This window comes from Ensifer adhaerens (assembly GCF_001270265.1).
Taxonomy (GTDB): Bacteria; Pseudomonadota; Alphaproteobacteria; order Rhizobiales; family Rhizobiaceae; genus Ensifer; species Ensifer adhaerens_B.
Window position 1 is genome coordinate 735023 of the sequence record NZ_LGAP01000001.1, and the last position, 55515, is coordinate 790537.

Consider the following 55515-nt stretch of genomic DNA (forward strand, 5'->3'; position numbering starts at 1 on the left):
CTGGATCCTGCAGTGTCGAAAAGTTGCCCGCTGGACCTATGAGACTGCCGAGACCGGGGCCGACATTGGAAAGGCAGGTAATCACCGCCGAAGTCGCGGTGATGAAATCGTAGCCGAGCGCGCCCATGCCGAGGCTGCCCAGCACCCACAGCAGGATATAGGTCGTGAAGAACAGGAAGATGGCACGCTGTGTATCGGCATCGACCGTGTTGTTGCCGTAGCGCACCGCATAGATCGCATTCGGATAGATGAGCTTGCTGAGGCCGGAGCGGATGGCGTTGAAGAGCACGACGAAGCGATAGGCCTTGATGCCGCCGGCAGTCGATCCGGAACAGCCGCCCATGAAGGTGGCGATGAACGCGACCATCACCACGAACGGCCCCCACAGGCTGTAGTCCTCGCTCGCATAGCCGCTGGTCGAGAGGATCGAGGTGATGTTGAAGAACGAATGGGCGAGCGCCAGGTGAAATTCGACGCCATTGGCAAGGCGATGATAGATCGCCACCGCGATCGAGAAGGCCGAGAGATATCCGAGGAAGACGATGATCTGCGGGTCGCGCAGCGCATCGAGGCGGCCGCGCACGGCAAGCACGATCAGGATCGAGAACGGCAGGCTGCAAAGCGCCATGAAGAAGGTCGCCGTCCAAAGCAGCGGGATACTGCCGAAATAGGCAAAGGATGCGTCATGCGTGGAAAAGCCGCCGGTCGCCACCGTCGACATTGCATGATTGATCGCGTCGAACCGGTTCATCCCCGTCATGTTGTACCCGATCGTGCAGAGAACCGTGATCGAGACATAGATGAGAAGGAAGGCGCGGCTGAAGCTTGCCACGCGCGCGAACGGCTTGTCGCTGGTATCGGAGGACTCCATCTTGAAGAACGACATGCCGCCGACCCTGAGGTAAGGGATGATGAACAGGCCCAGCACGACGATGCCGATGCCGCCGAGCCAGCAGAGCAGCGAGCGCCAGACGAGCAACCCCGGCGGCGCATCGTCGAGCCCGACGATAACGGTCGATCCGGTGGTGGTGATGGCGGAGACGGATTCGAACAGGGCTTGCGCGAAATCGAGCTTCAGCGAAGACAGCCAAAATGGGATGGCACCGACGATCGAAAAGACCGCCCAGAGCAGATTGACGAGCAGAAAGCCGAACTTCTTCGAGAACGGCGGCGGCCCCATGCGCGTCGCCATGAACGTCGCAGCCAACAGGCCGCCGACCAAGAAGGCGGATACGGCAAAGATTTGCCAGTCCGGATGGCCATAATAAAGATCGACCACCGCCGGAACCAGCATCGCCAGCGACAGGTAGAGACCAAGGATCGCCGCGATATGCACAGCATGCCGGATCAGGGTTGCGTTCAAGCGTTTGATTTCCTGGCAATGAAACTACGTGATCTGGCGAGGAGTGGAGCGGCGACATTGTCCATTGGCGGCCGATCCGCGTCAAAGCGATGGCCTCGGGCGCTGCAATGTGCAATAGCGGCTGCCATCGGCAAACTCAATGGATGACCTCACGTGACGAAGCAGGATGTTGACAACGCGACCACGGCGATGCGCGATATTTTTCCGGCCACGCCGCTGCAATTGAACGAACATCTGAGCGCCCGCTACGGCGCCAACATCTTCCTCAAGCGCGAAGACCTTTCGCCGGTCCGCTCCTACAAGATCAGGGGCGCGTTCAATTTCTTCCGCAAGGTGCTTGGTGCCGGCGCGACGGGCAAGACGTTCGTTTGTGCCTCGGCCGGCAACCACGCCCAGGGCTTTGCCTTCGTCTGCCGACACTTCGGTGTTCCTGGTGTCGTCTTCATGCCGGTGACCACACCGCAGCAGAAGATCGACAAGACCCGCATGTTCGGCGGCGAGTTCATCACGATCCGCCTCGTCGGTGACATCTTCGACCAATGCTACAAGGCTGCGCGCGAGCACGTGGAAACGATCGACGGCGTCATGGTGCCGCCGTTCGATCATCTCGACATCATTGAGGGGCAGGCGACCGTTGCTGCTGAAATCGCCGAGCAATTGCCCGAGGGCGTCAGGCCCGATCTCGTCGTGCTACCGGTCGGCGGCGGCGGCTTGTCGGCCGGTGTGACCGCCTATCTGAAGGACGACGTTGCCGCCGACCATTTTGTCTTTTGCGAACCCTCCGGTGCGCCGAGCCTCAGGCAAAGCCTCGAAACCGGCAGTCTCGTTACGCTCGATCAGGTCGACAACTTCGTCGATGGCGCAGCTGTCGGGCGGATCGGCGATCTGAATTTTGCGGCCCTTCGGCGCTTCTCCGCCGATCAGGTCATGCTGCTGCCCGAAAACGCGATCTGCATGACGATCATCGACATGCTGAATGTCGAGGGCGTCGTGCTCGAGCCCGCAGGCGCTCTGTCGATCACGGCGCTGGACGCAATCGGGCGCGAGAAGCTCGAAGGCAAGACCGTCGTTGCTGTCGTCTCCGGCGGAAATTTCGACTTCGAGCGTCTGCCCGACGTCAAGGAAAGGGCGATGCGGCACGCCGGGCTCAAGAAGTACTTCATCCTGCGCATGGCGCAGCGCCCCGGTGCCTTGCGCGACTTCCTCAACCTGCTCGGCGACGAGGACGATATCTCGCGCTTCGAATATTTGAAGAAATCCGCCCGCAACTTCGGCTCGATCCTTATCGGCATCGAGACAAAGCATGCGGAGAATTTCCCGATCCTCAAATCGCGGTTCGACGCTGCAGGCCTGCGCTATCAGGACATCACCGAGAACGAGATCCTGTCCAATCTGATCATCTGACAGCGGCGAGGTGTGAGAGCTCGGTGCCGTGACGACACTTTGGCTTTGACAGCTTTCGCCGTCGCGTCTAAGTCTTGCTCATGGCATCATTTTTCTCAAAATTGTTCGGCCGTTCCGGCTCCACCGAAAACGAAGCCCAAGGCGCATCGGGGAAAACCGAAGCCTATGCCGAGTGCACGATCCGCGCCACGCCGATGCGCGAAGGCTCGCAGTTTCGCCTGGCCGGCAGCATCGAGAAGACGATACCGGATGGCGGCGTGCGGGTGCGCAGCTTTATCCGCGCCGATCTGTTCACGTCCGAGCAGGACGCGATCGACGCTGCCGTCCGCAAAGGGCGCCAGATCATCGACCAGACCGGACCGTCGCTGTTTGCCGACGATGCACAGTCCCGGCAGGTCTGATTCTCCGCGGCAGACCGCTGGAGCCTATCCGCAAAAATAAAGACACTACAGTCGCTTGGCGCTGAAAGCTCGCGTTGATCGCAAGCGCGGTGGGGACACGAATGCCGGGGCGGATGACTGCTTCAGCATCCGCGCTGCTGCTTTTCGCCAGTTGCCGGCAGCGGCACTTCCGCTCTCCATGCCGGGGAGAGCGTACCCCCGCTGGCGGGGGTACGAAGCATCACAGCTTGATGCGGAAACGGGCAAATCCTTCGGCGGCTTCCCCGGCATCCTCGATCGTCACGCCCTTGACCTGCGACAGGAACTGCCTTGCCTTCGGGCCACTGTCGAAAGTGACGCTGGTGTTTGCGAGCGGCGCGAAGGTCCAGTTGGCATCCGCCGCCGGGTTTATGGTTCCCTGGTCGATGATGTAGCGAACCACGACGTCGCGGTTGGTGTCGGGCGCCACGAAGACTACCTTGTCGGCAGCGATGTCAGGAAAATGGCCGCCGCCGCCGGCGCGATAGTTGTTTGTCGCCACGACAAATTTCTTCTCTGGGTCAATCGGTTGCCCATTGAAGTTCAAGCTCTTGATGCGGTTGGCTGACGGGTTGACGGCATTGCCGTCCTTGTCGAACTTGGGCGGCTCGGAAAGATCGATCTGGTAGGTGACGCCGTCGATGACATCGAAGTTGTAGGACGGGAAGTCTCCATTGATCAGGGCAGCGTCCGATGAACCAGCCTTGACCTGGTTGAAGATGCCCGCGGACATTTCGAGCCAGTTGCGCACCTGCTCGCCGGTAATGACCACGGCCTGGACCGTGTTGGGATAGAGATAGAGATCGGCGACGTTCTTGATGGCGATGTCGCCGGCGGGCACGTCGGTGTAATAGTCCGCACCGCCGCGGCCACCTGCCTTGAACGGAGCCGCTGCCGAAAGCACGGGCAGGTCCTTGTGCTCCGTGTCCTTCAGCATGTCCTTGATGTACCAGGTCTGTGCCTGGCTGACGATCTGGACAGATGGGTCATCGGCGACCAGCGCGAAATAGGAGTAGAGCGGCACCGCGCTCTTGCCGACCGGGGTGCGAACATACGCAAGCGTCGCCTCGTGTTCTTTCTGGGCTGCGGCCAGAACCTCCGGTTTGTCGGCGACCTCGGCGATCACCTTCTTTTCCTCGCGCCGGTAGATCGGGCGCGCTTCGCTGGTCGAGCTCACCACACGCCAGGCGCCGCCTTCGCGTTCGATGAGCAGATCGATCAGGCCGAGATGCGATCCCCAGAACCCGCCCATGACGCCGGGTTTGCCCGAGATCAGCCCCTTGGTGTTGTCGACGCCGGCGATTTTGTCGAACTTGGGGCCGGGGAAATCGAGATGGCTATGGCCGGTCACAATGGCGTCGATGCCTTCGACCGCGGCCAGCGGCACGGAGGCATTTTCGAGATTTTCGGCGTAGTCCTGCTGACCGATGCCGGAATGGGAAAGCGCGATGACGATATCGGCACCTTCCTCGCGCATTTGCGGAACCCAGGATTCTGCCGCCTTGACGATATCGCGGGTACTGGCCTTGCCCTCAAGGTTCTTCGCGTCCCAGGTCATGATCTGCGGCGGCACGAAACCGATGAGGCCGACCCGGATCGCATGTTCGGCGCCTGTGCCGTCCTTCACCTTGCGATCGAGAATGACATAGGGCTTGAGGAACAATTGATCCTGGCGGGCATCGGCGGCAAGCGTGCCCTTGGTCAGGTTGGCGCAGACGAGCGGGAAGTTGGCGCCGTTCAGCACCTTGAACATGAAATCAAGGCCATAGTTGAATTCGTGGTTGCCGAGCGTGCCGCAGTCGTAGCCGAGCACGTTCATCGCCGCGATAACAGGATGGATGTCGCCATCCTTCATGCCGCGCTGATAGGCGATGTAGTCGCCCATCGGGTTTCCCTGCAGGAAGTCGCCATTGTCGACAAGGATCGAATTCGTCGCCTCTGCACGGATGGCATCGACGATCGAGGCTGTGCGCGCCAGACCCAGCGTATCGTTCGGCTTGTCGCCGTAATAGTCGTAGGGAAAGACGTGAACGTGCAGGTCAGTCGTTTCCATGATGCGCAGGTGTGCCTGGTTGGCCGCCGCGCGCGCGGAAAAGGGGTGAAGCATCACGAGTGCCGAGGAGGCGACGACGCCGGCCAGAAGCGAGCGGCGCGAGAGGTGGAGCGGGGATGTCGTCGATTGCATGCTTGCCCTCCATTGATGATGCCATTGCGGTCGATGCGGGTGCAATCCGCGGTTTCTTCGTTGATATGCGAACCACGGTGGGTTGGTCGCGACTATGCCGGAAAGGCAACACTTCGCAAAGCAGTTGATTCTCGCATTGCAATTCCGGGCCGCCTGCAACCAGGGTAAAGTTTTCTTTAAGCTTTCCACCTAACGGTTTGCCTGGCGAAACCGGAATCTTTTCAACAGCATGCCCAACGCCAATCTCATTCTTTTCGTCGGCGAAGCACTGGTCTACGTCACGGCGATGATCTGGCTGTTGCAGCTTCGTGCCCGGCTCGGTCTCGGCGTTTTCGTCGCTGCCTTGGGTGTGATGCATTTCATCGAGACCTATCTGGCGGCGGTCTTTTACGTACAACTGCCGTTCGGGATCGTCTCGCCGGGATCGGTCGTGCTCTTTTCCGGCAAGCTGATGATCATCCTGCTGCTTTACGTGAAGGAGGACGCAGCGACCGTCCGCCAGCCGATCTATGGTCTGCTCGCCGGCAATTTGCTCACGGTCGTTCTCAGCTTTCTGTTGCGCCAGCACGAGACCGTCTCGATCGTCCCCGGTCGTTCGGCCGACATCGCCTTCATCGATGAGATGGGTGGGCTGATGGTGTGGGGGACGTTGATTCTCTACTTCGATACACTTCTGATCATCTTGCTCTACGAGCGTCTCGGCAGATGGTTGCGCCGTTTTGTAACTGTCCGCTTTCTCGTCTGCGGCGTCGTGATTCTGAGCTTCGATCAATTGGCCTTCTATGCGGCGCTGCACTGGCTGAACGATGCGCCGCTGGAGGTGCTCTGGGGCGGATGGATCGCGAAGATGCTGGCGGCAGCTTTCTACGCCATCGCTATCGGCCTTTACCTCAACGTTTCGCGCCATCCGTTCCTCGCTATGTCGGGCCGGCCACTCGGCGACGTCTTCAACGACCTGACCTTCCGCGAACGCTATGAGGACCTGCTGTCGCGGTCCGGCCAGGACACGCTGACCGGATGTCTCGATCGCAGCCGCTTCGATATCGAGGGGCCGCAGATGCTGCGCGCGAGCGCAGCCACGAATGCCGCTGTCAGCCTGCTGATCATCGATGTCGATCATTTCAAGGGCGTCAATGATCGCTTCGGCCACCAGCAGGGCGACCGTATCCTCCAGACGCTGGTTGAAGCGGTGAAGGCGAGCTTGCGCGCGGGCGACCGGCTCTTTCGCTATGGGGGCGAGGAGTTCGTCGTGCTGTGTCCGGGACTGTCGCATGCCGATGCGCTCAAACATGCAGAGGATATCCGGCATGCGGTGTCGACCCGCATTTCCACGCCCGATGGCAAGCCTGTGACAGCCAGCATCGGATTGTCGTCGACACCAGGTGATGGTGTCGCGATCGAGCACCTGCTTTCCCAGGCTGATCTCAGGCTCTATGCGGCGAAAGGGCGTGGCCGCGATTGCGTCGTCGGCCGCTAACGCAGTCCCAGGCGATCAGATCCCGACGTTCGGCCTGTCGATGACTTCGCGCAGGGAAAAGCTCGAGTTGATCTTGACCACATGGGGCAGGGCGGAGAGCCAGTCGCGATGGATGCGCTCGTAGTCCTGCAGATCCTTGGCCGCCACCCTCAGGATGTAATCGTACTCGCCCGACATCAGGTAGCAGACGAGAACATTGGGGCAGAGTTTTACCGCCGCCTCGAACTCTGCCAGCGTCTTCGCAAACTGCCCGGACAGGGAAATATGCACGATCACCATGATCTGGTAGTCGAGCGCCTTGTGGGCAAGGCGGGCATGGTAGCCGCTGATCGTGCCGGATTTCTCCAGGATATCGACCCGGCGCGAGCAGGCCGATGGTGACAGCCCCACCTTGGCTGCCAGATCGGCATTCGAAATCCTGCCATTCTGCTGAAGAATGCGCAGAATCGCATGATCGATGGCATCAAGTTCACTCATTCGCGATTTCCATCAATAGATCGGCCAATGGCGCAATACTCTTCGAAATTGATGCCTTTGCGGAGACATCTTTGCAAGGACATTCGTTTCGTCGCGTGTTTTGCTGAGTGGGTGCCAATGAGGCGAAACTGCCCACAACAGGAGAGGAACGCTCGATGCGTGTCGGTTGCCCGAAGGAAATCAAAAACCATGAATACCGAGTCGGCCTGACCCCCGGGTCGGTACGTGAATATGTCGCTCACGGCCACGAGGTTATCGTTGAAACCAAGGCAGGAGCGGGGATCGGCGCGGATGACGATACCTACCGTGCCGCTGGCGCGAAGATCGTCGCAACGGCAAAGGACGTGTTCGAAAAGTCGGACATGATCGTCAAGGTCAAGGAGCCGCAGCCTTCCGAATGGGCACAGCTGCGCGAGGGCCAAATTCTCTATACCTACCTGCATCTCGCTCCAGATCCGGAACAGACCAAGGGTCTTTTGAGTTCCGGCGTCACCGCCATCGCCTATGAAACCGTCACGGACGAGCGTGGTGGTTTGCCACTTCTGGCGCCGATGTCCGAGGTGGCAGGGCGCCTGGCGATACAGGCCGGTGCCGCGTCGCTGCAAAAGGCGAACGGCGGCCGTGGTATTCTGCTCGGCGGCGTGCCCGGCGTCCTTCCCGCCAAGGTCGCGATCATCGGTGGTGGCGTCGTCGGCCTTCACGCGGCTAGAATGGCCGCCGGTCTTGGGGCCGATGTCAGCATCCTCGATCGCTCGATCCCGCGCCTGCGCCAACTCGACGATATCTTCGGCGGCCGGGTCCACACCCGCTACTCCACCATCGACGCCCTCGAGGATGAGGTCTTTTCTGCCGATCTGGTCATCGGAGCCGTTCTCATTCCGGGCGCTGCGGCGCCGAAGCTTGTAACGCGGGAAATGCTGACCGGGATGAAGAAGGGTGCGGTCATCGTCGACGTCGCCATCGACCAAGGCGGCTGCTTCGAGACATCGCGCGCGACCACCCATTCCGACCCGACCTACGAGGTCGACGGCATCGTGCATTATTGCGTTGCGAACATGCCTGGCGCCGTCCCCGTGACATCAGCCCATGCGCTCAACAACGCGACGCTGCACTACGGCCTGCAACTGGCTGATCGCGGCCTGAAGGCCGTTGCGGAGGATCGCCACCTGCGCGCCGGACTCAACGTTCACCGCGGACGTGTGACCAACGCCCCCGTGGCCGAAGCGCTGGGTTATGACGCCTATGCGCCGGAGGCGATACTCAACGTCGCCTGAAACCTGTCATGGCACCGGTCCGGCCAAAGCCGGGCCGGCGCTTCAGGCGCGCTCAATTCTGCACTGATAACAATTGTTCTTGGCCGATCGTACATGCACGCTTGCCACCTCGGGCATGGCGAGCAGGGCCTGAGCGCGGGCTTCGAGCTGCTCGGTCGGAACCACGCCACCGGTCCCGTAGATGATGCGTTCGTTGCTGCCATAGCCGCGCAACAGATAGTCCTTGCTCGAATTCAGGATGGGCGGCCGTGCCGTGTCGCTATAGGCGGGGCAGGCGTCGGCATGCATGAAAACCGGGCCGGTCTCGGCGTAGGGCTGCAGCGACGCAAAAGGCCGTAGCGCGAAGACCAGATAGGCGTCGCCCGCCTCGACATTACGAAGGCAATGCCGGCAGGGCACGCCATCGCCGTCGGATATGTGCCGTTCCGGCGGGTTGCCATAGGCATCTTTTCCACCTTGTCTGAGGCGCTCGGCCTGATCGGTGGACATCGGGATATAGCGCAAGGCCATGGTGCATCTCCAGATCGTTTGGGATCATTCGACACACACTGTGCTCCGACCGATGCCGTGGCGACACCCGGAACTTGCCAATGCACTGAGGTCAGAGATTTTTCGCGAAGGCCAGCAGCTCTTCGTCCGTCAGTGGCTCGATGGTCGCTTCGCGGGTAGCGACAGGCGAGAATCCGAATTGCTGATAGAGCTGGAGCGCACGCGGGTGATCGAGATTGTTCGTCGTCACCGTTACCTTGCTCGGATTTAGCGTCCAGGCGGCAAACAGCGTTTGCAGCAGGAACCATTTTCCAAGGCCAAGCCCCAGGGCATGCTCCATCAAGCCGAAATGGGTGAGCTCGACGACGTCGTCCGCGGCCTGGTGGAGCTCGAAAAAGCCGGCAGGTGCGCCGTTGACGTAGAGCACGGTGACGCTTGTGCGTTTGTCGGCAAGCAGTGCAGCCAATTTTTCGTCGCTCATGCGGATGCGATCGGCCCAGTGCCAGCGTTTGCCGACGCGCAGATAGAGGAACCTGTAGTAGTTGAGCGGGATGTCGGACACACGCAGGATTGCGGTATGGATGTTGACGGGCATCGGCAAGCTCTGCTTGGGCGGTGCCGTCATTTCCAGTTCGGTGACATGCGCGGTCACGGAGGCGAGCTTGGGAGGGCGCATGATATCACTCGCTGCCGGTCACAACGGCGGTATCCGCGCGGCCACCCCATTCGGACCAGGAGCCGTCGTAGAGCGTATTGTCGGTATGGCCGAGGGATTGTAGCGCAAGCGTGATGATCGCCGCCGTGACGCCTGAGCCGCAGGTCGTCACCACGGGCTTGGAAAGATCGATGCCGGCATCGGCAAACGTCTTGCGCAGCGTATCGAGATCTTTGAACTTGCCGTTCTCGGAGAAAATGCCGGAAGGCAGGCTGTGTGCGCCCGGCATGTGGCCCGAGCGCATTCCTGCACGCGGCTCCGGTTCTTCACCGAGGAAGCGCCCGGCGCCCCGCGCATCGGCAATCTGGATCGTGCCGGACTGGACGATGTCCTTCATGCGCTCGAATGACGTTACCGCCGAGGGCGTGAACGTGACGTTGAACGTGACGGGCCTGGGCGAGGGCACTTTTGACGTCACCGGGCGTCCATCCTTCTTCCAACCGTCCATGCCGCCATCGAGCACATAGACGTTCTTGGCGCCCATGATGCGCAACATCCACCAGACGCGCGGCGCCGTCATGATGCCCGGGCCGTCATAAACGACGATCGTATCGCTCTCGCTGACACCGAGCGCACCGACGGCCTTGGCGAAGGCCTCCGGCGTGGGCAGCGTATGCGGCAGGCCGCTGGTGTGATCGGCGATCGTATCCTGGTCGAAGAACACGGCACCGGGAATGTGGCCGGCGTCGTATTCCGCTTTCGGGTTCCTGTTCTGCGCCGGCAAATACCAGGCGGCATCGAGGATGCGAATGGAGGGATCGTCGAGCCGCTGCAACAACCAGTCCGGAGAAACGACGAAGGCGCTTTTGCTGTTGGTCATGGTCGTATCTCCTGTTCAGATTGCCTGGCGGTCGTCTTGCGCGCCGAAGCGGATGCGGAAGCGGCGGTTTTCCTTACCCTTCTTCTCGATCTTGGCGATGTGGATCGCACCGACTTCCTGCGTTTCGGACACATGGGTGCCGCCGCAGGGTTGGCTGTCAATGGCTGAATTTTCGCCGATGCAGACAAGGCTGACGCGACCAAGGCCGACGGGCGGGCGGACGTTCTTCGATTTGACGATTCCGGGGTTGGCTGCAAGCTCCTCGTCGGTGATCCACTGCAGATAGACCGGGTGGTTCTCGTCGATAAGCTTCTTTAGCGCCGCCGTCACTTCGTCCTTGTCGATCGTTTCGCTCATGTCGAAGTCGACGCGGCTTTCGTCTTCGCCGACGGCTGCGCCGGTGATCGGGAAGGAACAGACCACGGAGAGCAGATGGCAGGCCGTGTGCATGCGCATCAGCCGGTAGCGGCGCGGCCAGTCGATATGCAGGACCAGCTTTTCGCCGACGGCTGGAGCGGACTGTCCCTCCGCCGGCACATGGATGATGATGTCCTTCGTGGCGCCGTGGCGTGCAACCGCAATGTCGATGCGGCTGCCATCGCTGCGCTCCAGGAAACCGCTATCGCCCGGCTGCCCACCCGACGTGGCGTAGAAGCAGGTCTGATCAAGCTCGATCCCGCCATCCTCCAGAATTCCGGTTACGCTTGCTTCGCAAGTCGAGAGGTAGAAATCTTCGCGGAAGAGGGCAGTCACGGTCTTGGTCATCGCAAATCTTATCCGACTGATTCGTATGGAACGGTGATGCTTGAAGACCCCTTCAACCAGGCCGGTACAGGCAGGCCCTTCGAGGCCAGGAAGTCCGGGTTGAAGAGTTTCGATTGATAGCGGTTACCATAGTCGCAAAGGATCGTCACGATCGTATGTCCCGGACCGAGCTCCTTGGCGAGCCGAACGGCGCCGGCAATGTTGATACCCGTCGACCCGCCGACGCAAATGCCTTCGCGTTCGATCAGGTCGAAGACCAGCGGCACAGCCTCGGCATCGGAGATCTGGTAGGAAAAGTCCGGCGTGAAACCTTCGAGATTGGCGGTGATGCGGCCCTGGCCAATGCCCTCGGTGATGGAGCTTCCACTCGCCTTCAACTCTCCGTGCGCGTAGTAATTGTAGAGTGCCGCACCGTCCGGATCGGCAAGACCGATCTTGATCGCAGGGTTTTTCGCCCGCAGGCCTTGTGCCACGCCGGCAAGCGTACCGCCAGAACCGACCGCGCAGATGAAGCCGTCTACCTTGCCGTCCGTATCACGCCAGATTTCGGGGGCCGTGGTCGCGACGTGGGCGTCACGGTTGGCGACATTGTCGAACTGGTTTGCCCAGATGGCGCCATTCGGCTCTGTCTTTGCGAGTTCAGCAGCCAGGCGCCCGGAGATCTTCACGTAGTTGTTCGGGTTCTTGTAGGGCACAGCCGGTACTTCGACGAGCTCTGCTCCAAGAAGACGCAGCGCATCCTTCTTTTCCTGGCTCTGGGTTTCCGGAATGACGATCACGGTCCGATACCCTAGCGCCTGGCCGACGAGGGCAAGGCCGATGCCGGTGTTGCCCGCCGTGCCTTCGACGATGACGCCGCCTGGTTTCAGCTGTCCGGCCTTCTCCGCCTCTCGGATGATCCAGAGTGCGGCACGATCCTTCACCGATTGTCCTGGGTTGAGGAATTCCGCCTTGCCGAGGATCGTGCAGCCGGTTGCCTCGGATACGGTCTTCAGCCGGATCAGGGGCGTATTGCCGATTGCTTCAAGAACGGACGGAAGAATGGCCATTTGCAGAACCTCGTGCTTGAGAACGGCCGCCGAAGCTGGCCGCGTTACCGAAGAAAAACGCCGAGTGGCCGGCGAACGTTGAGAACGATGCCGGATCGCCGAAATATTGGCGTGTTTTCGGCTCAGCCTGTTTCCCAGGCAAGAAATAGCGTTTCACCGCTGCCCTGTCCCGAACAAAAAACGTCTTCAAGGGGAAAGCTTAGGGTTGAGGCCGCTCTGGGTGTGCGCTGGTTATTGGAGGGGATTGGTCTGGGCCGGGCATGTCGTTGTCTGGCCCCTTGAGTGGAGCGTTCACACGGGTGCGCGCCGAGGTGTAGGCAATGAGTATGCACAGGACGAATTCCGGACATGGGTTGGCATGGGTAACGGGCGCGAGTTCGGGAATAGGTCGAGCGCTGGCACGGAGGTTGGTGCGAGATGGCTATTCGGTGGTCGTCACTTCCAGAAATCACGCCAAATTGGTGGCCTTGCAACAGGAGGCTGCCGCCGACGGTCGTATCATCGTTCTCGATGGTGATGTCACCGATCCGCAGGACATGGAGCGTGTGCTCGCATCGATCGAATACGACCATGGTGATTTGTCGCTGGCCGTGTTTACTGCGGATGTAACGATCCCGGTGCGAGGTGATGATCTGCATCGCGAGGCATTTGAGCGCAGCTTTGCGGTCAATGTGAACGGTGTCGTCAACTGTCTGCTGCCGGCTGTGGCCCACATGAAGGCCAGGGGGCATGGCCATATCGCCATCGTGTCGGGGGCTGCCGGTTATGGCGGATTGCCTGGCAACGCTGCCTATGGCGCCACGAAGGCGGCTCTCATCAACATGGCAGAGAGCCTGAAGTTCGATCTGGACCGGATCGGCATTCGCCTGCAAGTGATCAGCCCGGGGCTCGTCGACGCGACCGGCTCGGCTCGCCTCGGATTTCCAGGACCCGACGCGATCAGCGCTGATGAGGCTGCCGGACACATCGTTGCTGGCCTGAAGACGAAGCATTTCGAAATCAGCTTGTCGAAACGATCGAACGCCGTGGCAAAGCTATCACGATGGCTGCCCTACGGTGCCTACTTCGCGCTGGTAGACCGACTAACCCGGCAAAGGGTGGAGGGGCCATTATCGCCAGCCAAGCCCGCGAGCACCACAGAGCGGCCACATCAGGCCGTGTGAAGCACCAGGACTGCGCCGAAGATCAAGGCGAGGCCGACCCAGCCGATCGGCTTGAGCTTTTGACCGAAAAGCAGGCGGCCGCAGATGGCCGTGCCGAAAATCCCGGTCGCGCCGAGAACGGCATAGGCAATCGCAAGTTCCATGCCCTTAACCGCTTCTGCGAGGAAGGCGAAAGCGGCAAGCACCAGAACGATCGAAAGCGCCCCCCAGCCGCGGCGTGCAAAGCCATTCGATTTCGTTGAGGCGAGATTGGCCGCGACGTCGAGGACGCCGGCAATGACGGCAAAGATGAAGTAAAGGCTAGGCGCACTCATCGACGATGCCCTCTGCGGCGGAAGCTTCCTCGTCACGGTGCTCGCCCGCATTGACGAGCAGGATGCCGGCGACCGCCATCGACAGGCCCAGCATTTCCCGGCTGGTCAGCACATGGCCAAACACGAACACCGAAACAAGCGTGATGATCGCGACCCCGGACCCTTCCCAGATGGCATAGGCAACGCCGACGGAAATGGTCTTCACGGCCTTTGCGAGGAAAACGTAGGAGAGCGCGATGGAGACGTACATCACCACGTGACCGATATAGGAGCCATTGGCGGATGCGACCTTCATTGCCGTCAGGCCCGCCACTTCAGTCGCGATGGCAAGCGCCAGGAAAAACCATGCGAGGCGCATGAGGAACCTTCAAGAAGAAATCTGGATCGGTTGCCTAATAGGCGTTGTCGGGCGATCGGTAAAGCCTGCCGCGGCGGCGGCTTACTCGAAGACGATCTGGCGGACATCGATATTTCGTGCACGGAAGCCGGCTTCGCAGTAGTAGAAGTAGAATTCCCACAGGCGCTTGAAACGCAGATCGAAACCCAGTGGCTCGAGCTTGCTCCACACCGACCAGAAGCGCTGCCGCCATTCGCCGAGCGTGCGGGCGTAGTCGCCACCGAAGCCGAAATCATTGATCATGCGCAGACCGACGTTGCGCCCGAGATCGACCAGGTGCTCGCGCGTCGGCAGCATGCCGCCGGGGAAAACGTACTTCTGGATGAAGTCCGGATTGGACCGGTATTCCTCATAGGCTTCCGGCTTGATCGTGATGATCTGCAGGCCGGCCTTGCCGCCCTGCTTCAGGCAGCGCTTCAATTGCGAGAAATAGGTCGACCAGAATTTTTCGCCAACCGCTTCGAACATCTCAATCGAGACGATTCGGTCGTAAAGACCTTTCTCCTCGCGATAGTCCTGGAACTTCAGCTCGACGCGGTCGGCGATGCCGGCCTTGCGCATGCGTTCGCGGGCAAAGGCGAGTTGCTCGCGACTGATGGTCAGGCCGGTGACCTTGCAGCCGATCTCGATCGCGGCAAATTCTGCAAAACCGCCCCAGCCGCAGCCGATTTCAAGCACGTGGTCGCCCGGCCGCAGATTCGTTGCCTCGGCCAGTGCTCGATACTTGGCGGTCTGGGCCGACTGTAGATCGTTGGCGCCGCTTGCATAAAGCGCTGACGAATAGGTCATGCTCGGGTCGAGCCACTCACGGTAGAAGGCGTTGCCCAGGTCATAATGGGCGGAGATGTTGCGCTGGGCACCCGTCCTGGTGTTGGCATTGCGCCAGTGGAGGAATTTTTCCACCAGCCGCATCAGACCGCGCGCCCGGTTCGGGAATCTGTTGCCGATGTCTGCGTTGACAAGGAAAAGTTCGAGGAACGCGCCGACGTCGGGGCTGTCCCAATCGCCATCGATATAGCTTTCCGCAGCGCCGATGGTGCCGCCGGTGATTGCCCGGTGCGGAAGATTCCAGTTGTTCAGCGTCACGGCGGCGCACGGCCCCGGCACCTTTCCCTTGACCAGCAGTCGGCGGCCATTGGGCAGCACAAGCGCCAGCGCGCCGGCCTCGAGGTGAACGAGGCCGCGCAGCACCATCTGGGCCTTGAGCGGAAAGTCCTTCAGCACCTGTGAGAGATTTTCAGTCGAAAGGAGCTCGGCGTTGTCGAAATCGGCAAAGCAGGCTTCTGTGTCATGCATAAACCACCCTCCGGCAATCGTTGCATCCGTAACGTGAGCCTAGCGATAATCCGGCAAGAGGCCAACCACGGATTTGTACCGGCGGCGGTGCGATTGTAGCGATTTTTAGGTGGCGTTTCTGATTTCTTGAAACGCGGCCAGCGCGCAAAGGCGTGGTCGACGATGGGGGTAGGGTAGGTCACCCCAAGCGCGATGCCGGCCGCAGAAAGTGCGGCAGAGGGGGCAGAGAACGGCCGGTGGATATAGGGGCTTCAAGCTCGGCCAATTCCGGAACGAAGCGCTTCACGTACAGCCCCTCCGGATCGAACTTCTCGCCCTGAAGCACGGGATTGAAGATGCGGAAGAAAGGTGAGGCGTCGGCGCCGGACCCTGCCACCCACTGCGAGCTGGCGGCGTTCGAGGCCGGGTCTGCGTCCACCAGCGTGTCGCGGAACCATAGCCGCAAAATGAAAAAGAGCCATTCGGGCGTTACCGCGAATGGCTCTTTTAGAAACTGGCTCCCCGGGCCGGATTCGAACCGGCGACCTGTCGATTAACAGTCGAATGCTCTACCGCTGAGCTACCAGGGATCATCTGCGCGGTTTGTGTCCTGCAGAAGTGAGGCTGCTAATACAAATGCTTTTCCGATTTGCCAAGCGGTTTTTTCAAAAAAAGTGACAAGTTTTGTTGCGAGCCTGTGGAGAAGCCCCCAATTGTGGGAAACGCAGCCGGATAGGGAATGATGAATAAAAACAGAAAACAGACGCATTTCGGCATAGATCCGCATACCCGGCAGATCGTGCTGGGCAAATGGCGCCTTACCCTGCCGGAATCACCCCTGCTGCGCATGCTGGTCGGTGGGCTGTTGGTATTCGGCGGCTTTCTCGGTTTCCTACCGGTGCTCGGCTTCTGGATGGTGCCTTTGGGACTACTTGTCCTCTCGCATGATATTCCGGCGGTTCGCCGCCTCCGGCGCAGGTTCGCCGTGTGGTGGGCGCGCCGGCGCAACGGCACGGACGCCTCGAAGAAGTGATGATTCTCTTGTGATGGCGGCCCACGTCGATGTGGCGTCGCACTACATGGATGCAGACCTGTCCGGGCGAGGGAGGGCGAGTCTGGCCTATCGGCTCGTCCACACCGTTTCATGGTGGTGGAGTTTGCTTGGAGGGCAGTTTGCCTTGCCGCCGATAGAGCTCGTGAACATTGCCGCTGCTTTGCGGTGACGATCTGAGCGTCGCGCCTACGGAGTGAAAAGGCCGTGGATCGTTATGTTCCGTTGCGCCATCCCAAAAGTCGTGCACTCGAACTCCCGCTTTTGGGCTGTCGTTGAAAACCATTCGGCAACGGATCGGCAGCATAATGCCGGCCGGATCAAGGATGGGACAGAATGGGTAAGGCCACGACAAGCCGCGGGCGTCGCCGCGGCAGCCGGACAAAGAAGCAGGGCGGCATGCTGCCCTGGTATCTCGCTGCTGTGCTGACAGTCGGTGGCGTCGTTGCCTATGACCACCGCGGACAATTGCCGGATCTGCCGGGCGTTTCGGATGTGTTCGCATCGGCACCCAAGTCTGCATCGACATCCAGAGCGGAAAATCGGCCGAAAGCACAGGTTCGTGCCGCCGTTCCGCCGGCCGCACACAAGACGAAGCCTGTCGACGGACCGATACCCGCAGTCAATGTCGGGTTGGCCGCGCCAACACCGATTGAGCGCCCCGTCGCGCAGCCAGCTGCTCTCCGGGCCAAGGCGAATCAGTTCTATTTCTGCGGTATCCGCAACGACAACTGCGTCATCGACGGTGCCACGTTCCGCTATCAAGGTGAAGCGATCCGCGTCGCCGATATCGACGCCCCGCGAATCAAGCAGGCAAGTTGCGATGGCGAGCGCACACGCGGCTTTTACGCCAAGCAGCGATTGCGTGAACTGTTGAATTCTGGAGATTTCAGGCTGATCGAAGCGATCGGCAGGGACGACGACAAGACCAGCGAGAAGCTGCGCGTGGTGATGCGCGACGGCCGTTCGCTCGGTAACATTCTCGTCTCGGAAGGCCTGGTTCGCCCTTGGAAGGGACGGTCAACGCCGTGGTGCTAGATCCTGGCGAAAGCGCCTCAGCGGCTGTGTAGGCGCGATCCGGCGCTGCGGCGGCCGCCTGTCTTGTCGTTCCACTCGGTGTTTGCGTGGCAATACTCTGGCCATATGCGTTTCTCCTGAAAAAGAGGATAGGGCAGGGTATGCAACCGCAATCCACAGAACGGAATGGAAACGCTTGTTCGGAATGAAAAAAGGATCGCATTCAGAATGAACCCCCTTGCACTCCGTCTATATTCATTCTAAACGCTCGCCACGACTTGATAATCTCAGTCGGTGAGGCCTCGTGGCGGAGTGGTGACGCAGAGGACTGCAAATCCTTGTACCCCGGTTCAATTCCGGGCGAGGCCTCCAAAGATTTTCACCAATGATTTTAATGTGTTGATCTTGGCAACGGTGCAACAAATGCACCTTTCCATGTTGCAACTGATTTCCGTTGATTTTCAATGGCTACCGCGAAGACACGGCGACTCCACGCGACATGAAACGTGACATGGCTCATAGAGAGTCGACAACCTTGGCCTTTCGCGGCTTCCTCTTGACCGGCTTGCGTTTTGGCGCCGTCTTTGTTCGAGTTGCCCTTGTCTCCGCTTCTCGCTTCTTTCGCAGTTCTTGATAGAGCTGTTCCAACTCCCGATACGCTTCGAACATATCGGCCTCGCCCCTACGCTCTTGCGTCAGTTGGTTGAGAAGGCGAGACGTCGCAACTTGCAGCGATCCATCCATCATCTGGCGCATTACAAGCCGCCTCTGACCCTCGAAGGAATCGTAATCATCGATTCGCTCGTGATCGAGGCGCAGCGCCGCCGCCACAGAGTGAGATGAGGCGAATCGCCCGGCCTTCTCATCGAACTCGATCGCCGCCTTCAGGACGTCATTGCATTGATCGATTATGTCGTCAGGTCGTCCGGCACCTCTGACGACGCGGATGATATTCGCGGCCAGGGCGCGCAGCCTAGAATCCACTGTCTCCTGGAGCCAATTCGCATCGATTTGCTGCTGCGTGTTTTCGGCGACAACTGTAAACTTCGGCCGATCACTCTCGTCGCTCATGAAAAATCCCGCCCCTTCAACCAGCAAAAGGGCAGGATGATTCCGTTATCGCGGTCTGGCAACGCCTTCTAAAGGAGGCCTGCGGCCCTGTGGGCGTCTATAAGGACTTCGTCCATCTCCCGTTCCCCCATCATGCCCCGTGGACGGTAGCGTAATCGTCGTCCTTGCTGATGATCCCGATCGCCCGCGGCTTCAGCCGCTTCGTGTATTCCAAGCGACCATTCCACCGGCTTTCAGCGCGGTAGCAGAAGCCTGGAACCGTCTTGTCGTCTACGCGCTCCAGCCAGAGGATAATAAGAGCATTGAAGAGACGACGGCGCAACAAGCAGGCCGCACTAGGATCGCGACAGCCAAGGCAGCCCGTACCTGCAAAAACGGAACGAATGTCCGAAGCCGACCGTATTCGAGAGAGGCTCTATCTGGAGAGTCTCCGCACGCGGAAGTCACCAAGCCCGCCGAAGCGTGGACAGTGAGTTACCGTGCTGCGGCGCTCGCTTTGATTTACGGTTTGATTAAAATTCAATCAGCGCGTACATTGGCGCTATACGGTCCCTCTCGCCATTGACCACGGATGTACTGGCGGCGGCGGGAGGCGACCACGGAAGGTCGGGTTCGCCCCGGCCTTTTTTGTTGCCCACTGCTGATCCGTGATGCCGCCTCCAATTTAGGCCAAGCTAAATAAGGCTTGACTGTAACGTGCGTTGTGAGAGCATGCACCCTCATGGTTGTACGGCGTTGGGGGCAAGCATGGATCTTTCTACTGCAGAGCAGCTATTGATCGAGCAGAGGGTGACCAACGATGCGAAGTCAATCGTCGTTGCTTACCTGCTTTGGTTTGTCGGTGGCGGCATCGGCGCGCACCGTTTCTATATGGGGTGTGTTGGAAGCGGCGCCGGCATGCTTGCCCTGCTCGTATTAGGCGCCGTTACCGCCGGCATCGGAATCGGGGCTCTGTTCATTGTCGCTTTGGGTGTATGGCTGCTAGTCGACCTGTTCCTCATCCCCGGTATGATTCGGCAGCACAAGGACGAGGTTCGGAACAGCTTCGGCAAGCAGGTGTTTGCCGATCGCCCCCTGGCACAGGAGAGGGCTGGACGATGAAGCGGTTTGTGAAATACGCAAAATCAGTTTGTCTTTCGGCCTCTTTGACATTGTTTTGGGCCAACCAAGCATTCGCGTTCACTCTTACCCGCCGTATAAGAGTTCCGGACTGGATGGACATTTATCTGGTCGAGCTTCTGGTTGCTGTCCTATTCAGCTACCTGGCACTGATGGTGACGAAACCGCGCGGCGTGCCTGTTAATCAGCTTTATCGAGTGCATCTTCCTCCCCTCGCAAACTTCTTTCGCGTCCTCTTAATCACCATGTACATGATGATGATGGGTATGTTCTTTGCTGGGATGTTCTTAAGTCGGTACGCAGAAGCCACTATGCAGTAGCAAATATCGGCTACATTGCCGCTGTCCAGTCACGCCGCCGATCGCTCCTGCTGGTCTGCCTCTTTCGCAGCCCTCATGAACCGCTGAGCGGCGCCGTAGGAGATCCCGCTCTTCCCTCGATCCCATAGCAGCGAGGCAGCGACCCACGCCGCAGAGCAGTCGCGGTCGGTTACTGTTTTCAAAGCGCAATTCATTTGAACTCGGTTTGCTCGCCGCCTGTGGGCAGCGGACAGCCGTCAGTTCACACGGCCTGCCAAGGACACACCCCGAAATGGTGAATCGGCTGGTATTGTCAGTGCAAGGAATATTGTCTCTAGACGGGTTCGGGAATGAATATTCCGGCGGCGCGACCCGTACAGGTAGCGTCAAACAAAACCGAAAATGGAGGAGATGATATAAAATGAAATGTAAGATCGCCCTGACTGCTCTTGCCGTTCTTGCCGCGTCGACAGCCACCGCAAGCGCTGAGGATCTCGTCTTTCAGCTGAAGAACAAGACGGAAGCGGTTCTGACGAACTTCTACACGTCGCCGGTCGGTGTTGATCAGTGGGAAGACGACGTCTTCGGGCGGCAGGTGCTCAATCCGGGCGAAAGCATGGAAATCACCATCGCCGACGGACGCGATGTCTGCAAATACGATATGCGCTTTGAATTCGAGGAAGGTTCCGGTCTCGACACGACCGAAGACACGCAGGATCTCTGCGAACTGGGCGAGTACTCGATTCACCAGTAATATTTTTCGAGCGTGCAAACCGCTCGATTTGACGATGCCCGTCTCGCTACCTCCAAGGTGGCGAGACGTTCAAGGAAGAGGAGGGCTGGCCAGCACGAAGGCGGCTGGCCTGAGAAAGGCTTAGTGGTAGCGGCGGATCAATCCAACGAGCTTGCCCTGAATCTTGACGCGGTCGGGGCCGAAAATACGCGTCTCGTAGGCCGGATTGGCCGCCTCGAGGGCAATCGACGCGCCCTTGCGCCGGAAGCGCTTCAGCGTTGCTTCCTCATCATCGACGAGCGCGACGATGATGTCGCCGGGATTGGCCGAGGTGGCATTGCGGATGATCACCGTGTCGCCATCGAAGATGCCGGCCTCGATCATTGAATCGCCCTTCACTTCAAGGGCATAGTGCTCGCCGCTGCCGATCATATCGAGCGGAACGGAGATGTCGTGAGTGTTGTTCTGTATCGCTGAGATCGGAACGCCGGCGGCAATGCGTCCCATAACCGGAACCGAGACGGAACTGTTGTCAGCAACCGGCGGCGCTTTCGCAGCGGCGGGGGCAGGGGCCGGCGGTTTGCCGAGGCTGCCCTCGATGACGCTGGGGGAAAACCCGCGACGGGGTTGGGTGCTTGCCGCATAGGCTTCCGGCAGCTTGATGACCTCGAGCGCTCTGGCGCGGTTGGGAAGACGGCGTATGAAACCGCGTTCCTCCAGTGCCGTAATCAGCCGGTGAATGCCCGACTTTGAGGCCAGGTCGAGTGCATCCTTCATCTCGTCGAAGGAGGGCGGTACACCCGATTCCTTCATTCGTTCGTGGATGAAAAGAAGCAATTCTTGTTGCTTGCGGGTCAGCATGGCAAGTCGCTCCAGAAGCGTGAAACAAATCAAGAACAGACACTATCTGTTCCATATGTGTTCCGCAAGTGCCTAAAATTCCGTGAATGTAGGATCAAACGTGCCCGCATCGGCCAACTAGACGCTGCACGTGCCGCAAGGCGCTGATATGCCTCGTTCCGTTTACGCAATGAGGGTGCAATGAAGAAGCTGATTCGAATCCTGCTGACGATCGTTGTCGCCGCGACCGCGGTCCTTGGGTTTCGCTGGTATCAATATGTGGACAACAAGGAGAGCCCGTTCGACGAAGTCGGCATCGCGTTGAATGCAGCAATGCCGGGGCCGATCAATCATTGGGGTTGTGACCGGCTAAAGCTTACCTTTGGCAACGGACTGCCGCCGCACGGTTGCGCCACCGTCGATGGAGCGAAGTGGAAATAGTCTGGCGTTGAGCGATTGCTGGGCGGGCGTCGCGACGGAGAGGGTGGTTCAAGCCGGCTGCGTGGCGGAACAGGCGTCCTCGAACTCCTTGACGGTTTCAGCCGAGTTGTCCTCCGGTAGGACGGCGTCCGCCGCGTCAGTCGCTACGGGCGTGTCGCCTTGATAGACGAAGGACTGGATATAGTAGGCGATCGTCCCCTTCCAAACATTCCGGCCATCGATCTGCTGGCAGGGGACGGCCGATTCGAAGTCGGCTTGCAGGTCGTCGACCGTGGCAGCGCTGAGGGCGATGTTAGGCGATGCGATAATCGAGGCGATAAGCAAGGCTGCAAGCACGGTGAACGTCCGCTAGATCAGAGTGGTGCCGATAGTTTGGTTAACGATGTGAACCGCGCTTTCGTTCCGAAGTCCAGCAAGCATGCCGGGCACTGTGCCGTGTTCAACAGTTCTTTATGCAAGGCGGCGATGGTTGCTCAGGCTGTGGCGGCGAAAGCACAAAGATTCGCGTGAACAGGCTGTGTTTCGGCGTTCTCGATCTTCCGGCGTCTACCACATGCGGCGTATCGACGGCCGATCAGACTTTGCAGCAGAGATGGGAAACGACTGGCCAGTGCCGCCGCCCGCAACGATCTCTGCATCTCCGGGGGCACGCGACTTTCAAGCGTGCTGGGGTTCTCATCTATTCTTGGTCGGGGGACCAGCCGCCCAGGGTGTGCGGAGACGTGCGCACCCCAGTCCGACTGGCCACTGCCAAAACTCTCCAGACTATTTGGTTCGAGAGGCTAGAGGTGATCGTCCTACTTCTTGTCTTTCTTGCCGAGCGAAAAGCTGCTGCCTGCCAGCTTCACCTGTGAGCCTTCTGTCGCCACGGCGGCTTTGACGGCCTTGTCCTTCTTGGGTTTTCTAACCTCGCGGTTACTTCGCACTTGACCCTTTGCCATGATCGTCTCCTTGAAAAGGTGTGCCGGGGAACCCTCATGGGCGCCGATGACCGGCGGACTAGCCTGCATTGGTACCGCCGGAAGTCAATGACGGCGCTTGGGGAGCATTGGCCCGGGCGGGCGGTTCGGGCTTGCAATGAAGCCGATGTTCCGCCCATGGTGATTATAACACCGCTTCGGCTATTTGCCGCGCCCTTGAGATGCTGTCGAAGGCCCAATCACGGCGGCGACTTCCGTTATCCTGTTGGCCGGAAACCCGCTTCGTTCGGCGTGTTCGCGAATGACGTCGGCGCTCGGCGCTTCGTGGACGCAATAGATCTTGTCGCCGGCGACATAGCTCGTGATCCATGTGTATGGCACGCCGAGATCGGCGACGACAGCATTGGATTTCGCCGACAGTGCACAGAGGTCGTCCTGACTGAGCTTGTCAGCTCCTTGCACGTCGCGTTCGATGATGAAAGTGGGCATCGCTCAGTTCCTTGACTGTTGGATGACCGATACATCAAGCCTCGCTAATAAAATGGGAGTCAATGCTTGCGATTGGACGCAAGGTGATTTGCATGCAGCATCGCGTCGGACAGCGGCAGTCCTTGCCTCGTTTCGGCTAGCGGACCAGAAGGTGCGCTTCGGAGGTTTGAAGCCAGCGAAAGCAAATGTCTGAAGGGTCTTGCGCGAACCACGACTTTCCGCACGCATTATGGTCTGCAGATCGAGGTGCACAGATGCCTGTCCGGAGCCGGGTCTACAGGGGGAATCACGCAGCAGGTCCGAAGCGCTACCGCGCCCTTGGTGCGTCATATTTGATCCGCGCTGCTGTCATGAAACTCAGTAGCTGAGACGGAAACCGCCGGGACTTGCCGCAGACGGATCGGGTACCGGCAACGGGCCCTGCCATTGGGCGTAGGTCGTGTTGGCGCCGCCGGTGCTTGCGCATCCGGAAAGTGTCAGAAGAGCGAGAAAAGCGGCTGTCGTCAGACATTTAAGAGGCATGGTTTTCTCCAGTTGTGGGAGATTGCCCAGGCCTCGATGGGCCAGAATCAGACTTTCCCTCAAAACATCTGGGATGGCAAGCGAACCCCGCTCCAGCCTTGCCAATGCACGCGCTAATGCTTGGTGCGATGATGGTGCGTTGCACGCAAGACTAGCAATCATGCGCCATTGGAATATTCACCTGGCAGTCCAACCCAATAGCGGATGGCGAAAAATGAAACAGCTGATGGCGGAGGAGGTGGGATTCGAACCCACGGTACGCTTTCACGCACGCCGGTTTTCAAGACCGGTGCCTTAAACCGCTCGGCCACTCCTCCGGGCAGGGCGTTATTGCGCGAAGCCTTGCCGCTTTGCAAGATTTAACATGCGCGGGCGGCAAGATTTTCGCGGCGTATCCGCTGCCCACCCCGTCGCGATAACCATTCGTAAACCATAGTTGGAGATTTCGGGCGGGCGGCCGTTCGCCGGTTCGCAATTTTGCCTTGTTGCTGTCATGATTAATCGACTGTTCCGTTTCGGGACGCCGAGATTTCCGCTGGGGGCAAGAGTGGAAGGTTTCGAGTACGGCTTATTCGAATGATGTTGTGGGACAGATGTCATCCAGTAAAAATGCGGCATATCTGATCAAGGGACTGCGCCTTGCGGCGGTTCCCGTGCTTTGCGCAACGCTCACGGCTTGCGGATCCACGTCCAGTATCAAGAAGAGCAAGCCGAGAAGCAAAGAATACTTTGCCGAGTCGGTTTATGGTGTGAAGGCGAGCCCCCGTGTCGCCACCGGCAAGAATATCCCGAAGGGCGGCGGCCGATTCCAGGTCGGTAAAGCCTATCAGGTCAAGGGCAAGTGGTATCAGCCGAAGGAAGATTTCGGCTACAACAAGACCGGTGTCGCGTCCTGGTATGGTTCGGCTTTCCATGGTCGCCTGACCGCCAATGGCGAAGTCTATGATAAGCTCCATCTTTCGGCTGCCCATCCGACATTCCCGTTGCCGAGCTATGCGCGCGTAACGAACACCGAAAACGGCACCTCCGTCATCGTGCGGGTGAACGATCGCGGTCCTTACGAATATGGCCGCATCATCGATGTGTCGTCGAAGACGGCGGATCTGCTCGATATCAAGCAGAAGGGCAGTGCCAAGGTTCGGGTGCAATATGTCGGCCGCGCACCGCTCGAAGGCAACGACATGCCGTATCTCATGGCGTCCTATGTCACGAAGGGCGATCGCAGCCCGGGCGTTATGCCGGAAGGCCAGATCGCGACCGGCGTGATGGTTGCCTCGAATGAGCCGATGCGCAACCAGCTGGGAACGCTGACCATTCCGCCGAAATCGTCGCTCGATACCGGTGGCCCGGTGACGGCGCTTGCAGCGCCTGTCCCGCAGTTCGCTGCACCACAGTCGCTGAACGAGTTCGTCATGCTGCCGGAGATCGGGCCGATACCGCGCGAGCGGCCCGAGTATATCCCGATGCCTGACGGCAATATGGCCTATGCGGCCGCCTATGTGGAAGTACGGGTGAGCGATGCCGAATCGCCGTTTGAAGCGATCATGGTTGAGACCAATCCGCTTACGCCTGAATCCATCGTTGCCCATGCGAAGCGTCAAGGCAGAACCGGTTCGATCAGGTAGATCGGGACGTTGTGCCATTCTGACGACGCTGCTATGCCCAATGGGAAACCGGAGTTTCCCATGCGCTTGAAGATGCTTTCGGTCGCGTTCGGATGTGCGGCTTTGCTCGCGGGTGCCGCGGCGGCCCAGACGCAGCCGACGGCGTTCGACACCAAGGCGAAGCAGATTCTGCTGGTGGATGCCGAAACCGGCTCCGTCTTGTTTTCCCGCGCCGAGAACGAGCCGATTCCGCCCGCCTCGCTTGCCAAGTTGATGACGATGGAGGTGGTCGCGGAGGCGATCGCAAAAGGCGAGATTTCGGCCGATACTGTCTACGACGTTTCCGAGCACGCATGGCGCACCGGCGGCGCGCCGTCTGGGACCTCGACGATGTTTGCTGCGTTGAAGTCACGCATCCGCGTGGCCGATTTACTCCAGGGGGTGGCCGTTCAGCTCGCCAATGATGCCTGCATTATCCTCGGCGAGGGGATGGCTGGCAGTGAAACAGCCTTTGCCGAAAAGATGACGGCCCGCGCCCGCGAGCTCGGCATGCCCATTGCTACTTTCCGCAATGCCACCGGTCTGCCTGATCCGCAAAACCGGATCACCATGAGTGAACTGGTGACGCTGACCCGCCATCTGCACGAGGCGCATCCCGATCTCTATCGGCTCTACTCTCAGCCCGAATTCGAGTGGAACAAGATCCTTCAGCGCAACAAGAACCCGTTGATCGCGGCCAAAGTCGGCGTCGACGGCCTCGCCACGGGGTTTGCTGAGGGCTACGGCTTTTCGCTGGCGGCATCGATGCAGCGTGGCGATCGCCGCGTCTATCTCGCAATGGGCGGGCTGGAGACGGATAAGGAGCGCACCGAGGAGAGCCGCAAGGTGTTCGACTGGGCGATGACGGCGTTCGAAAAGCGGCGGATCTTTGCCGACGGCGAAGCGATCGGCGAGGCCAGCGTTTATGGCGGCGCAACCTCCCATGTGGCGCTCGTGGCCGGCGGCCCAGTCGATGTGCTGTTGCCGGTCAACAACCCGGAGCGCCTGACGGCCCGTGTCGTCTACAAATGGCCGCTGCGCGCACCGGTAGAGGCTGGTGCCGAGGTTGGCGTGGTGCGGCTTTGGAACGGCGAGCGGTTGCTGCGCGAGGTTCCGGTCAAGACAGCCGGGGCGGTGGGCCAAGGCACTCTGGCGAGCCGCGCGCTCGACGCCCTGCAGGAACTGCTCTTCTTCTGGCTGTAACAAAACCGGTGCTGACGGTTTCATCGGCTGGACCAATCGGCTAAACAGAGCCAAATCGCATGCCGATATAGGAAAGCACTGTGCCGCTGGCAAAAGGTCTGTTTGTAACATTCGAGGGCGGGGAAGGGGCCGGCAAGTCGACTCAGTTGCGCCTGCTCGCCGATTCTCTGCGCGCGCTCGGCCGTGAGGTGCTGACGACGCGTGAGCCGGGTGGATCGGTCGGGGCCGAAGCGGTGCGCCATGTGCTGCTTTCGGGAGCGGCCGAAGCGTTCGGTGTACGAATGGAGGCCATCCTGTTTGCTGCGGCGCGCAGCGACCATGTCGAGGAGGTCATTCGGCCGGCGCTGGCTAAGGGAACCATCGTGCTCTGCGACCGGTTCATGGACTCGTCGCGCGTATATCAGGGTATTACCGGCAATCTGGAGCCGGCCTTCGTCGAGACGCTGGAGCGGGTTGCCATCAACGGCGTCGTTCCGGACCGAACGGTGATTTTCGATCTGCCGGCGACTATCGGTCTTGAGCGCGCCCAACGCCGTGCGGGAGACGACAGTCCGGATCGTTTCGAGAAGGAAGAGCTGGAGACGCATGAAAAGCGCCGCGAGGCCTTCCTCGATATCGCAAACGCTGATCCGGACAGGTGCCGTGTCATCGACGCGACGCAGTCTGCCGAGGCGATTGCTGCGGAGGTGCTCGGGCTTGTCGAAAGCTTGCTTGCCAATGCCGAAGTGTCCGCGCCTTCGAACGCGGGATCCACACCATGACGACAGAAGCGCCAGGGGTGCTTGAAGGGGCAATCGCGCCGGTGCAGAACAGCCGGCTGTTTGGCCACGAGCAGGCGGAAGCATTTCTGGCGCAGAGCTACCGATCGGGCAAGGGGCACCACGCCATTCTCATCGAAGGGCCGGAGGGCATCGGTAAGGCTACGCTTGCGTTTCGCTTCGCCAGCCACATCCTCAATCACCCGGATCCAGCGAACGCGCCCGAAAGGCTTGAGGATCCCGACCCCGCATCGAACGTCGGGCGGCAGTTGGCCTCCGGCGCATCGCACAACCTTTTGCATCTGTCACGACCGGTCGACGAGAAGACGGGCAGGGTGAAGGGCGCGATCACCGTGGACGAGGTGCGGAGAGCCGGCAAATTCTTTGCGCAGACATCAGGGACCGGCAACTGGCGCATCGTTATCATCGACCCGGCCGACGATCTCAACCGCAACGCGGCCAATGCCATCCTGAAAATTCTCGAGGAACCGCCGCGTCGATCGCTGTTCCTGGTACTGACACACGCGCCGGGTAAGTTGCTGCCGACGATCCGTTCGCGCTGCCTGCCGCTGCGGCTGAAGCCGTTGGAGCCGCCAGCGCTGCGCCAGGCGCTCGATCATCTCGGCTTCGATCTTGAGAGCGAAAATGCGACACGCGTTCTGGCCGCTGCCAATGGCAGCGTCGCGGAGGCCCTGAAGCTCATCAATTACGGCGGTCTCGAGATTGCCGCGACGTTCGAGGCGATCCTCGCAGGGCAAGGGCCGGCGATCCGCAAAGACATGCACAAGCTTGCGGACGTTCTTTCTGCAAAGGACAGCGAAACGATCTTCGATTTCTTCACGTCACTGCTGACAGGCCGGCTCATGCGCGAAGCCCGCGATGCGGCCGTTGCCGGAGATATCATGCGCGCCGAGCGTTTCGCCCGGCTTTCAACCACGACCGGGGAGCGTCTCACGGTCAGCGACGCCTATAATCTCGATCGCAAGCAAACCATTCTTTCGCTGCTGGACGATGTCAAGGCAGCGCTATAGCTCGACCTGAAACTTCCATTTGCGCTTGATTGCCGCGACGAGATCCAGATCGTGATGGTGGGCGAAAAGCAGCACGTGACCCAGCAGGTCCGCAGCTTCGTCCGCCATATCGGTCTGCAATTCGTCTTCTGATTTTCCATGCCGCCTGCCGCGGCCGGTGCGTTTGTTCCAGGCCTGGGTTAGCTCGCCGATTTCCTCCTGCATCTTGAGCATGAACCAGTCCGCATCCCGCTCGATGCCGTTGTCTTCGGCGTAGCGGGCCGATGCCGCTTCAAATTGACGTTCAAGCTGGCGCAACATGGCGATTCCCTTGCGTTTGTTTCCTGTTTGTTCTAATGCTGCATTCGCTCCGGCACAAGCGGGGATGGATGTCGACCAGCGCTTTCTGTGCGGGCTTTTCTCCCATCTCCCGGTTCCTTCCTTGCGGCGTATGCGCTAAGAGCGTCGGTAGCTTCATCCGAGATAGATTGAATCCGCCTATGAGAGACACGTCCCCCTTTTACATCACCACCGCGATTTCCTACCCGAACGGCAAGCCGCACATCGGCCACGCCTATGAACTGATCGCAACGGATGCAATGGCGCGCTACCAGCGCCTGGACGGACGTGACGTATTCTTCCTGACGGGCACGGACGAACACGGCCAGAAGATGCAGCAGACGGCTCGCCGCGAAGGCGTGACGCCGCAGGAACTTGCCGACCGGAACTCCTCGGAGTTCCAGAAGATGGCCGTGCTTCTGAACGCATCGAATGACGACTTCATCCGCACCACCGAGAAGCGCCACCACAAGGCGTCGCAGGACATCTGGATCCGCATGGGCGAGGCGGGTGACCTCTACAAGGATTCCTATGCCGGCTGGTATTCCGTGCGCGACGAAGCCTACTACCAGGAGAACGAGACCGAGTTGCGCGCCGACGGCGTGCGCTACGGGCCGCAGGGTACGCCCGTCGAATGGGTGGAGGAGCAGAGCTACTTCTTCAAGCTGTCGGAGTATCAGGACAGGCTGCTGAAGCACTACGAGGAGAACCCTGATTTCATCGGCCCGGCCGAGCGCCGCAATGAGGTGATCTCCTTCGTGAAGTCGGGCCTCAAGGACCTGTCGGTTTCGCGCACGACCTTCGATTGGGGTATCAAGGTGCCGAACGATCCTGGCCACGTCATGTATGTCTGGGTAGACGCGCTCACCAACTACCTCACCGCAACTGGCTATCTCGACAATCCGCAGGGCCCGCGCGCGAAATTCTGGCCGGCGAACATCCACATCATTGGCAAGGACATCATCCGTTTCCACGCGGTCTATTGGCCCGCCTTCCTGATGTCGGCCGGCCTGCTTTTGCCCAAGCGCGTCTTCGCCCACGGCTTCCTGCTCAACAAGGGCGAGAAAATGTCGAAGTCGCTCGGCAACGTCGTCGATCCGTTCAATCTTGTCGAGCATTTCGGTCTCGACCAGATTCGCTACTTCTTCCTGCGCGAGGTTTCCTTCGGCCAGGACGGAAGCTACAGCGAGGAGGGGATCGCAACCCGCATCAACTCCGATCTTGCCAACGGTATCGGCAATCTGGCGAGCCGTTCTCTGTCGATGATCGTCAAGAACTGTGACGGCCAGATTCCGGTCTGCGGCGCGTTGAGTGATGAAGACAAGGCGATGCTGGCCGCTGCCGACGCGCTGCATGAGATCACGCGCGACGAAATGGGCAAGCAGATGATCCACCGCGCTCTTGCCGCGATCATCGCGGTCGTTTCGGAGACGGATCGTTATTTCGCCGGTCAGGAGCCCTGGGCGCTGAAAAAGACCGATCCGGCGCGCATGGCAACCGTTCTTTATGTTACTGCAGAAGTCGTGCGCCAGATCGCCATCCTGCTGCAGCCCTTCATGCCGGAATCGTCAGGAAAGCTGCTCGACCTGGTGGCTGCACCGGCCGACAAGCGCGACTTTGCCGCACTCGGCGAGGCGGGCCGCCTCGTCTCTGGAACGCCGCTGGAAGCCCCGAAGCCGGTCTTCCCGCGTTACGTCGCGCCGGAAGCGCAATAGGGCACGATCAGCATGCTTATCGATACGCATTGCCATCTGGATTTCCCCGACTTCGAGGCCGAGCGCGACGCCATCATCGAGCGTGCGCGTGCGGCCGGCGTCGGCCAGATGATCACGATCTCCACCCGCGTGAAGCGGTTCGACACGATCCTTGCGATCGCCGAGGCGTATCCGAACGTCTTCTGTTCCGTCGGTACGCATCCGCACAATGCTGATGAAGAGCTGGATATCACCGTAGACGATCTCATCCGGCTTTCGGCGCACCCGAAGGTGGTGGCGATCGGCGAGGCGGGTCTCGACTACTTCTACGACAACGCACCGCGCGACGCTCAGGCTGAAGGCCTGCGCCGGCACATCGCCGCAGCGCGCCAAACCGGTTTGCCGCTTGTCATTCACAGCCGCTCGGCCGATGACGACATGGCTGCGATCCTGACCGAGGAGACGGGGAAAGGGGTCTTCCCCTTCCTACTGCATTGCTTTTCGTCGGGTCCGGAACTGGCACGCGTCGGCGTCGAGCTCGGTGGCTACGTTTCCTTCTCCGGCATTCTGACGTTTCCGAAATCGGAGGAACTGCGCGAGATCGCCAAGACGGTTCCGCATGATCGGATGATCGTCGAGACGGACGCGCCCTATCTTGCGCCCAAGCCATTCCGCGGCAAGCGCAACGAGCCCGCCTATGTGGCGCACACGGCGCAAGTTCTAGCCGACACGATCGGGGTGACAAAGGACGAGATCGCATCGCTCACCACCGAAAATGCCTTCCGTATCTTCTCGAAGATGCCGAGGCTCTGACGTGGCACTCAGGCGCGCCTTCACCATTCTCGGCTGCGGTTCGTCGCCTGGCGTGCCGCGTATTACCGGTGATTGGGGCGCCTGTGATCCCACAAATCCGAAGAACCGCCGCATGCGCGCCGCCTTGCTGGTGGAACAGATTGCTCCAGACGGCGGCAAGACGACTGTGGTCATCGATACCGGCCCAGACTTTCGTGCGCAGATGGTGGCGGCAAATGTCCACCACATCGACGCTGTGCTTTACACGCATGCGCATGCGGATCATCTGCATGGCATAGATGACCTGCGCGGTTTCGTCATTGAAAACAGGAAGCGCGTACCGATCTGGGCCGATGCCTTCACGATGGGCCGGATTCGCGAAGGGTTTCATTACTGCCTGGAATCGCCACCCGGAAGCGGCTATCCGCCGATCGTCGATGGACACATAATCGCTGAAGATCTATCGCCGGTGGTCATTACAGGGGCAGGCGGTCCGATCACATTCGAGCCCTTGATGCAGTTTCACGGCAATATTCATTCACTCGGATTTCGCGTTGGCGATTTCGCCTATTGCAGCGATGTCAGCGACTTTCCGCCGGAAACGATCGGCAAACTTGATGGTCTCGATCTTCTGGTGCTCGATACGCTGCAGTACAAGTTTCACCCGAGCCATCTGTCGCTGGTGCAATCTCTCAGCTGGATCGAACGGCTGCGTCCGAAAAGAGCCGTGCTCACACACATGCATGTGCCGCTCGACTACGACACCGTCCAGGGCGAAACACCCGACCATGTCGAACCGGCTTACGACCTGATGCGGCTCGAGTTCGAGGTCGACGTCCCCGTGCTCGGCGACGCCTGAATTTCACAGGGTTCGAAATATCTAATATACGGCACTATTTCGAGAAATAAGGCGCCAGGTTCTTACGGATGCGCTCCAGAACGGTGCCACCTGAAAGGTTCGGAACGAACGTCCGCCCGGTGATCTTCTCATAGGCTTCGATGTAGACGGCCGAGGTCTGCTCGACGAGCTCTCTCGGGATTTCCGGGACCGGGTCCTTATAGGGGTCGCAACGTTCGGTGACCCAGGCGCGCACGAAATCCTTGTCGAAACTTTTCGGCCGTTCGCCGTTTTCGAAGCTCTGCTGGTAGCTGTCGGCGATCCAGTAGCGGCTGCTGTCGGGCGTGTGGATCTCGTCGGCAAGGATGATGGTTCCATCCTTGTCGGTGCCGAACTCGTACTTCGTATCGACGAGGATAAGGCCGCGTTCGGCGGCACGCGCCTGGCCGCGCGCAAATAGCGCCAGCGCATAGCTCCAAACGGTATCGAGCTGCTCTCTCGTCAGGAGGCCTTGCTCGAGAATTTCGTCGGCCGAAAGCGGCTCGTCGTGGCCGCCGTCGAAAGCCTTGCTAGTTGGCGTGATGATCGCTTGGGGAAGCCTTTGATTGTCGCGCAGACCGTCGGGCAAACGGATGCCGTACATGTCGCGCTCGCCATTGCGATATTTCGTCAGGATCGAGGTGCTGGTAGTACCGGCGAGATAGCCGCGCACGACGATTTCGACCGGCAGGATATCGAGCCGCTTGCCAATGACTACATTCGGGTCGGGATAGCCGATCACATGGTTCGGGCAGATGTCGGCGGTTTCTTCGAACCAGTAGCGCGCCGTCTGCGTCAGCACATGACCCTTGTGCGGAATGGAGGTCAGAATGATGTCGAAGGCGCTCAATCGGTCGGTCGCGATGATGATGCGTTCGCCGCCGGGCAGATCATAGTTTTCGCGCACTTTGCCATTGTAGCGGTTTGGCAGTTCTGGAATGAAAGCATCTGAAAGAACGCGCAATTCGCTCATCGCATCGGGCCTTGAAAAACGAGGTTTCGTCGCGAATGACTAAGCAGCCGGGGCCGGCTCGGTCAAGCTAAGAGTAGGCACAACACGCCCGAAACCGGTATTTGGGCCTATCGTATAGTTCCATAATCTATCTTATCTGATCAATTGATGTAGCCGGGTGGGTTCAAGGATGAAGTGCGACTTGCGATAGATACCAATGGGTTGTCACTCGCAAGGAATGGCTCATGAGACGTACCTACTCCCAAATCGATATGGATGAACGTCGTAGGATCGCCCGGTGGCGAGCGGCCGGCCTTAGTGCCACTGTTATCGCCGAGAAGCTTGGGCGGCATCGCTCGACGATTTTCCGGGAGCTCAGCCGCAATGCGTTCGACGATGCGCAAATGCCAGAGCTCAGTGGCTACTACTGTGTCACGGCCAACGAGATGGCGCGTGAGCGCAGAGCCAAGCTGCGCAAACTTGCTCGGTTTGCGCATGTGCGCCGATCGGTGATCGAGCGGATCATGCATGGCTGGTCGCCGCAGCAGATCGCCGGCCGCATGCGGCTGGAGCGTCATCCGATTTCCGTCAGCTACGAGACGATCTACAAATTTGCCTATTCTGCAGACGGCCAGGCCATCAAGCTATGGCGGCATCTTCCGGAACGGCGTGCGAGACGTCGGCCGCGACATGCCCGGCGACGCTACGGCCGCCGTTTCAGCCCGGAACTCAACATTCTCCACCGTCCGGACACCGTCGCCGAGCGCAAGCAGTTCGGTCATTGGGAGTGCGATCTCATTCAGTTTCGCAAGAAGTTCGGCAAGGCCAATGTGACGTCGCTGGTCGAGCGAGTCAGTCGCTTTGCCGTCTTCCTGCGCAACAACGACCGCCAGTCGCGACCGATCATGGACGGGGTGAGCAGGCGCTGCAGTCCCTGCCCCATCTCGCCCGTTGGTCGATTACCTTTGATCGTGGCACCGAATTCAGCGAATGGCCGTATCTCCAGGCTGGCATCGGAACGCAGACATGGTTCTGTGACCCGCAGTCGCCGTGGCAGAAAGGCACCGTTGAGAACACCAATCGCCGTGCTCGCAAATGGCTTTCGAGAGAAGTGGATCCTCTATCGATCACCGACGGTGACCTGAAGGACATTTGCGATCGGCTCAACTCGACGCCCCGAAAGTGCCTCGGCTATCGAACGCCCGCGGAAGTCTTCCGCAAGAAACTGCTCGCGCAAATGCGGCGTGTCGGTTAGCGTTGCACGCGCAAGTCGCAGTTCGGCGTGAACTCACACCGCAAAGTTAAAGTGTCCTGATCCTGCAAAGTTGGAATGTCACTCTCCCCGGGTTTTGATGACCTGGGAGATTGCGGATGGGATTGATTGCGATGAGCGAGCGTGATCTGCAGCGGATTGAGATTTTGTCGAAGGTAATCGCCGGGCGCATGACGTTGGTGTCGGCGGCGCATGTGCTTGAACTGAGCACCCGTCAGGTGCGTCGACTGCTGGATCGGATCAGCGCTGGCGGTGCGGCGTCGATCCGGCACAAGGCGATCGGCCGCCCATCGAACAATCGGATTTGTGACGGCGTGCGCGATTATGCGATGGCGATCGTGCGCGAGCGCTATGCGGACTTTGGTCCGACTCTGGCGGCCGAGAAGCTGGCGGAGCGCGATGGTCTGACGGTGTCGCGCGAGACCTTGCGCCAATGGATGGCGGAGGCCGGCCTGTGGTTGTCGCGCAAGCAGCGGCGGACGTTTCATCAGCCGCGGCTGCGGCGCGAGGCCTGTGGCGAGTTGGTACAGATTGACGGGTCAGAGCACCGCTGGTTTGAGGATCGCGGGCCACCGTGCTCGCTGCTGGTGTTCGTCGATGACGCTACCGGCAAGTTGATGCAGTTGCGGTTCGTGCGCTCGGAAAGTGCGTTCAGCTATTTTGAGGCGCTGGCGCTGTATCTCAAGGATCACGGGGCACCGGTCGCCTTTTATTCCGATAAGCATTCGGTGTTCCGGGTGGCGAAGAAGGATGCCAAGGGCGGTCAGGGCATGACGCAGTTCGGGCGTGCGCTTTGCGAGCTAAACATCGAGATTCTTTGTGCAAACTCCAGCCAGGCCAAAGGTCGCGTCGAGCGGATGAACCGGACGCTGCAAGATCGCCTGGTCAAGGAGTTAAGGCTGGCGGGCATCTGCGGTATGGATGACGGCAACGCTTTCCTGCCTGGCTTCATGCAGCGCTACAACGCGCGGTTTGCGATTGTCCCTGCCCGACCCGATGACCTGCACCGGCCGCTGAACCTTGCCCCGGATCGGCTGCGCGACGTCCTGTGCAAACGCGAGCAGCGCTATGTCGGATCGCAACTGACGTTTTCGTTCGAGCGCCAGCGCATCATGCTCGAAGAGACCGAGGTGACGCGCGGTTTGGCTGGTCGCTATGTCGAGACCTATGCCTATGCGGATGGTCGATTGAATGTGCGGTGGAAAGGCCATTCCCTGCCCTACCGGGCGTTTGACAAGGACCAGCGGGTGACGCATGCGGCGATCACCGAGAACAAGCGGCTCTCCGATGTGCTGGCCTATATCAAAGAATGTCAGAAGCAGCCGTCGAAGCCGGACGTGAAGACCAACAGCGAGAAGAATGGCTACAGGTCAAATGGCCGCAAGCCGGGTCGAAAGACGGATTTCCTCGCCGATCCAGCGGTAATTGCGCGGCGCGAGAAAGCACTTTCGCGGCTTGATGCTGCGGAATGAACTGTCGATCGCATCGTCCAAAGCTAAAGCCGAAAGGTGCGTCCCACCCGCCCCGATCTGCCCTTGCAACCCGGACCAACCGGTCAGATCGGGGCTGGTCGTCGTGCCGTAGGGCAGCTCAAATTGACATTTTAACTTTGCGCCAAAGCGGACAGTTCAACTCGGCTGCCACATTTGATGTAGCCGCAAAGTTAAAGTGTCCTGATCCTGCAAAGTTGGAATGTCACTCTCCCCGGGTTTTGATGACCTGGGAGATTCCAGTATGTCCCCTTGCTGTTCCCAGCGCCCGCTTGCCGAACGGCAACTCGATCGGCACCGCTCGACGATCTACCTTCAAGCGCAGCATTTTCCATGACCGGAGTTTCCCGAGGGCGCGGTTCGCTGCGGGACAATTGCCGATGACATCAGCAAGGGTCGGCGGCGATGGTTGCGCATGCTCAGATGTCATCCGCTGGTGGCGGCTGTGGAATAATTGCGTAGCAATCAACTAGGGTTCTGGCGCATCAGAAACGCTCAGGTCGCTATGCGGCTTCGAAGTCGACCCGAGCGTCCATGTAGGCTGACGGGCTGGGCTCGCGTTTCATCATCGTTTTTCGCCAAGCCTCTTGCTCGGCGTTTATCAGAGCTAATTCCCAAACACAGGCAATAACCGGTCTCTTTACAGTATCCATAGGTTCGGTGGCAGAATATAGCTTCCGATAGATATGCTGACAAAGCACCGAACCTTGAATCCACCAGTGAGCCGAGATGGAAACACCGAGCTCGCCAGGATGAATGATCACAAAGCCCAGGCCATTGTCATGCCCCTCGTCCGTCACACGTGGCAGGACGTCCTGTCGCACGAATGACTGCGCTAGGGTCACCATGGCGCTCTCGACTTCTTTGTCCTCGGCAACCAGGCCATAGGCTTTAAGCTTGAGGTCGCCAATGTCCCATTGGCCCAAATTTGAAACACGACGCGGATGATAGATCTCGATTGGTTCAGATTTCATAGGGCTCACTCCAATCGGTCATTCAAAGTTAAAGCCGGGAGGCTCGACTTAGCCGCCTTCGGGGCGGGCGGCGCAACCCAACCGGCTGAAACGCCCGATCAGGTGCGCCCTTAGTTGGGACAAGAGACGTCTCGACCCGATGCTTCTTCGAGATTGGATCGCACGGTTGCGGTAAGAGCGGGCGGCCCTGCCCGCTCGGCTCAACGTACTTCGATGGCCGGTCGGTCAGCATTAAGAAGGCATGCTCGCATGCGTTCTGCGTTCGCACGCCTGCCATTCCCTCATCGCCAGTGAAGACTTGTCGTACCGGCGTTGCGCCTGCAGAAGTGCAAGTGAGGTCGGGCCTAAGCTTGTTTCGGTCGCGTCGTCGTGTGCCTTTTTGGCTTCGTCATAAGCGATGCGTGCGGCTTCGTGGCTGTCCGCCAGCATTTGCGCGCCGCTCTTGCCCTCGATGTCGGCGATGTAATGCAGCATCTTGCCGTCAAGCTTGGTGTCATAGCCGACGACGAATTCGCCCTGTCCGAATTGCTTGCGGTTCTCGCGGATGGTTGCCGTCAAGGCAGTCGTCATTCGCTGTTTCTCCGCACAGCCGCGCCGCTCTATCCGGACGTATGTGCTTCATTGCGAATGGCGTCATGCCTTCACGGGAATCGGGAGTGAAGGCAACTATTAATTGCATTCGTTAACGAATGGCGAATGCGTCCGTTTCCGATCGTATGGTGGTAGGCAACATTGATCGGGATCCCACAGGGTGTTCTCAAGCCATAGTTGCGAATATCACTAAGTTATGATTTTTAAAGTCGTTTGTTCAAATGCGGCAGCTAGCACATTGAATAGACGCGATATTGGTGATCGGAGATCAAACGCGAATGTGGCCGACAGCGATCAAACCCATTTCCAGAACGCGCAAACGTCCTATGCTTTTCTGAGGTCGGCGAAAGCGTCTGGATGGAGATCGCTGATGATCAGGACATTTGCCATTGCCCTTGGTGTCGCAACGCAACTCGCAGCTGCCGGCTCCTGTTGGGCGGACGAACCCGTCGACACCGCGCGCTCGATCATCCAGGACCAGATCACGGCCTTCCTGAATGACGATGCTGACGCCGCCTACTCCTTCGCTTCGCCGGCGATACGCGGCAAGTTTCCTGATAAGACGGCCTTCTTCGACATGGTCAGGCGCGGCTACCAGCCGGTTTATCGGCCGGGCAATTTTGCCTTCGGCCGCTCCAAGGTGGTGGGCGACCAGGTCATTCAGGAGGTGCTGATCTCGGCGCCCGACGGCAAGGACTGGACGGCGGTCTACCAGTTGATGAAGCAGCCCGATGGCAGCTACAAGATCAATGGCGTCATGATGCTCCAGTCGGCGCCAGGGCCGGAGATCTGAACCGGCCCTGCCCTCAGAGCGGAGCCAGGTCCCCTCGCCGCCAGGTTTCCTGGGTCTCTGTTATGAAGTCGGTGAAGCGGCCCTCTTCGATCGCCAGGCGAATGTCGGACATCAGCTCCTGATAATAGGCGAGGTTGTTCCAGCTGAGCAGCATGCCGCCGAGCGATTCGTTCGAGCGGATCAGGTGGTGCAGATAGGCGCGCGAATAGTCGCGCGTCGCCGGGCATGAGGATTGTTCGTCGAGCGGCCGCATGTCTTCGGCATGGCGTGCATTGCGCAGGTTGATGCGGCCGTAGCGAGTGAACGCCAAGCCATGCCGTCCGGATCGGGTCGGCATGACGCAGTCGAACATATCGATGCCATGCGCGACTGACCTGAGGATATCGTCCGGCGTGCCGACGCCCATGAGATAGCGCGGCTTTTCCGCAGGCAGCACCGGGCACGTGATGTCGAGCATTCTGAGCATCACTTCCTGCGGCTCGCCGACGGCAAGCCCACCGACGGCATAGCCCTTGAGATCCAGTCCCTTAAGGGCTTCGGCCGAGCGCACGCGCAATTCTGGAATGTCGCCACCCTGAACGATGCCGAACATCGCCTTGCCCGGCTGGTCGCCGAAGGCCACCTTGCAGCGTTCCGCCCAGCGCAGCGACATTTCCATCGCGCGCTCGATCTCCTTGGGCTCGGCCGGCAAGGCCACACACTCGTCGAGCTGCATCTGGATATCGCTGTCGAGCAGACCCTGGATCTCGATCGACCGTTCCGGCGACATGTGGAAGAGAGCGCCGTCGACATGGCTCTTGAAGGTCACGCCCTGCTCGTCGAGCTTGCGGAGCCCGGCAAGCGACATCACCTGAAAACCGCCGCTGTCGGTGAGGATGGGCCCCTGCCAGCGGATGAGGTTGTGCAGGCCGCCAAGCCGCGCCACACGTTCGGCACCCGGGCGCAGCATCAAATGGTAGGTGTTGCCGAGGATGATATCGGCGCCAAGATCCTTGACCTGATCGAGATACATCGCCTTGACCGTGCCGACGGTACCGACCGGCATGAAGGCAGGCGTGCGAATGGTGCCGCGTGGCATGGAAACCTCGCCGCGGCGCGCCTTGCCGTCGGTTGCGTGCAGCTTGAACTGGAAGCTTTCGGTCATCTAGTCTTTCCGGAAAAGCAGGCTGGAATCGCCATAGGAGTAGAAGCGGTAGCCGGTCTCGATCGCATGCGCATAGGCCGCGCGCATCGTCTCCAACCCGCAGAAGGCCGAAACCAGCATGAACAGCGTCGATTTCGGCAGGTGAAAATTGGTCATCAGCATGTCGACGGCGCGGAAGCGGTAGCCAGGCGTGATGAAGATACCGGTCGGGCCGGACCAGGGATGAATGGCGCCGTTTTCGTCGGCAGCACTCTCGATCAGCCGCAGCGACGTGGTGCCGACGCAGACGATTCGGCCGCCTCTCGCCTTGACGGTGTTGAGGCGCTCAGCGGTCCTTGCGTCGACGTGACCGATCTCCTGATGCATCACGTGATCGTCGGTATCGTCGGCCTTGACGGGCAGGAATGTGCCTGCTCCGACATGCAGGGTCACGAAATGGCGCTCGATCCCCAGTTCGTTCAATTTGGAAAACAGCCGCTCGGTGAAATGCAGGCCGGCGGTCGGGGCGGCAACGGCGCCCTCTTCCCGGGCATAGACCGTCTGGTAGTCGGTGCGATCCTGCGCATCTTCAGCGCGCTTGGATGCGATGTACGGGGGCAAAGGAATATGACCGACGGCCATGATCGCTTCGTCGAGCAGCGGCCCGGCGAGATCGAAGCGCAGCATCACCTCGCCGGCGTCGCCCTTTTCCTCGACGGTCGCGTCGAGCGTGCCGAGCATGCAGCTATTGCCGCCATGGCCAAAGGCGATGCGGTCGCCGACCTTGAGGCGACGCGCCGGTCTGGCAAAGGCCTTCCAGCGATCGGGAGCGACCCGCATATGCAGGGTCAGCGAAACCGGGGTGGTGATTTCTTCGCCGCGTCGGCGAATGCCTTCGAGCTGCGCCGGAATGACCTTGGTGTCGTTGAACACCAGCGCGTCGCCCGGGCGCAGGAAGGACGGCAGGTCGAGCACGCCGTGATCCGTCAGGAGTTCCGGCGCCTGCGGATCGACGACGAGCATGCGGGCGCTGTCGCGCGGGTTTACGGGCCGCAACGCAATCGAGGTTTCCGGAAGGTCGAAGTCGAACAGGTCTACGCGCATGGATCGTTTCTGAAAAAAGCAAACCCGCCCCGGGGCCTTTCGGCGCGACCGGAGCGGGTTTGTGCATTAGCGCAAATCAGGCGTCGGCGGCAACCCGCATGGACACGATGGTGTCGGGATCACGCACCGGCTCGCCGCGCTTGATCTTGTCGATATTGTCCATGCCTTCGATGACCTGGCCCCAGACCGAGTATTGCTTGTTCAGCCACGGAGCATCGGTGAAGCAGATGAAGAACTGCGAATTGGCCGAGTTCGGCATCTGGCTGCGGGCCATCGAGCACGTGCCGCGAATGTGGCTGACGTTCGAGAATTCAGCGTTCAGGTCCGGCTTGGACGAGCCGCCCATGCCGGCACGCGACGGGTTGAAGTGCTCGCCGCCGGTCTTGCCGTATTGGACGTCGCCGGTCTGTGCCATGAAGTCCTCGATCACGCGGTGAAACACCACGCCGTCATAGGCGCCTTCGCGTGCCAGTTCCTTGATTCGGGCGACATGACCCGGAGCCACGTTCGGCATAAGCTCGATGACGACCTTGCCCTTGGTGGTCTCCATGATGATCGTGTTTTCCGGATCTTTGATCTCGGCCATGGGTTTTCTCCTTCTGTTGACTTTACTTGCCGACCTTGACGCTGATCATGCGGTCGGGATCGGCGACGGAGCCGTTGTTGGCGTCATCGCCGAGTTTGATCTTGTCGACGTTCTCCATGCCGGAGACGACCTTGCCGACGACCGTGTACTGGCCGTTGAGGAAGTCGCCCGGGGCAAACATGATGAAGAACTGCGAGTTGGCGCTGTTGGGATCCTGCGAACGGGCCATGCCGACCGTGCCGCGTTCGAACGGAACGTCGGAGAACTCGGCCGGCAGGTCCGGCTTGGAAGAGCCGCCCGTGCCCGCAGCCTGAGGCTGGAAGCCGTCTTCCATGTCGCCGTACTGCACGTCGCCGGTCTGCGCCATGAAGCCCTTGATGACGCGGTGGAAAGCGACGTTGTTGTATTCGCCGGCCGTTGCCAGCGCCTTGATCTGCTCGACGTGCTTCGGCGCAATGTCAGGGCGAAGCTCGACGACAACAGGGCCATCCTTCAGCGTGATCGTGAGCAAGTTGTCAGCCGACTGCGCAAGCGCGGTTCCCGTCCAGGAGGCAAGCGTGAGGGCACCGGCGAAAGCGAGGTGGAGGATTTTCATGGTTTCTCCCTGAGTGGTGAATGGAGTGTGGCGACTCAGGCCTTGCGTTTGGCCTGCAGCGCCGCGTGAACCGCCTTGGGCACGAAGGCACTGACGTCGCCGCCCATGGCCGCGATCTGGCGGACCAATGTGGCCGTAATGGGCCGCGATGCCGTGCCCGCCGGCAAAAACAAGGTCTGAACATCCGGCGCCATCTGCCGGTTCATGCCGGCCATCTGCATCTCGTAATCGAGGTCCGTGCCGTCGCGCAGGCCACGCACAAGCAGCTTTGCGCCGCTTTGCCGTGCAGCGTCGACCACGAGGTTGTCGAAGGCGACGACATCGATGTCGGAGGCGCGCTCGGGCAGAAACTCGAGCAGCGACTGGCGAATGAGGTCCGAGCGTTCGTCGAACGAAAAGAGTGGCGCCTTGCCCGGATGGATGCCGATCGCCACGATGACTTTGCGCGCTACGTTCAGCGCCTGAACAAGTACGTCGAGATGCCCGTTCGTCATCGGATCGAAGGAGCCGGGGTAGAATGCCGTCGTCATCGCACCTGTTTCCGTTTGGTGAAGCCTTTTGTCACGGACGGCGACGGATCGCAAGAGTTGTGCAGGAGGCCAAGCCTGTTCCCTGGGAAACAGCAGCGCCAAAGAAATGAATGCTAGATGAATTCCATGTTCAAGAGCGTTTCACATCGCAGACGGTAATGTGAAGCGAGAAAGAACGGAACCTTTTTGAAGATACTGCCGTTTAGGACCTGAAAGGATGACGGCTATGGGACTTGCTCTGTTTTCGATGACGATGTTTTTCGCAATGATATTTGCGACGATACATGCACTCCGCGACGAGTCCCGTGAACAACGTGACCGTTCAAGCAACCGCAAGATCTTCGGCTAAAGGGTACATGTCATGGCGACAGTCTTCATGGCCGCCGCGGCGGTAATCAGTTTTGTCTTTCTCGTGGATTTTGCCCGCACGATACGTGACCTCCAGCGCGATCGACTGGGCTCCAATGAGACTGGCGGGTTCAACGTTTAGAGACCTCCAGAAACCTCCCAGGAGTTTCGAGAAACTTCCTCCAGGAGTTTCGAAATAAGCGACCGCCCTTCTTCCCCTGAAGCGGTCGCCTTTGTAAGCCGGACGGCATCCCCTGCCCGTCCGGCTTTTTCTTTGGCTGAAACCTGGTTCTGGTTAGGCCGCGGTCACCTTGTGTGCGCGGATCATGCGGAAGAACCGCCAGTTCAGGAACAAGGCTGCAGCGGCAAGGCCGAGCACGAAGCCGAACCAGACGCCGATGCCGCCGAAGTTGAGCGGGAACGCGAAGGCCCAGGCGCACAGGAAGCCGATCGGCCAATAGGAGATCATTGCCAGAATCATCGGTACCTTGGTGTCCTTGAGGCCGCGAAGCATGCCGGCGGCAATCGCCTGCAACCCGTCCACCAGCTGGAATGCGCCGGCGATCACGATGAGCGGGGCGGCAAAGGCAAGCACCTGCGTCGCATCCGGCCGGTTGGTGTCGAGGTAAAGGGCGGCGAGCTGGCTCGGGAAAAGAGCGAAGATGGCGCTGCCGATAATCGCAAAGACGGATCCCAGCACCAGCGCCGAAATTGCCGCGCGCCGGACGCCGAGCATGTCGCCGCGGCCGTAGGCGAGACCGACGCGCACCGTTGCCGCCTGGGCAAGGCCCAGCGGGATCATGAAAGCGAGCGACGCGAACTGCAGAGCGATGCCGTGTGCCGCAAGCTCGATCGTGCCGATCGTTCCCATCAGCAGCGAGGCGACGGTGAACAGGCTGACTTCGGCAAGAATGGTCAACGAGATCGGGATGCCGAGATAAACGACTTCCCTGAATGCCGGCCAGTCCGGACGCCAGAAACGCACGAACAGCTCGTACTGGTTCAGTTCCGGTTTGCTCTTGATATAGGCGACGGTCAGCACGGTGCCGAGTACGGCCACGCCAAGGGCAGCGACGGCCGCGCCGAAGATGCCCAGCTGCGGGAAACCGAAGTGGCCATAGATCAGCACATAGCAAAGTGCCGCATTGAGGACCAGCGTGGCCAGGGTGACATAGAGAATGATGCCTGCCCGCTCCAGACCGCTGAGGAACGCGCGCAGCACCATGAAGATGAGGCCGGGGAAGATCGCCCATTGCGCGATGTGCAGATACTCGGCTGCGAGTGCCGCGACCTCCGGCTGCTGGCCGGCAAGCAGCAGGATCGGCTCCGCCAGCCAGAGTACGGGCGCCGTCAGCACGCCGTAGCAGAGCACGACCCAGAGACCCATGCGCACGGAGCGACGGACCGAGACCTTGTCGCCCCTGCCCTGGGCTTGCGCTGCCATCGGCACGACGGCGTTGGCGAAGCCGCTGCCGAAGATGTAAATGGTGAAGTACATCTGCGTCGCCAGGATGATCGCCGCCAACTGCGTGGCGCCAAGCTTGCCCACCATCAGGACGTCGGTCGTGTTGATCGCAAGTTGTGCCAGCTGCGCACCGATGAAGGGCACGCCCAGATAGAGGCTTGCACGATAGTGGGTGCGCCATGAATTGTCGGTTTGCACCGGGGTCGGGCTCGCATTGGCGGTCAGCATGACGGATTCCTGGATGTCGACGCAGCCGAAATGCCGCAGGGCAAAACGAAGGGAAGGATGACGGAAATAGAACACAGCCGGCCAAAGAGCCAGTGACAAAGCTCTGACTGCTCAATTTTTCATCCAAGGATCAAGAATATTGATGAATTTCAGTGCATCGCGCTGCGGTCGGAGTAGCGGGGTTCGACCATTGGCTCCGCGGGCTCGATATCTTCGGCCGCGACCGCGAGCCGCTTCGGCACTTTGAACCAGAACACCAGGAGCGCACCCACGACGAAGCAACTGGCGAGTGCATAGGGCGCGCCGGAAAAGGAGACGGTGGTGGTAGGCGCCGTGAAGTAGCCGAAGATCTGGGTGAAGATCAGCGGACCGATGATCGTCGTGATGCTGCCGATGCTGGTGAGCGCCCCCTGCAACTCGCCCTGGGCCGAGGGAGGCACATGGCCGGCGGCGATGCTGCGCAACGGCGGATCGGCGAGGCTTTCGAGCGCGGTGGCGATGATCACGGCATAGATCATCCAACCCTGCCATGCGGCGGCATAGCCGGCGGCACCGAGTGCCGTGAAGGTCAGGCCCAGGACGGCCGTCCGCCACTCGCCAAGCCGCGGCACCACGCGCGGCAGAACGAACGCCATCACAAGGGCGCCGCCGATGCCGAAGATGCCGAGCGACAGGCCGATCTCCCCTTCGCTCCAGCCGTAGCGGTAGGACGATACGAACGACCAGACCGACGGATAGACCGCGTGCGCCATCCAGAACAGGAAGAAGACCAGCCCGACCCAACCGATGCCGGGATAGTTGCGCATCTGCTTGAGCGCGCCGAGCGGATTGGCGCGCTGCCACTCGAAGCGGCGACGATGCGCCTTATCAAGCGTTTCCGGCAGCAGAAAAACACCGAGCACGAAGTTGATGAAGGAAAGGGCCGCCGCACCATAAAACGGCACGCGCGGCCCCAGTTCACCGAGCAGTCCGCCGATAACCGGACCCAGCGCAAAGCCGGATCCGAAGGCGATGCCGATCAGGCCGAAATTCTTGGCGCGGTTCCCGTCATGGCTGATGTCGGCAATGTAGGCGGAGGCGGTGCCGAAGCTCGCGCCGCTGATGCCGGCGAGCACCCGGCCGACGAACAACATCCAGTAGCTGGTCGCAAGGGCGCAGATCAGGTTGTCGATCGCGAAGGTGAGCACCGAGGCAAGCAGGATCGGCCGGCGCCCGAAACGGTCGCTGAGATTGCCGATGAAGGGCGCAAACAGGAACTGCATCGCGGCATAGACAAGCAGCAGCCAGCCACCGTCGATGGCCGCATCGCTGACATTGGCGCCGGTCAGTTCCTCGAGATAGGTGGGTAACACCGGAACGATGATAGCGATGCCGATGATGTCGAGAAACAGGATGAGAAAGACGAGGAACAGGCCGCGCCGCACGAACTTCTCGTCGAGCATGAAACTCTCCCTGGCGCCCTCCGTCGCCAGCGCGGAGACAGAACGTGAACGACGATACCAATTTAGGTGTAACGCATGATTTCAGTCGAAACAATACGTGAACATCTCAAAGTTTTTTATGAGAATGATCGCGTTCGTTGATCCATCGTTCTCTCGCGTGGCGGTCGGTCAGCGGACTCTCGAGCGTTGCTCGGCCTTGAGAAAGTCGACGAAGGCTCTAAGCGGCGCGGGCATGTGACGACGGCTGGCGTAGTAGAGAAACGGCCCCGGAAAGGTCGTCACCCATGGGTCGAGGATCGTCACCAGAGCGCCGGATTTCAGTTGCGGCGCGAGGAGCTCCTCGAACGTCCTGATGACACCGAGGCCGTCGACTGCAGCGGCAATTTCGAGATCAACGGCATTCGCGGTGACGACGGCCGGCGGGGCGATCGAGATTGCCCCTTCGCCGTCGCCGAACTCCCAAAGCAGGCTGACACCGCTCGCGAAGCGATGCCGGATGCAGTCATGCTCCAGAAGATCATGCGGATGGTGCGGCACCCCACGCCGCGCGAGATAGTCCGGCGACGCTGCCGTCACATAGCGTTGCAGCCGCGGTCCGACCGGGATGGCGATCATGTCGCGCTCGACCCGCTCCTCGTAGCGGATACCGGCGTCGAAGCCCGCTGCCAGGACGTCGATGAAGCCATCCTCCGCCGTCACCTCAAGCGAGATGGCCGGGTTCGCCTTCAGGAAGCGCCCGACGATCAAGGGAAGGATCTCGCGTGCGACGATCGAAGGCACGTTCAGCTTCAAGGTCCCTGCCGGGCTGTCGCGCAGTTCGTTCACCTGGTCGAGCGCACCGGCAATTTCCCCGAGCGCTGGCTGAAGACGCTCGAGCAGCCGTATGCCTGCTTCGGTCGGTGTTACACTGCGCGTCGTGCGGTTGAGCAGGCGCACATCGAGTTTGGCTTCGAGGCGCCTCAGCGCTTCGCTGAGCGAGGAGGCGGAAACACCCCTCTTCTTGGCGGCAGCGCGAAAGCTGCGCTCCCGCGCGACGGCGGTGAAGGCATCGAGGTCGGCCAGCGGAAGATCGTTCATTGTGCGAAATCACGTACAGCTTGTTCTGAGTGCGCAGGATTATCGCACGACGGTGACGGGCGTATCAATGGGGCGGACCAAAGGCCGCCGGTGCGCGCCCGTCGAAGGAGAACGAGAATGGATCAGGTTTTACTCGGAAAAACCGGCCCGATGGTTTCGACCATCGGCCTTGGCTGCATGGGCATGTCGGGCATGTATGGCCCGTCGGATCGAACGGAAAGCATCGCCACGATCCATGCGTCGCTTGATGCCGGAATTACGCTTATCGATACCGGCGACTTCTACGGCATGGGCCACAACGAGATGCTGATCGGTGAAGCGCTCAAGGGTCAGGACCGCGATCGGGTCGTTCTCAGCGTGAAGTTTGGTGCCCTGCGAGACGCCGCGGGCAACTGGGCAGGGTATGATTGCCGACCGAAGGCGGTGCGTAACTTCCTCGCCTATACCTTGCAGCGGCTGGGCGTCGACCATATCGACGTCTACCGCCCTGCCCGTCTCGATCCGGATGTGCCTGTTGAAGAGACGGTGGGTGCGATCGCTGACCTGGTAAAGGCCGGTTATGTCAGACATATCGGGCTCTCGGAAGTGGGGTCCGAGACCATCCGGAAGGCCGCGGCCGTCCACCCTATCTCGGATCTGCAGATCGAGTATTCGCTGATATCACGCGGCATTGAGGACGATATCCTGCCGACATGCCGGACGCTCGGTATCGGCATCACCGCCTATGGCGTGCTGTCGCGTGGCCTGATCAGCGGCCATTGGCAGAAGGATGCTGTCAGGAACGGCGACTTCCGCGCGGCCAGCCCACGCTTTCAGGAGGGCAACGTCGACAGAAACCTTGCCCTTGTCGACGCCCTGAAGCGCGTGGCCGATGCCAAAGGCGCGTCTGTCGCGCAGATTGCGATCGCCTGGGTCGCCGCCCAGGGCAAGGACATCGTGCCGCTGGTCGGTGCACGTCGACGCGACCGGCTGGCCGAAGCGCTTGCCTCGCAAGCCGTGCATCTCACGCCGGAAGACCTGGCCGTCATCGAGCGGGCGGTGCCGAGGGACGCGGCCGCGGGAGCGCGCTACCCCGAGGCGCAACTCGCCCATATGGATAGCGAGCGCCATTAGTACCGAATAACGAAAGGGGCCGGCAATCCTTGCCGGCCCCTTGGTTTCTTGCCGCAGCAGTCTGGAGTTCAGACTTGACCGGAGAAGGTGTCGCAGGCCGACATCTTGCCGCTGTCGAAGCCGCGCTTGAACCAGCGCATGCGCTGCTCTGATGTGCCGTGGTTGAAGCTTTCCGGCACGACATAGCCCTGCATGCGCTTCTGCAGAGTATCGTCGCCGATCTGGGTGGCGGCATTCAGCGCCTCTTCCAGATCGCCCTGCTCCAAGATGCCCTTCTGCTGGGTATACTTGCCCCAGACACCGGCGAAGCAATCGGCCTGCAGTTCAACACGAACCGACATCTGGTTGGCTTCGGTCTCGCTCATCGATTGGCGCATCTGGTTGAATTTCGGCAGCACGCCGATCAGGTTCTGGACGTGGTGGCCGACTTCGTGCGCAACGACATAGGCCTGCGCGAAGTCGCCCGAAGCGCCGAACTTCTGTTCAAGCTCGTCGAAGAAGCCCATGTCGAGATAGACCTTGCGGTCGCCAGGGCAGTAGAACGGACCCGATGCCGCCGAGGCAAAGCCGCAGGCGGAGCGCACGGAGCCACTGAACAGCACCATCTTCGGCTCCTGGTATTGCTCGCCGCTCGCCTGGAAGATGCCGTTCCATGTGTCTTCGGTTTCGGCAAGCACCGTCGCCATGAAGGCTTTCATCTCTTCTTCCTGCGCCGATCCACGGGGCGCCGGCGAGCCATCGCTCTGCTCGAAGCCCGGTTGAGCCACCGGGCCACCGCCGCCGTTCAGAACCTGCAGCATGTCGATGCCCATGGCCCTCAGGATGAAATAGAGCACGACGAGGAAGATGATGGTGCCAAAACTCATCCCGCCGCCGGCGCCACGCATCCCTCCTCCGCCACCGGGCATGCGGAAACCGCCGCCACGGCCGAACGGATTGCCACGCATACCGCCACCGGGGCTCGCCCCGCGCTGGTCCTCGACGTTTCCGGATTGGCGGCGGCCTTTCCATTCCATGAATCTGTCCTCCCGGCATGGGGCGATACGCAATATCGGTCAGACCTTTTATATGCCGGGCCGAATGCAGTTGTAAAACGCAATCGGGCCCGCAAGGTTGCGATCATGCCAATCTTTTCGAGGACTTGCCGCGACCGAAGAGACGACCCTGTCGGATCGAGAGGACGGCCGCGGAAATGAGTAGCACCGCCAGCGGAGCCGCCCTCACCGCTGCCTGCCAGATCGAAAGCTCGGAGAACAGGCTGACCTGCATCAGCCTTCCGGGCAGCAGTGTGAAGAGGCCGGCAACGACGATGCCGCCGAGATACATGCCGGCCACATGACCGCGATGCGCGGGGATGTCGTGGCGCCGCGCGGCCGCAATCGCCTGCCAGCTGCCGAACAGCACATAGATCGACAGCAGGTGGATGGGGCTGAAGTCGCCGATCAGTTTGATTTCATGAATGAAGAACGTGGAAGATGCGGTCACCACCATGAGCGCGAGCCAGATTTTGCCGAGCAGTCGATGCGGGCGCGTACCCTTCGGTCGAGCCAGCAGAAAAGCGCCAAGGATTGCTGCCGGAATAACGGTGGCGACATGCAACTGGACTGCGTACGGTGCATGGAGAAGAGGTTCGAGTGTCATGGCCAATATCTATGTTGTTGATTTGCCCGAACTTGCGGCAATCTCTTGGCTGCGCTCAAATGCTTTGACTGGAACAGACGGAAAACTTCGTGAAACGCCCATTTCTACAATCCACGCTTCGTGAACTGCATCTTGTCGTCAATGCGCCGCGCCTCTGGGCAACCTTTGCAGCAGTCGCGTTGATCTTTTGGGTCACGGGGCCTTATGGCACTGCCGAACGCCTGGCTGTCGTGCCCCGGCTCGGGTTCTGGCTCGTGCTGCACGCCGTCACCTGGACGATTGCAATCGTTTCGGCCGTGCTTGCCAATGGCCTGCTGCGCGCGAGGGTTGCCTCCGGTTTCGTTCGCATGATGCTCGGCGCGGCAGTTGCCAGCATACCGATCGGTCTCGTGACCACCGCGATCGGGGCCGCAACCTTTTCTGTAACGCCAACGGTGGCAAGCATCATGACCGACATCGCCACCGGCCTGTTCCTGTCGCTGCTGTTTTGCGCCCTGACCTGGATGACGATGAACACTGAAGCCGCTTTGGAGTTGAGCGACACCGGTACCGCCGCAATGGCGTCCGGCGACCCGGTTCCCCAGACGGATGCGGGCCGGGTACCGCTGCTGCTGCGCCTGAAACCCGCCAATCGCGGCTTGCCGCTGCACCTGACCGTCAGCGATCACTATACGGAAGTCACGACCACCCTCGGGCGCGAGCTTATCCTGTTGCGCTTCGCAGACGCGCTCGGTGAACTTGGCGCGGTGCCGGGCCTGCAAGTGCATCGCTCCCATTGGGTATCGGACGCGCATTTCGAGCGCCTCGTCCGCGACAACGGCCGCATCGCCATCCTGCTCAGGGATGGAACCGAAGTGCCGGTGAGCCGCACCTATGCCGCGGCCGTGCGGCAGCGCTGGGGTTGACCGCATCCTTGATCGCGCAGTTGACGATGTTCCGCTTTGACGATCCTATTCGCCTGGGGAAATACACAGGGAGGCATGGTCATGAAGGCGTTGCGGCTCGAGGCGATTGGCAACCTGTTTGTGCGCGAGGTGGACAAGCCCGCTCCCGGTCCCGGTGATCTGCTGGTTCGGGTCGAGGCCTGCGGCATCTGCGGCACGGACCGGCATCTCCTGCACGGAGATTTTCCGTCGACACCGCCCGTCACGCTCGGCCACGAATTCTGCGGCATCGTGGAAGCCGTCGGCGATGATGTCAGCGATATCGCCATCGGTGCTCGCATCACCGGCGATCCGAACATTTCCTGCGGCCGCTGCCCGCAATGCCGCGCCGGGCGGGTCAACCTTTGCCACGCGTTGCGCGCGATCGGCATCCACCGCGATGGCGGCTTTGCCGATTATGCCATCGTTCCGCGAAAGCAGGCGCATGAAATCCCCCTTAGTCTCGATCCGGTGCATGGCGCCTTCTGCGAACCCCTCGCCTGCTGCCTGCATGGCATCGATCTCTCCGGCATTCGTGCCGGATCGTCCGTCGTCGTTCTCGGCGGTGGAGTGATCGGGCTCTTGACTGTGCAGCTTGCACGGCTGGCGGGGGCGACGACCGTCATTCTTTCGACGCGGCAGGCGGCAAAGCGCAGGCTCGCCGAGGAAATCGGGGCAACGGCAACCGTCGATCCCTCGGCGAGCGATATCATCGAAGCCATTGCTGGTCCTGCAGGGCTCGTTCCGGGCGGCGTCGATGTCGTGATCGAATGTGCGGGTGTCGCCGAGACGGTGCGACAATCGACGCGGCTCGCCAAAGCGGGCGGCACCGTCGTCATTCTCGGCGTGATGCCGCAGGGTGAAAAGGTCGAGATCGAACCGTTCGACATTCTCTTTCGCGAACTGCGCGTGCTTGGATCCTTCATCAATCCGTTCGTTCATCGCCGCGCCGCGGACCTCGTTGCCTCTGGCGCGATCGAGATCGACAAGCTGATCTCACGGCGCGTTTCGCTCGATGAAACGGCCGCCGTCATCGCCCGTCCGCCTGCTGCCGGCGAGGTCAAGGTTCTGGTGGTGCCGAGCCGTGTTTGACGCCCTGCGTGCGGCTTTCGTTCGGCGGGCTGAACCCGTGGCAAAGCGGATGCCGAAATATGTCGGCTTTCCTGTCGATTCCGGAATTTTCGGGGTTTCGCTTGCAGATACATTTGCCTATAAGCCGCTTCTAGCCTGAAAAGACCATCAATGCGTGCCCGGCCGGTGACCTCCCACTTTGGCCGGTTTTTCGCGCAGCTAGAAACGGATGACCGACCATGCCGAAACGCCAAGATATCAAATCGATCCTCATCATCGGCGCGGGGCCGATCGTCATCGGTCAGGCATGCGAATTCGACTATTCCGGCACCCAGGCCTGTAAGGCGCTGAAGGAGGAAGGCTACCGCGTCATCCTCGTCAACTCCAACCCGGCAACGATCATGACCGACCCGGGCCTGGCGGACGCGACCTACGTCGAGCCGATCACACCGGAAGTCGTCGCCAAGATTATTGCCAAGGAGCGCCCCGACGCGCTGCTGCCGACCATGGGCGGCCAGACCGCGCTCAACACCGCGCTGTCGCTGCGCCGCATGGGCGTTCTCGACCGCTACAATGTCGAGATGATCGGCGCCAAGCCGGAAGCGATCGACAAGGCCGAAGACCGCGCGCTCTTCCGCGAGGCGATGGCGAAGATCGGTCTCGAGACGCCGAAGTCGCGCCTGGCGAACGCCACGGATATCAAGGACCACGACCGCAAGGTTCATGAAGCCGAGCGCGCCGAACTGAAGGGCCGCCTTTCCGGGCCGGAACTCGACAAGGCGCTCGACGAACTGGAAAACCAGTGGAATCTCGGTGAAGGCGATCGCAAGCAGCGCTACATGAACCATGCGATGGCAATTGCCGCGCAGGCGCTCGATGATGTCGGCCTGCCGGCGATTATCCGCCCGTCGTTTACGCTCGGTGGGACCGGCGGTGGCATTGCCTACAACCGCACCGAATTCTTCGACATCGTCGGCAGCGGCCTCGACGCCTCTCCCACTACCGAAGTGCTGATCGAAGAATCGGTTCTCGGCTGGAAGGAGTACGAGATGGAGGTCGTCCGCGACACAGCGGACAACTGCATCATCATCTGCTCGATTGAAAACATCGACCCGATGGGTGTGCACACCGGCGATTCGATCACCGTTGCTCCGGCGCTGACGCTGACGGACAAGGAATACCAGATCATGCGCAACGCCTCGATCGCGGTGCTGCGCGAGATCGGCGTTGAGACCGGCGGCTCGAACGTGCAGTTCGCCGTCAACCCGAAGGACGGTCGTCTCGTCGTCATCGAGATGAACCCGCGCGTTTCGCGTTCTTCGGCTCTCGCTTCCAAAGCAACCGGCTTCCCGATCGCCAAGATCGCGGCGAAGCTTGCGATCGGCTACACGCTCGACGAACTTGAAAACGACATCACTGGCGGCGCGACGCCGGCGTCGTTCGAACCGTCGATCGACTATGTCGTCACCAAGATCCCGCGCTTCGCCTTCGAGAAATTCCCGGGCGCCTCGCCGGTCCTGACTACCGCGATGAAGTCGGTCGGCGAAGTCATGGCGATCGGCCGCACCTTTGCCGAATCGCTGCAGAAGGCCCTGCGTGGCCTTGAGACCGGCCTCACCGGTCTCGATGAGATCGAAATCCCGGACATGGACGAGAACGGCGATGGCCGCAACGCCATCCGGGCCGCGATCGGCACACCGACGCCGGACCGTTTGCGCATGGTTGCCCAGGCCCTGCGTCTCGGCATGAGCGAGGCCGAGGTTCACGAGGCGAGCAAGATCGACCCGTGGTTCATCGCCCAGTTCAAGGCGATCGTCGACATGGAAGCGCGCATCCGCGAGCACGGCCTGCCTCAGGACGCCGAGAACCTGCGCATGCTGAAGGCCATGGGCTTCTCCGATGCCCGGCTGGCAACGCTCGGCGGCAAGCGCCCGAAGGAAGTAGCGGAGCTGCGCAACGCGCTCAATGTCCGCCCGGTCTACAAGCGCATCGACACCTGCGCGGCCGAATTCGCCTCGCCGACCGCCTACATGTATTCGACCTACGAGACGCCCTTCGTCGGTGCCGCTCGTTCTGAAGCCGAGGTCTCCGACCGCAAGAAGGTCGTCATCCTCGGCGGCGGTCCGAACCGTATCGGACAGGGCATCGAGTTCGACTATTGCTGCTGCCATGCGGCCTTCGCTCTGAAGGATGCCGGGTATGAAGCGATCATGATCAACTGCAACCCCGAGACCGTTTCGACCGACTACGACACGTCGGACCGTCTCTACTTCGAACCGCTGACGGCCGAAGACGTGATCGAGATCATGCGCGCCGAACAGGAAAAGGGCGAGCTGGTCGGCGTCATCGTGCAGTTCGGTGGCCAGACGCCGCTGAAGCTGGCCGAAGCGCTGGAAAAGAACGGCATCCCGATCCTCGGCACCGCGCCCGACATGATCGACCTTGCCGAGGATCGCGACCGCTTCCAGAAACTGCTGATAAAGCTCGACCTCAACCAGCCGAACAACGGCATTGCCTACTCGGTCGAGCAGGCGCGCCTCGTTGCCGCCGAAATCGGCTTCCCGCTGGTCGTGCGTCCGTCCTACGTTCTCGGCGGCCGGGCGATGCAGATCATCCATTCGGAAAGCATGCTGCAGACCTATCTGCTCGATACGGTTCCGGGCCTCGTTCCGGAAGATATCAAGCAACGTTACCCGAACGACAAGACCGGCCAGATCAACACGCTGCTCGGCAAGAACCCGCTGCTGTTCGACAGCTACCTGACCAATGCCACGGAAGTGGACGTCGACTGCCTCTGCGACGGCAAGGACGTGTTCGTCTCGGGCATCATGGAGCACATCGAGGAAGCCGGCATTCACTCCGGCGACAGCGCCTGCTCGCTGCCGGTTCACACGCTCGACACCGCAGTGGTCGACGAACTGGAGCGCCAGACGACGGCACTTGCCAAGGCGCTCAATGTCGGCGGCCTGATGAACGTCCAGTTCGCGATCAAGGACGGCACCATCTACGTGCTTGAAGTCAATCCGCGCGCCTCGCGCACCGTGCCCTTCGTCGCCAAGACCATCGGCGCGCCGATCGCCAAGATCGCTGCCCGCGTCATGGCCGGTGAAGCGCTCGACGTGGCGATTGCCGCTTACGGCGAGAAGCCCGACCCGCGCAACCTGAAGCACATCGCCGTCAAGGAAGCTGTGTTCCCGTTCGCCCGCTTCCCCGGTGTCGATACGCTGCTCGGTCCGGAAATGCGCTCGACCGGCGAAGTCATCGGCCTCGACACCGACTATGCGCTTGCCTTCGCCAAGTCGCAGCTCGGCGCTGGCGTCGACCTGCCGCGCGACGGAACGGTGTTCGTATCGGTCCGCGACGAGGACAAGACCCGCGTCCTGCCGGCCATCCGCATTCTCGTCGACATCGGCTTCAAGGTGATGGCCACCGGCGGTACCGCCCGCTTCCTCGGCGAAAACGGCATTGCCGCGATCAAGGTCAACAAGGTCCAGGAAGGCCGTCCGCACGTCGAGGACGCGATCCGCAACCGCCAGGTCCAGCTTGTCATCAACACGACCGACGGCAACAAGGCGATCTCCGACTCCAAATCCCTTCGCCGTGCAACGCTGATGCAGAAGGTGCCCTACTACACCACGATGGCCGGTGCAGAGGCGGCGGCGCGCGCGATCAAGGCGCTCAAGGCCGGTAACCTCGAAGTCCGCCCGCTTCAGAGCTACTTCAAGGCCTGATTCAAAAAAAGGTGCGCGTATCCCCGGATGCGCGCAGCCGTCTGCTGACGAACGCTGCTTC

56 protein-coding genes, 3 tRNA genes and 2 pseudogenes (1 of these 61 running past the window's edge) are annotated in these 55515 nt (G+C 60.5%); 27 read left to right on the top strand and 34 right to left on the bottom strand.

Translation table 11 applies throughout. From position 1 onward, the window contains the following. On the bottom strand, positions 1-1363 hold the 5' portion of the coding sequence (locus AC244_RS03550) for a TrkH family potassium uptake protein (protein WP_053247395.1). The gene continues 92 nt to the left of window position 1, outside the view; 1363 of the gene's 1455 nt are visible here — the first part of the coding sequence; it begins with the start codon at positions 1361-1363; the stop codon falls past the left edge of the window. 153 nt (positions 1364-1516) lie between these two features. On the opposite strand from AC244_RS03550, the gene ilvA reads away from it, so the two are divergent. Then, positions 1517-2767: a threonine ammonia-lyase gene (ilvA, locus tag AC244_RS03555; protein WP_053247396.1), complete on the top strand. Its 1251-nt coding sequence runs from the start codon at positions 1517-1519 to the stop codon at positions 2765-2767. An 80-nt stretch (positions 2768-2847) separates the two neighbouring features. Then, the gene (locus AC244_RS03560; RefSeq protein WP_053247397.1) at positions 2848-3168 is read left to right on the top strand and encodes an HlyU family transcriptional regulator; all 321 of its coding nucleotides are present in this window, start codon (positions 2848-2850) and stop codon (positions 3166-3168) included. Positions 3169-3388: 220 nt separating this feature from the next. Here the strand turns inward: AC244_RS03560 and AC244_RS03565 are convergent, their stop codons facing one another. Next, positions 3389-5371: a bifunctional 2',3'-cyclic-nucleotide 2'-phosphodiesterase/3'-nucleotidase gene (locus AC244_RS03565; RefSeq protein ID WP_053247398.1), complete on the bottom strand. Its 1983-nt coding sequence runs from the start codon at positions 5369-5371 to the stop codon at positions 3389-3391. Between the two features lie 229 nt (positions 5372-5600). Here AC244_RS03565 and AC244_RS03570 point away from each other — a divergent pair, with 229 nt between their 5' ends. Further along, a complete protein-coding gene (locus AC244_RS03570) occupies positions 5601-6848 on the top strand; it encodes a GGDEF domain-containing protein (protein ID WP_053247399.1) in 1248 nt (415 codons plus the stop codon). Positions 6849-6863: 15 nt separating this feature from the next. On the opposite strand, the gene AC244_RS03575 is transcribed toward AC244_RS03570, so the two are convergent. Beyond that, on the bottom strand, positions 6864-7325 hold the full coding sequence (locus tag AC244_RS03575; RefSeq protein WP_025427034.1) for an Lrp/AsnC family transcriptional regulator: 462 nt from the start codon (positions 7323-7325) through the stop codon (positions 6864-6866). Between the two features lie 155 nt (positions 7326-7480). On the opposite strand from AC244_RS03575, the gene ald reads away from it, so the two are divergent. Further along, positions 7481-8599, top strand: coding sequence for an alanine dehydrogenase (gene ald / locus AC244_RS03580; RefSeq protein ID WP_053247400.1), 1119 nt, complete (start codon positions 7481-7483; stop codon positions 8597-8599). 42 nt (positions 8600-8641) lie between these two features. Here ald and AC244_RS03585 read toward each other — a convergent pair whose 3' ends face one another. The 5 genes from AC244_RS03585 to AC244_RS03605 form a co-directional block, all read right to left on the bottom strand. Beyond that, positions 8642-9109, bottom strand: coding sequence for a DUF1203 domain-containing protein (locus AC244_RS03585; protein ID WP_053247401.1), 468 nt, complete (start codon positions 9107-9109; stop codon positions 8642-8644). Positions 9110-9200: 91 nt separating this feature from the next. Next, positions 9201-9764, bottom strand: a complete 564-nt coding sequence (locus AC244_RS03590; RefSeq protein ID WP_053247402.1) for a GNAT family N-acetyltransferase — start codon at positions 9762-9764, stop codon at positions 9201-9203. 4 nt (positions 9765-9768) lie between these two features. Next, complete coding sequence (sseA, locus tag AC244_RS03595; protein WP_053247403.1) at positions 9769-10623, bottom strand: 3-mercaptopyruvate sulfurtransferase; 855 nt, start codon at positions 10621-10623, stop codon at positions 9769-9771. Positions 10624-10638: 15 nt separating this feature from the next. Then, positions 10639-11388, bottom strand: coding sequence for an alanyl-tRNA editing protein (locus AC244_RS03600; protein ID WP_053247404.1), 750 nt, complete (start codon positions 11386-11388; stop codon positions 10639-10641). An 8-nt stretch (positions 11389-11396) separates the two neighbouring features. Further along, positions 11397-12437, bottom strand: coding sequence for a cysteine synthase A (locus AC244_RS03605; protein WP_053247405.1), 1041 nt, complete (start codon positions 12435-12437; stop codon positions 11397-11399). A 320-nt stretch (positions 12438-12757) separates the two neighbouring features. On the opposite strand from AC244_RS03605, the gene AC244_RS03610 reads away from it, so the two are divergent. Then, positions 12758-13600, top strand: coding sequence for an SDR family NAD(P)-dependent oxidoreductase (locus AC244_RS03610; protein WP_053247406.1), 843 nt, complete (start codon positions 12758-12760; stop codon positions 13598-13600). Here AC244_RS03610 and AC244_RS03615 read toward each other — a convergent pair. The 5 genes and pseudogenes from AC244_RS03615 to AC244_RS03630 form a co-directional block, all read right to left on the bottom strand. Beyond that, positions 13588-13914, bottom strand: coding sequence for an SMR family transporter (locus AC244_RS03615; RefSeq protein ID WP_053247407.1), 327 nt, complete (start codon positions 13912-13914; stop codon positions 13588-13590). The genes AC244_RS03610 and AC244_RS03615 overlap by 13 nt on opposite strands. Then, positions 13901-14272 carry an SMR family transporter gene (locus AC244_RS03620; protein WP_053247408.1) on the bottom strand — a complete coding sequence of 124 codons (372 nt, stop codon included), beginning with the start codon at positions 14270-14272 and terminating at the stop codon, positions 13901-13903. The genes AC244_RS03615 and AC244_RS03620 overlap by 14 nt, the downstream gene beginning before the upstream one ends. An 81-nt stretch (positions 14273-14353) precedes the next feature. Then, positions 14354-15607: an SAM-dependent methyltransferase gene (locus AC244_RS03625; RefSeq protein WP_053247409.1), complete on the bottom strand. Its 1254-nt coding sequence runs from the start codon at positions 15605-15607 to the stop codon at positions 14354-14356. Between the two features lie 140 nt (positions 15608-15747). Beyond that, positions 15748-16043, bottom strand: a pseudogene (locus AC244_RS38745) (FAD-binding domain-containing protein); the annotation flags it as partial. Between the two features lie 58 nt (positions 16044-16101). Then, positions 16102-16176, bottom strand: a tRNA-Asn gene (locus AC244_RS03630). Positions 16177-16325: 149 nt separating this feature from the next. Between AC244_RS03630 and AC244_RS03635 the strand changes: the two genes are divergently transcribed. The 3 genes from AC244_RS03635 (at position 16326) to AC244_RS03645 (ending at position 18026) form a co-directional block, all read left to right on the top strand. Next, positions 16326-16619 (top strand): hypothetical protein, encoded by a 294-nt coding sequence (locus AC244_RS03635; protein ID WP_414735877.1) that lies wholly within the window; start codon positions 16326-16328, stop codon positions 16617-16619. Positions 16620-16973: 354 nt separating this feature from the next. Beyond that, a complete protein-coding gene (locus tag AC244_RS03640; protein WP_053247410.1) occupies positions 16974-17675 on the top strand; it encodes a thermonuclease family protein in 702 nt (233 codons plus the stop codon). 277 nt (positions 17676-17952) lie between these two features. Continuing rightward, positions 17953-18026: transfer RNA gene (locus AC244_RS03645), tRNA-Cys, on the top strand. A 144-nt stretch (positions 18027-18170) separates the two neighbouring features. Here the strand turns inward: AC244_RS03645 and AC244_RS03650 are convergent. Continuing rightward, entirely contained in the window at positions 18171-18725 is a 555-nt protein-coding gene (locus AC244_RS03650; protein ID WP_053247411.1) for a hypothetical protein, read from the bottom strand. A gap of 747 nt (positions 18726-19472) precedes the next feature. Here AC244_RS03650 and AC244_RS03660 point away from each other — a divergent pair. From AC244_RS03660 to AC244_RS03670, 3 genes are all read left to right on the top strand, one after another. Further along, positions 19473-19826 carry a TM2 domain-containing protein gene (locus tag AC244_RS03660; protein WP_053247413.1) on the top strand — a complete coding sequence of 118 codons (354 nt, stop codon included), beginning with the start codon at positions 19473-19475 and terminating at the stop codon, positions 19824-19826. Beyond that, positions 19823-20164, top strand: coding sequence for a hypothetical protein (locus tag AC244_RS03665; protein WP_053247414.1), 342 nt, complete (start codon positions 19823-19825; stop codon positions 20162-20164). Before AC244_RS03660 ends, AC244_RS03665 begins: the two co-directional genes overlap by 4 nt. 400 nt (positions 20165-20564) lie before the next feature. Further along, positions 20565-20897, top strand: coding sequence for a hypothetical protein (locus AC244_RS03670; RefSeq protein WP_053247415.1), 333 nt, complete (start codon positions 20565-20567; stop codon positions 20895-20897). Between the two features lie 120 nt (positions 20898-21017). Here AC244_RS03670 and lexA read toward each other — a convergent pair whose 3' ends face one another. Beyond that, positions 21018-21737: a transcriptional repressor LexA gene (lexA, locus tag AC244_RS03675; protein ID WP_053247669.1), complete on the bottom strand. Its 720-nt coding sequence runs from the start codon at positions 21735-21737 to the stop codon at positions 21018-21020. Between the two features lie 180 nt (positions 21738-21917). Between lexA and AC244_RS03680 the strand changes: the two genes are divergently transcribed. Beyond that, positions 21918-22157, top strand: coding sequence for a hypothetical protein (locus AC244_RS03680; RefSeq protein WP_053247416.1), 240 nt, complete (start codon positions 21918-21920; stop codon positions 22155-22157). Positions 22158-22205: 48 nt separating this feature from the next. On the opposite strand, the gene AC244_RS03685 is transcribed toward AC244_RS03680, so the two are convergent. The 5 genes from AC244_RS03685 to AC244_RS03700 form a co-directional block, all read right to left on the bottom strand. After that, the gene (locus tag AC244_RS03685) at positions 22206-22493 is read right to left on the bottom strand and encodes a hypothetical protein (RefSeq protein ID WP_053247417.1); all 288 of its coding nucleotides are present in this window, start codon (positions 22491-22493) and stop codon (positions 22206-22208) included. A gap of 461 nt (positions 22494-22954) precedes the next feature. Beyond that, positions 22955-23098 (bottom strand): hypothetical protein, encoded by a 144-nt coding sequence (locus AC244_RS37405; protein ID WP_202596039.1) that lies wholly within the window; start codon positions 23096-23098, stop codon positions 22955-22957. A gap of 180 nt (positions 23099-23278) precedes the next feature. Then, positions 23279-23566 (bottom strand): DUF4242 domain-containing protein, encoded by a 288-nt coding sequence (locus tag AC244_RS03695; protein ID WP_053247419.1) that lies wholly within the window; start codon positions 23564-23566, stop codon positions 23279-23281. A 357-nt stretch (positions 23567-23923) separates the two neighbouring features. Continuing rightward, positions 23924-24088 carry a hypothetical protein gene (locus tag AC244_RS37410; RefSeq protein ID WP_202596040.1) on the bottom strand — a complete coding sequence of 55 codons (165 nt, stop codon included), beginning with the start codon at positions 24086-24088 and terminating at the stop codon, positions 23924-23926. A 227-nt stretch (positions 24089-24315) separates the two neighbouring features. Then, positions 24316-24405 (bottom strand) — tRNA-Ser (locus AC244_RS03700). Between the two features lie 276 nt (positions 24406-24681). Between AC244_RS03700 and AC244_RS03705 the strand changes: the two genes are divergently transcribed. The 4 genes from AC244_RS03705 (at position 24682) to AC244_RS03720 (ending at position 28723) form a co-directional block, all read left to right on the top strand. Further along, positions 24682-25713, top strand: coding sequence for a septal ring lytic transglycosylase RlpA family protein (locus AC244_RS03705; RefSeq protein WP_053247420.1), 1032 nt, complete (start codon positions 24682-24684; stop codon positions 25711-25713). A gap of 60 nt (positions 25714-25773) precedes the next feature. Further along, positions 25774-26934 (top strand): D-alanyl-D-alanine carboxypeptidase family protein, encoded by a 1161-nt coding sequence (locus tag AC244_RS03710; protein ID WP_053247421.1) that lies wholly within the window; start codon positions 25774-25776, stop codon positions 26932-26934. Between the two features lie 80 nt (positions 26935-27014). Next, positions 27015-27695: a dTMP kinase gene (gene tmk, locus AC244_RS03715; RefSeq protein WP_053247422.1), complete on the top strand. Its 681-nt coding sequence runs from the start codon at positions 27015-27017 to the stop codon at positions 27693-27695. Next, positions 27692-28723: a DNA polymerase III subunit delta' gene (locus AC244_RS03720; protein ID WP_053247423.1), complete on the top strand. Its 1032-nt coding sequence runs from the start codon at positions 27692-27694 to the stop codon at positions 28721-28723. The genes tmk and AC244_RS03720 overlap by 4 nt, the downstream gene beginning before the upstream one ends. Here AC244_RS03720 and AC244_RS03725 read toward each other — a convergent pair. After that, on the bottom strand, positions 28718-29023 hold the full coding sequence (locus tag AC244_RS03725; protein ID WP_053247424.1) for a pyrophosphatase: 306 nt from the start codon (positions 29021-29023) through the stop codon (positions 28718-28720). The two genes, AC244_RS03720 and AC244_RS03725, sit on opposite strands and share 6 nt — an antisense overlap. A gap of 179 nt (positions 29024-29202) precedes the next feature. On the opposite strand from AC244_RS03725, the gene metG reads away from it, so the two are divergent. Genes metG through AC244_RS03740 form a run of 3 tightly spaced genes read left to right on the top strand, consistent with a single transcriptional unit; the run spans position 29203 to position 32386 of the window. Beyond that, positions 29203-30756, top strand: coding sequence for a methionine--tRNA ligase (gene metG / locus AC244_RS03730; RefSeq protein WP_053247425.1), 1554 nt, complete (start codon positions 29203-29205; stop codon positions 30754-30756). A gap of 12 nt (positions 30757-30768) precedes the next feature. After that, positions 30769-31548, top strand: a complete 780-nt coding sequence (locus AC244_RS03735; RefSeq protein ID WP_053247426.1) for a TatD family hydrolase — start codon at positions 30769-30771, stop codon at positions 31546-31548. Between the two features lies 1 nt (position 31549). After that, positions 31550-32386 carry an MBL fold metallo-hydrolase gene (locus AC244_RS03740; protein WP_053247427.1) on the top strand — a complete coding sequence of 279 codons (837 nt, stop codon included), beginning with the start codon at positions 31550-31552 and terminating at the stop codon, positions 32384-32386. Between the two features lie 34 nt (positions 32387-32420). On the opposite strand, the gene AC244_RS03745 is transcribed toward AC244_RS03740, so the two are convergent. Beyond that, complete coding sequence (locus tag AC244_RS03745) at positions 32421-33368, bottom strand: phosphoribosylaminoimidazolesuccinocarboxamide synthase (RefSeq protein ID WP_053247670.1); 948 nt, start codon at positions 33366-33368, stop codon at positions 32421-32423. 233 nt (positions 33369-33601) lie between these two features. Here AC244_RS03745 and AC244_RS03750 point away from each other — a divergent pair. Then, a pseudogene (locus AC244_RS03750) lies at positions 33602-34611 on the top strand (IS30 family transposase). A gap of 116 nt (positions 34612-34727) precedes the next feature. After that, the gene (locus AC244_RS03755; protein WP_053247428.1) at positions 34728-36101 is read left to right on the top strand and encodes an ISNCY family transposase; all 1374 of its coding nucleotides are present in this window, start codon (positions 34728-34730) and stop codon (positions 36099-36101) included. Between the two features lie 521 nt (positions 36102-36622). On the opposite strand, the gene AC244_RS37910 is transcribed toward AC244_RS03755, so the two are convergent. Together AC244_RS37910 and AC244_RS03765 are read right to left on the bottom strand one after the other, a co-directional pair. Beyond that, complete coding sequence (locus AC244_RS37910; RefSeq protein ID WP_053247429.1) at positions 36623-37093, bottom strand: hypothetical protein; 471 nt, start codon at positions 37091-37093, stop codon at positions 36623-36625. A 231-nt stretch (positions 37094-37324) separates the two neighbouring features. Then, on the bottom strand, positions 37325-37663 hold the full coding sequence (locus AC244_RS03765) for a hypothetical protein (RefSeq protein ID WP_053247430.1): 339 nt from the start codon (positions 37661-37663) through the stop codon (positions 37325-37327). A gap of 391 nt (positions 37664-38054) precedes the next feature. Between AC244_RS03765 and AC244_RS03770 the strand changes: the two genes are divergently transcribed. Then, positions 38055-38477, top strand: coding sequence for a DUF4864 domain-containing protein (locus tag AC244_RS03770; protein ID WP_053247431.1), 423 nt, complete (start codon positions 38055-38057; stop codon positions 38475-38477). 13 nt (positions 38478-38490) lie between these two features. On the opposite strand, the gene tgt is transcribed toward AC244_RS03770, so the two are convergent. The 5 genes from tgt to coaD form a co-directional block, all read right to left on the bottom strand. Then, positions 38491-39621 carry a tRNA guanosine(34) transglycosylase Tgt gene (tgt, locus tag AC244_RS03775; protein ID WP_053247432.1) on the bottom strand — a complete coding sequence of 377 codons (1131 nt, stop codon included), beginning with the start codon at positions 39619-39621 and terminating at the stop codon, positions 38491-38493. Further along, positions 39622-40704 carry a tRNA preQ1(34) S-adenosylmethionine ribosyltransferase-isomerase QueA gene (queA, locus tag AC244_RS03780; RefSeq protein ID WP_053247433.1) on the bottom strand — a complete coding sequence of 361 codons (1083 nt, stop codon included), beginning with the start codon at positions 40702-40704 and terminating at the stop codon, positions 39622-39624. Positions 40705-40780: 76 nt separating this feature from the next. Continuing rightward, positions 40781-41290: a peptidylprolyl isomerase gene (locus tag AC244_RS03785; protein WP_025427068.1), complete on the bottom strand. Its 510-nt coding sequence runs from the start codon at positions 41288-41290 to the stop codon at positions 40781-40783. A 22-nt stretch (positions 41291-41312) separates the two neighbouring features. Continuing rightward, the gene (locus tag AC244_RS03790) at positions 41313-41885 is read right to left on the bottom strand and encodes a peptidylprolyl isomerase (protein ID WP_053247434.1); all 573 of its coding nucleotides are present in this window, start codon (positions 41883-41885) and stop codon (positions 41313-41315) included. Positions 41886-41920: 35 nt separating this feature from the next. After that, positions 41921-42415, bottom strand: a complete 495-nt coding sequence (coaD, locus tag AC244_RS03795) for a pantetheine-phosphate adenylyltransferase (RefSeq protein ID WP_053247435.1) — start codon at positions 42413-42415, stop codon at positions 41921-41923. Between the two features lie 361 nt (positions 42416-42776). Here coaD and AC244_RS38565 point away from each other — a divergent pair, with 361 nt between their 5' ends. Next, on the top strand, positions 42777-42905 hold the full coding sequence (locus tag AC244_RS38565; RefSeq protein ID WP_268750757.1) for a hypothetical protein: 129 nt from the start codon (positions 42777-42779) through the stop codon (positions 42903-42905). A gap of 153 nt (positions 42906-43058) precedes the next feature. Here AC244_RS38565 and AC244_RS03800 read toward each other — a convergent pair whose 3' ends face one another. From AC244_RS03800 to AC244_RS03810, 3 genes are all read right to left on the bottom strand, one after another. After that, positions 43059-44456, bottom strand: coding sequence for an MATE family efflux transporter (locus AC244_RS03800; protein WP_053247671.1), 1398 nt, complete (start codon positions 44454-44456; stop codon positions 43059-43061). 149 nt (positions 44457-44605) lie between these two features. Next, on the bottom strand, positions 44606-45898 hold the full coding sequence (locus tag AC244_RS03805; RefSeq protein WP_053247436.1) for a TCR/Tet family MFS transporter: 1293 nt from the start codon (positions 45896-45898) through the stop codon (positions 44606-44608). A 168-nt stretch (positions 45899-46066) separates the two neighbouring features. After that, positions 46067-46975, bottom strand: a complete 909-nt coding sequence (locus AC244_RS03810) for a LysR family transcriptional regulator (protein ID WP_053247437.1) — start codon at positions 46973-46975, stop codon at positions 46067-46069. 117 nt (positions 46976-47092) lie between these two features. On the opposite strand from AC244_RS03810, the gene AC244_RS03815 reads away from it, so the two are divergent. Next, on the top strand, positions 47093-48088 hold the full coding sequence (locus AC244_RS03815) for an aldo/keto reductase (protein ID WP_053247438.1): 996 nt from the start codon (positions 47093-47095) through the stop codon (positions 48086-48088). Between the two features lie 68 nt (positions 48089-48156). Here AC244_RS03815 and AC244_RS03820 read toward each other — a convergent pair whose 3' ends face one another. Both AC244_RS03820 and AC244_RS03825 read right to left on the bottom strand, forming a co-directional pair. Further along, positions 48157-49104: a neutral zinc metallopeptidase gene (locus tag AC244_RS03820; protein WP_053247439.1), complete on the bottom strand. Its 948-nt coding sequence runs from the start codon at positions 49102-49104 to the stop codon at positions 48157-48159. A 103-nt stretch (positions 49105-49207) separates the two neighbouring features. Continuing rightward, positions 49208-49729 (bottom strand): DUF2306 domain-containing protein, encoded by a 522-nt coding sequence (locus AC244_RS03825; protein ID WP_053247440.1) that lies wholly within the window; start codon positions 49727-49729, stop codon positions 49208-49210. An 89-nt stretch (positions 49730-49818) separates the two neighbouring features. Here AC244_RS03825 and AC244_RS03830 point away from each other — a divergent pair, with 89 nt between their 5' ends. From AC244_RS03830 to carB, 3 genes are all read left to right on the top strand, one after another. Continuing rightward, positions 49819-50634, top strand: a complete 816-nt coding sequence (locus AC244_RS03830; RefSeq protein ID WP_053247441.1) for a LytTR family DNA-binding domain-containing protein — start codon at positions 49819-49821, stop codon at positions 50632-50634. A gap of 81 nt (positions 50635-50715) precedes the next feature. Continuing rightward, the gene (locus AC244_RS03835) at positions 50716-51744 is read left to right on the top strand and encodes a zinc-dependent alcohol dehydrogenase family protein (protein ID WP_053247672.1); all 1029 of its coding nucleotides are present in this window, start codon (positions 50716-50718) and stop codon (positions 51742-51744) included. A 218-nt stretch (positions 51745-51962) separates the two neighbouring features. Next, positions 51963-55454, top strand: a complete 3492-nt coding sequence (carB, locus tag AC244_RS03840) for a carbamoyl-phosphate synthase large subunit (protein WP_053247442.1) — start codon at positions 51963-51965, stop codon at positions 55452-55454. The last annotated feature ends 61 nt before the right edge of the window (positions 55455-55515 follow it).

What these genes read in the sequence shown, in the direction of transcription:
- AC244_RS03590 (WP_053247402.1), bottom strand. Translation starts at nt 9,764, where the DNA reads ATGCGCCCTCCCAAGCTCGCCTCCGTGACCGCGCATGTCACCGAACTG.
- AC244_RS03825 (WP_053247440.1), bottom strand. Translation starts at nt 49,729, where the DNA reads ATGACACTCGAACCTCTTCTCCATGCACCGTACGCAGTCCAGTTGCAT.
- carB (WP_053247442.1), top strand. Translation starts at nt 51,963, where the DNA reads ATGCCGAAACGCCAAGATATCAAATCGATCCTCATCATCGGCGCGGGG.
- AC244_RS03710 (WP_053247421.1), top strand. Translation starts at nt 25,774, where the DNA reads ATGCGCTTGAAGATGCTTTCGGTCGCGTTCGGATGTGCGGCTTTGCTC.
- AC244_RS38565 (WP_268750757.1), top strand. Translation starts at nt 42,777, where the DNA reads ATGGCGACAGTCTTCATGGCCGCCGCGGCGGTAATCAGTTTTGTCTTT.
- AC244_RS37405 (WP_202596039.1), bottom strand. Translation starts at nt 23,098, where the DNA reads ATGGCAAAGGGTCAAGTGCGAAGTAACCGCGAGGTTAGAAAACCCAAG.
- AC244_RS03765 (WP_053247430.1), bottom strand. Translation starts at nt 37,663, where the DNA reads ATGACGACTGCCTTGACGGCAACCATCCGCGAGAACCGCAAGCAATTC.
- AC244_RS03800 (WP_053247671.1), bottom strand. Translation starts at nt 44,456, where the DNA reads ATGCTGACCGCCAATGCGAGCCCGACCCCGGTGCAAACCGACAATTCA.
- sseA (WP_053247403.1), bottom strand. Translation starts at nt 10,623, where the DNA reads ATGACCAACAGCAAAAGCGCCTTCGTCGTTTCTCCGGACTGGTTGTTG.
- AC244_RS03660 (WP_053247413.1), top strand. Translation starts at nt 19,473, where the DNA reads ATGGATCTTTCTACTGCAGAGCAGCTATTGATCGAGCAGAGGGTGACC.
- ald (WP_053247400.1), top strand. Translation starts at nt 7,481, where the DNA reads ATGCGTGTCGGTTGCCCGAAGGAAATCAAAAACCATGAATACCGAGTC.
- AC244_RS03680 (WP_053247416.1), top strand. Translation starts at nt 21,918, where the DNA reads ATGAAGAAGCTGATTCGAATCCTGCTGACGATCGTTGTCGCCGCGACC.
- AC244_RS03640 (WP_053247410.1), top strand. Translation starts at nt 16,974, where the DNA reads ATGGGTAAGGCCACGACAAGCCGCGGGCGTCGCCGCGGCAGCCGGACA.
- AC244_RS03650 (WP_053247411.1), bottom strand. Translation starts at nt 18,725, where the DNA reads ATGAGCGACGAGAGTGATCGGCCGAAGTTTACAGTTGTCGCCGAAAAC.
- AC244_RS03585 (WP_053247401.1), bottom strand. Translation starts at nt 9,109, where the DNA reads ATGGCCTTGCGCTATATCCCGATGTCCACCGATCAGGCCGAGCGCCTC.
- AC244_RS03705 (WP_053247420.1), top strand. Translation starts at nt 24,682, where the DNA reads ATGTCATCCAGTAAAAATGCGGCATATCTGATCAAGGGACTGCGCCTT.
- AC244_RS03770 (WP_053247431.1), top strand. Translation starts at nt 38,055, where the DNA reads ATGATCAGGACATTTGCCATTGCCCTTGGTGTCGCAACGCAACTCGCA.
- AC244_RS03815 (WP_053247438.1), top strand. Translation starts at nt 47,093, where the DNA reads ATGGATCAGGTTTTACTCGGAAAAACCGGCCCGATGGTTTCGACCATC.
- AC244_RS03665 (WP_053247414.1), top strand. Translation starts at nt 19,823, where the DNA reads ATGAAGCGGTTTGTGAAATACGCAAAATCAGTTTGTCTTTCGGCCTCT.
- AC244_RS03725 (WP_053247424.1), bottom strand. Translation starts at nt 29,023, where the DNA reads ATGTTGCGCCAGCTTGAACGTCAATTTGAAGCGGCATCGGCCCGCTAC.
- AC244_RS03615 (WP_053247407.1), bottom strand. Translation starts at nt 13,914, where the DNA reads ATGAGTGCGCCTAGCCTTTACTTCATCTTTGCCGTCATTGCCGGCGTC.
- AC244_RS03805 (WP_053247436.1), bottom strand. Translation starts at nt 45,898, where the DNA reads ATGCTCGACGAGAAGTTCGTGCGGCGCGGCCTGTTCCTCGTCTTTCTC.
- AC244_RS03790 (WP_053247434.1), bottom strand. Translation starts at nt 41,885, where the DNA reads ATGAAAATCCTCCACCTCGCTTTCGCCGGTGCCCTCACGCTTGCCTCC.
- AC244_RS03610 (WP_053247406.1), top strand. Translation starts at nt 12,758, where the DNA reads ATGAGTATGCACAGGACGAATTCCGGACATGGGTTGGCATGGGTAACG.
- AC244_RS03695 (WP_053247419.1), bottom strand. Translation starts at nt 23,566, where the DNA reads ATGCCCACTTTCATCATCGAACGCGACGTGCAAGGAGCTGACAAGCTC.
- AC244_RS37410 (WP_202596040.1), bottom strand. Translation starts at nt 24,088, where the DNA reads ATGCCTCTTAAATGTCTGACGACAGCCGCTTTTCTCGCTCTTCTGACA.
- AC244_RS03600 (WP_053247404.1), bottom strand. Translation starts at nt 11,388, where the DNA reads ATGACCAAGACCGTGACTGCCCTCTTCCGCGAAGATTTCTACCTCTCG.
- tgt (WP_053247432.1), bottom strand. Translation starts at nt 39,621, where the DNA reads ATGACCGAAAGCTTCCAGTTCAAGCTGCACGCAACCGACGGCAAGGCG.
- AC244_RS03605 (WP_053247405.1), bottom strand. Translation starts at nt 12,437, where the DNA reads ATGGCCATTCTTCCGTCCGTTCTTGAAGCAATCGGCAATACGCCCCTG.
- AC244_RS03755 (WP_053247428.1), top strand. Translation starts at nt 34,728, where the DNA reads ATGGGATTGATTGCGATGAGCGAGCGTGATCTGCAGCGGATTGAGATT.
- AC244_RS03560 (WP_053247397.1), top strand. Translation starts at nt 2,848, where the DNA reads ATGGCATCATTTTTCTCAAAATTGTTCGGCCGTTCCGGCTCCACCGAA.
- AC244_RS03835 (WP_053247672.1), top strand. Translation starts at nt 50,716, where the DNA reads ATGAAGGCGTTGCGGCTCGAGGCGATTGGCAACCTGTTTGTGCGCGAG.
- AC244_RS03565 (WP_053247398.1), bottom strand. Translation starts at nt 5,371, where the DNA reads ATGCAATCGACGACATCCCCGCTCCACCTCTCGCGCCGCTCGCTTCTG.
- AC244_RS03570 (WP_053247399.1), top strand. Translation starts at nt 5,601, where the DNA reads ATGCCCAACGCCAATCTCATTCTTTTCGTCGGCGAAGCACTGGTCTAC.
- AC244_RS03620 (WP_053247408.1), bottom strand. Translation starts at nt 14,272, where the DNA reads ATGCGCCTCGCATGGTTTTTCCTGGCGCTTGCCATCGCGACTGAAGTG.
- AC244_RS03575 (WP_025427034.1), bottom strand. Translation starts at nt 7,325, where the DNA reads ATGAGTGAACTTGATGCCATCGATCATGCGATTCTGCGCATTCTTCAG.
- lexA (WP_053247669.1), bottom strand. Translation starts at nt 21,737, where the DNA reads ATGCTGACCCGCAAGCAACAAGAATTGCTTCTTTTCATCCACGAACGA.
- coaD (WP_053247435.1), bottom strand. Translation starts at nt 42,415, where the DNA reads ATGACGACGGCATTCTACCCCGGCTCCTTCGATCCGATGACGAACGGG.
- AC244_RS03670 (WP_053247415.1), top strand. Translation starts at nt 20,565, where the DNA reads ATGAAATGTAAGATCGCCCTGACTGCTCTTGCCGTTCTTGCCGCGTCG.
- AC244_RS03625 (WP_053247409.1), bottom strand. Translation starts at nt 15,607, where the DNA reads ATGCATGACACAGAAGCCTGCTTTGCCGATTTCGACAACGCCGAGCTC.
- queA (WP_053247433.1), bottom strand. Translation starts at nt 40,704, where the DNA reads ATGCGCGTAGACCTGTTCGACTTCGACCTTCCGGAAACCTCGATTGCG.
- AC244_RS03635 (WP_414735877.1), top strand. Translation starts at nt 16,326, where the DNA reads ATGATGAATAAAAACAGAAAACAGACGCATTTCGGCATAGATCCGCAT.
- AC244_RS03735 (WP_053247426.1), top strand. Translation starts at nt 30,769, where the DNA reads ATGCTTATCGATACGCATTGCCATCTGGATTTCCCCGACTTCGAGGCC.
- AC244_RS03720 (WP_053247423.1), top strand. Translation starts at nt 27,692, where the DNA reads ATGACGACAGAAGCGCCAGGGGTGCTTGAAGGGGCAATCGCGCCGGTG.
- metG (WP_053247425.1), top strand. Translation starts at nt 29,203, where the DNA reads ATGAGAGACACGTCCCCCTTTTACATCACCACCGCGATTTCCTACCCG.
- AC244_RS37910 (WP_053247429.1), bottom strand. Translation starts at nt 37,093, where the DNA reads ATGAAATCTGAACCAATCGAGATCTATCATCCGCGTCGTGTTTCAAAT.
- AC244_RS03820 (WP_053247439.1), bottom strand. Translation starts at nt 49,104, where the DNA reads ATGGAATGGAAAGGCCGCCGCCAATCCGGAAACGTCGAGGACCAGCGC.
- AC244_RS03785 (WP_025427068.1), bottom strand. Translation starts at nt 41,290, where the DNA reads ATGGCCGAGATCAAAGATCCGGAAAACACGATCATCATGGAGACCACC.
- AC244_RS03810 (WP_053247437.1), bottom strand. Translation starts at nt 46,975, where the DNA reads ATGAACGATCTTCCGCTGGCCGACCTCGATGCCTTCACCGCCGTCGCG.